This window comes from Pontibacter locisalis (genome assembly GCF_042684605.1).
Lineage (GTDB): Bacteria > Bacteroidota > Bacteroidia > Cytophagales > Hymenobacteraceae > Pontibacter > Pontibacter locisalis.
Genome location: NZ_JBHULU010000012.1, coordinates 1 through 57,671 on the forward strand (window position 1 = coordinate 1; position 57,671 = coordinate 57,671).

The 57,671-nt window shown below is 45.6% G+C and carries 47 protein-coding genes (1 of these 47 running past the window's edge); 24 read left to right on the forward strand and 23 right to left on the reverse strand.

Annotation, left to right across the window (positions count from 1 at the left end; all coding sequences use genetic code 11):
* Window positions 1-586: 586 nt before the first annotated feature.
* Together ACFSRY_RS08075 and ACFSRY_RS08080 are read left to right on the forward strand one after the other, a co-directional pair.
* On the forward strand, window positions 587-1,204 hold the full coding sequence (locus ACFSRY_RS08075; RefSeq protein ID WP_377505144.1) for a putative quinol monooxygenase: 618 nt from the start codon (window positions 587-589) through the stop codon (window positions 1,202-1,204).
* 352 nt (window positions 1,205-1,556) lie between these two features.
* A complete protein-coding gene (locus ACFSRY_RS08080; protein ID WP_377505148.1) occupies window positions 1,557-2,531 on the forward strand; it encodes a zinc dependent phospholipase C family protein in 975 nt (324 codons plus the stop codon).
* A 45-nt stretch (window positions 2,532-2,576) separates the two neighbouring features.
* Here the strand turns inward: ACFSRY_RS08080 and ACFSRY_RS08085 are convergent, their stop codons facing one another.
* Both ACFSRY_RS08085 and ACFSRY_RS08090 read right to left on the reverse strand, forming a co-directional pair.
* The gene (locus tag ACFSRY_RS08085) at window positions 2,577-3,554 is read right to left on the reverse strand and encodes a GNAT family N-acetyltransferase (RefSeq protein WP_377505152.1); all 978 of its coding nucleotides are present in this window, start codon (window positions 3,552-3,554) and stop codon (window positions 2,577-2,579) included.
* Window positions 3,551-4,480 (reverse strand): ion channel, encoded by a 930-nt coding sequence (locus ACFSRY_RS08090; protein ID WP_377505155.1) that lies wholly within the window; start codon window positions 4,478-4,480, stop codon window positions 3,551-3,553. Before ACFSRY_RS08090 ends, ACFSRY_RS08085 begins: the two co-directional genes overlap by 4 nt.
* A 116-nt stretch (window positions 4,481-4,596) precedes the next feature.
* Between ACFSRY_RS08090 and ACFSRY_RS08095 the strand changes: the two genes are divergently transcribed.
* Window positions 4,597-6,189, forward strand: a complete 1,593-nt coding sequence (locus ACFSRY_RS08095) for a serine hydrolase (RefSeq protein ID WP_377505158.1) — start codon at window positions 4,597-4,599, stop codon at window positions 6,187-6,189.
* Between the two features lie 899 nt (window positions 6,190-7,088).
* Here ACFSRY_RS08095 and ettA read toward each other — a convergent pair.
* Window positions 7,089-8,759 (reverse strand): energy-dependent translational throttle protein EttA, encoded by a 1,671-nt coding sequence (gene ettA, locus ACFSRY_RS08100; RefSeq protein WP_377505161.1) that lies wholly within the window; start codon window positions 8,757-8,759, stop codon window positions 7,089-7,091.
* A 366-nt stretch (window positions 8,760-9,125) separates the two neighbouring features.
* Here ettA and ACFSRY_RS08105 point away from each other — a divergent pair, with 366 nt between their 5' ends.
* The 3 genes from ACFSRY_RS08105 (at window position 9,126) to ACFSRY_RS08115 (ending at window position 11,737) form a co-directional block, all read left to right on the forward strand.
* The gene (locus tag ACFSRY_RS08105) at window positions 9,126-10,439 is read left to right on the forward strand and encodes a DUF349 domain-containing protein (protein ID WP_377505165.1); all 1,314 of its coding nucleotides are present in this window, start codon (window positions 9,126-9,128) and stop codon (window positions 10,437-10,439) included.
* Between the two features lie 280 nt (window positions 10,440-10,719).
* On the forward strand, window positions 10,720-10,941 hold the full coding sequence (locus tag ACFSRY_RS08110) for a DUF2795 domain-containing protein (RefSeq protein ID WP_025608825.1): 222 nt from the start codon (window positions 10,720-10,722) through the stop codon (window positions 10,939-10,941).
* Between the two features lie 70 nt (window positions 10,942-11,011).
* Window positions 11,012-11,737: an ABC transporter ATP-binding protein gene (locus ACFSRY_RS08115; protein ID WP_377505169.1), complete on the forward strand. Its 726-nt coding sequence runs from the start codon at window positions 11,012-11,014 to the stop codon at window positions 11,735-11,737.
* A gap of 28 nt (window positions 11,738-11,765) precedes the next feature.
* Here the strand turns inward: ACFSRY_RS08115 and ACFSRY_RS08120 are convergent, their stop codons facing one another.
* The 3 genes from ACFSRY_RS08120 to queA all read right to left on the reverse strand — a co-directional run bounded on the left by ACFSRY_RS08120 (window position 11,766) and on the right by queA (window position 14,244).
* Entirely contained in the window at window positions 11,766-12,449 is a 684-nt protein-coding gene (locus ACFSRY_RS08120; RefSeq protein ID WP_377505172.1) for a 2-C-methyl-D-erythritol 4-phosphate cytidylyltransferase, read from the reverse strand.
* Between the two features lie 41 nt (window positions 12,450-12,490).
* A complete protein-coding gene (locus tag ACFSRY_RS08125; RefSeq protein ID WP_377505175.1) occupies window positions 12,491-13,120 on the reverse strand; it encodes a CatB-related O-acetyltransferase in 630 nt (209 codons plus the stop codon).
* A 77-nt stretch (window positions 13,121-13,197) separates the two neighbouring features.
* Window positions 13,198-14,244, reverse strand: coding sequence for a tRNA preQ1(34) S-adenosylmethionine ribosyltransferase-isomerase QueA (gene queA / locus ACFSRY_RS08130; protein WP_377505178.1), 1,047 nt, complete (start codon window positions 14,242-14,244; stop codon window positions 13,198-13,200).
* A 193-nt stretch (window positions 14,245-14,437) separates the two neighbouring features.
* Between queA and ACFSRY_RS08135 the strand changes: the two genes are divergently transcribed.
* From ACFSRY_RS08135 to uvrA, 6 genes are all read left to right on the forward strand, one after another.
* Window positions 14,438-15,685 carry an ABC transporter permease gene (locus ACFSRY_RS08135; RefSeq protein ID WP_377505181.1) on the forward strand — a complete coding sequence of 416 codons (1,248 nt, stop codon included), beginning with the start codon at window positions 14,438-14,440 and terminating at the stop codon, window positions 15,683-15,685.
* A gap of 142 nt (window positions 15,686-15,827) precedes the next feature.
* Window positions 15,828-16,691 (forward strand): LOG family protein, encoded by an 864-nt coding sequence (locus ACFSRY_RS08140; protein WP_377505184.1) that lies wholly within the window; start codon window positions 15,828-15,830, stop codon window positions 16,689-16,691.
* Between the two features lie 94 nt (window positions 16,692-16,785).
* The gene (locus ACFSRY_RS08145; RefSeq protein WP_377505187.1) at window positions 16,786-17,655 is read left to right on the forward strand and encodes an AraC family transcriptional regulator; all 870 of its coding nucleotides are present in this window, start codon (window positions 16,786-16,788) and stop codon (window positions 17,653-17,655) included.
* A gap of 110 nt (window positions 17,656-17,765) precedes the next feature.
* Window positions 17,766-18,878 (forward strand): family 16 glycoside hydrolase, encoded by a 1,113-nt coding sequence (locus ACFSRY_RS08150; protein ID WP_377505190.1) that lies wholly within the window; start codon window positions 17,766-17,768, stop codon window positions 18,876-18,878.
* 382 nt (window positions 18,879-19,260) lie between these two features.
* The gene (locus ACFSRY_RS08155; RefSeq protein ID WP_377505193.1) at window positions 19,261-19,644 is read left to right on the forward strand and encodes a YidH family protein; all 384 of its coding nucleotides are present in this window, start codon (window positions 19,261-19,263) and stop codon (window positions 19,642-19,644) included.
* A 129-nt stretch (window positions 19,645-19,773) separates the two neighbouring features.
* Window positions 19,774-22,680: an excinuclease ABC subunit UvrA gene (uvrA, locus tag ACFSRY_RS08160; protein ID WP_377505196.1), complete on the forward strand. Its 2,907-nt coding sequence runs from the start codon at window positions 19,774-19,776 to the stop codon at window positions 22,678-22,680.
* A 48-nt stretch (window positions 22,681-22,728) separates the two neighbouring features.
* On the opposite strand, the gene ACFSRY_RS08165 is transcribed toward uvrA, so the two are convergent.
* Entirely contained in the window at window positions 22,729-23,289 is a 561-nt protein-coding gene (locus ACFSRY_RS08165) for a DUF4142 domain-containing protein (protein WP_377505199.1), read from the reverse strand.
* A 456-nt stretch (window positions 23,290-23,745) separates the two neighbouring features.
* On the opposite strand from ACFSRY_RS08165, the gene ACFSRY_RS08170 reads away from it, so the two are divergent.
* Together ACFSRY_RS08170 and ACFSRY_RS08175 are read left to right on the forward strand one after the other, a co-directional pair.
* A complete protein-coding gene (locus ACFSRY_RS08170; protein ID WP_377505202.1) occupies window positions 23,746-24,405 on the forward strand; it encodes an ABC transporter ATP-binding protein in 660 nt (219 codons plus the stop codon).
* Between the two features lie 87 nt (window positions 24,406-24,492).
* On the forward strand, window positions 24,493-25,323 hold the full coding sequence (locus tag ACFSRY_RS08175) for a hypothetical protein (RefSeq protein WP_377505205.1): 831 nt from the start codon (window positions 24,493-24,495) through the stop codon (window positions 25,321-25,323).
* Between the two features lie 85 nt (window positions 25,324-25,408).
* Here the strand turns inward: ACFSRY_RS08175 and ACFSRY_RS08180 are convergent, their stop codons facing one another.
* Window positions 25,409-26,191, reverse strand: a complete 783-nt coding sequence (locus tag ACFSRY_RS08180) for an enoyl-CoA hydratase-related protein (protein WP_377505208.1) — start codon at window positions 26,189-26,191, stop codon at window positions 25,409-25,411.
* A 242-nt stretch (window positions 26,192-26,433) separates the two neighbouring features.
* On the opposite strand from ACFSRY_RS08180, the gene ACFSRY_RS08185 reads away from it, so the two are divergent.
* Entirely contained in the window at window positions 26,434-27,831 is a 1,398-nt protein-coding gene (locus ACFSRY_RS08185) for a T9SS type A sorting domain-containing protein (protein WP_377505211.1), read from the forward strand.
* Between the two features lie 52 nt (window positions 27,832-27,883).
* On the opposite strand, the gene ACFSRY_RS08190 is transcribed toward ACFSRY_RS08185, so the two are convergent.
* Window positions 27,884-28,504, reverse strand: a complete 621-nt coding sequence (locus ACFSRY_RS08190) for a hypothetical protein (protein WP_377505214.1) — start codon at window positions 28,502-28,504, stop codon at window positions 27,884-27,886.
* Window positions 28,505-28,591: 87 nt separating this feature from the next.
* Window positions 28,592-30,028, reverse strand: coding sequence for an RNA polymerase factor sigma-54 (gene rpoN, locus ACFSRY_RS08195; RefSeq protein ID WP_377505217.1), 1,437 nt, complete (start codon window positions 30,026-30,028; stop codon window positions 28,592-28,594).
* A 277-nt stretch (window positions 30,029-30,305) separates the two neighbouring features.
* Here rpoN and asnS point away from each other — a divergent pair, with 277 nt between their 5' ends.
* Window positions 30,306-31,745 (forward strand): asparagine--tRNA ligase, encoded by a 1,440-nt coding sequence (gene asnS, locus ACFSRY_RS08200; protein ID WP_377505220.1) that lies wholly within the window; start codon window positions 30,306-30,308, stop codon window positions 31,743-31,745.
* A 198-nt stretch (window positions 31,746-31,943) separates the two neighbouring features.
* Window positions 31,944-33,518 carry a hypothetical protein gene (locus ACFSRY_RS08205; RefSeq protein WP_377505223.1) on the forward strand — a complete coding sequence of 525 codons (1,575 nt, stop codon included), beginning with the start codon at window positions 31,944-31,946 and terminating at the stop codon, window positions 33,516-33,518.
* A 65-nt stretch (window positions 33,519-33,583) separates the two neighbouring features.
* Here ACFSRY_RS08205 and ACFSRY_RS08210 read toward each other — a convergent pair whose 3' ends face one another.
* Window positions 33,584-34,078, reverse strand: a complete 495-nt coding sequence (locus ACFSRY_RS08210; protein ID WP_377505226.1) for a DUF4168 domain-containing protein — start codon at window positions 34,076-34,078, stop codon at window positions 33,584-33,586.
* A gap of 273 nt (window positions 34,079-34,351) precedes the next feature.
* Between ACFSRY_RS08210 and ACFSRY_RS08215 the strand changes: the two genes are divergently transcribed.
* Complete coding sequence (locus ACFSRY_RS08215) at window positions 34,352-35,632, forward strand: outer membrane beta-barrel protein (RefSeq protein WP_377505229.1); 1,281 nt, start codon at window positions 34,352-34,354, stop codon at window positions 35,630-35,632.
* 22 nt (window positions 35,633-35,654) lie between these two features.
* Complete coding sequence (locus ACFSRY_RS08220) at window positions 35,655-36,320, forward strand: IPT/TIG domain-containing protein (RefSeq protein WP_377505232.1); 666 nt, start codon at window positions 35,655-35,657, stop codon at window positions 36,318-36,320.
* Window positions 36,321-36,338: 18 nt separating this feature from the next.
* Here the strand turns inward: ACFSRY_RS08220 and ACFSRY_RS08225 are convergent, their stop codons facing one another.
* The 3 genes from ACFSRY_RS08225 to ACFSRY_RS08235 form a co-directional block, all read right to left on the reverse strand.
* Complete coding sequence (locus ACFSRY_RS08225) at window positions 36,339-37,730, reverse strand: FAD-dependent oxidoreductase (protein WP_377505235.1); 1,392 nt, start codon at window positions 37,728-37,730, stop codon at window positions 36,339-36,341.
* A 68-nt stretch (window positions 37,731-37,798) separates the two neighbouring features.
* Window positions 37,799-38,386: an alpha-ketoglutarate-dependent dioxygenase AlkB family protein gene (locus tag ACFSRY_RS08230; RefSeq protein WP_377505238.1), complete on the reverse strand. Its 588-nt coding sequence runs from the start codon at window positions 38,384-38,386 to the stop codon at window positions 37,799-37,801.
* Between the two features lie 53 nt (window positions 38,387-38,439).
* Complete coding sequence (locus ACFSRY_RS08235; RefSeq protein WP_377505241.1) at window positions 38,440-39,714, reverse strand: cation:proton antiporter; 1,275 nt, start codon at window positions 39,712-39,714, stop codon at window positions 38,440-38,442.
* A gap of 145 nt (window positions 39,715-39,859) precedes the next feature.
* On the opposite strand from ACFSRY_RS08235, the gene ACFSRY_RS08240 reads away from it, so the two are divergent.
* On the forward strand, window positions 39,860-41,260 hold the full coding sequence (locus ACFSRY_RS08240; RefSeq protein WP_377505245.1) for an alanine/glycine:cation symporter family protein: 1,401 nt from the start codon (window positions 39,860-39,862) through the stop codon (window positions 41,258-41,260).
* A 93-nt stretch (window positions 41,261-41,353) separates the two neighbouring features.
* Here ACFSRY_RS08240 and kynU read toward each other — a convergent pair whose 3' ends face one another.
* The 4 genes from kynU to ACFSRY_RS08260 form a co-directional block, all read right to left on the reverse strand.
* Complete coding sequence (gene kynU / locus ACFSRY_RS08245) at window positions 41,354-42,628, reverse strand: kynureninase (protein ID WP_377505248.1); 1,275 nt, start codon at window positions 42,626-42,628, stop codon at window positions 41,354-41,356.
* Window positions 42,629-42,847: 219 nt separating this feature from the next.
* On the reverse strand, window positions 42,848-43,933 hold the full coding sequence (locus ACFSRY_RS08250) for an amidohydrolase family protein (protein WP_377505251.1): 1,086 nt from the start codon (window positions 43,931-43,933) through the stop codon (window positions 42,848-42,850).
* 101 nt (window positions 43,934-44,034) lie between these two features.
* The gene (locus ACFSRY_RS08255; RefSeq protein ID WP_377505254.1) at window positions 44,035-44,586 is read right to left on the reverse strand and encodes a GNAT family N-acetyltransferase; all 552 of its coding nucleotides are present in this window, start codon (window positions 44,584-44,586) and stop codon (window positions 44,035-44,037) included.
* Between the two features lie 85 nt (window positions 44,587-44,671).
* Complete coding sequence (locus tag ACFSRY_RS08260; RefSeq protein ID WP_377505257.1) at window positions 44,672-45,211, reverse strand: 3-hydroxyanthranilate 3,4-dioxygenase; 540 nt, start codon at window positions 45,209-45,211, stop codon at window positions 44,672-44,674.
* 120 nt (window positions 45,212-45,331) lie between these two features.
* Between ACFSRY_RS08260 and ACFSRY_RS08265 the strand changes: the two genes are divergently transcribed.
* From ACFSRY_RS08265 to ACFSRY_RS08275, 3 genes are all read left to right on the forward strand, one after another.
* The gene (locus ACFSRY_RS08265; protein ID WP_377505260.1) at window positions 45,332-46,120 is read left to right on the forward strand and encodes an SDR family oxidoreductase; all 789 of its coding nucleotides are present in this window, start codon (window positions 45,332-45,334) and stop codon (window positions 46,118-46,120) included.
* The gene (locus ACFSRY_RS08270; protein WP_377505263.1) at window positions 46,095-47,627 is read left to right on the forward strand and encodes an aldehyde dehydrogenase; all 1,533 of its coding nucleotides are present in this window, start codon (window positions 46,095-46,097) and stop codon (window positions 47,625-47,627) included. The genes ACFSRY_RS08265 and ACFSRY_RS08270 overlap by 26 nt, the downstream gene beginning before the upstream one ends.
* Window positions 47,628-47,868: 241 nt before the next feature.
* A complete protein-coding gene (locus ACFSRY_RS08275; RefSeq protein WP_377505266.1) occupies window positions 47,869-48,741 on the forward strand; it encodes a RelA/SpoT domain-containing protein in 873 nt (290 codons plus the stop codon).
* A gap of 2 nt (window positions 48,742-48,743) precedes the next feature.
* On the opposite strand, the gene ACFSRY_RS08280 is transcribed toward ACFSRY_RS08275, so the two are convergent.
* The 5 genes from ACFSRY_RS08280 to ACFSRY_RS08300 all read right to left on the reverse strand — a co-directional run bounded on the left by ACFSRY_RS08280 (window position 48,744) and on the right by ACFSRY_RS08300 (window position 56,400).
* Complete coding sequence (locus ACFSRY_RS08280) at window positions 48,744-49,550, reverse strand: YybH family protein (protein ID WP_377505269.1); 807 nt, start codon at window positions 49,548-49,550, stop codon at window positions 48,744-48,746.
* Window positions 49,551-49,646: 96 nt separating this feature from the next.
* The gene (locus ACFSRY_RS08285) at window positions 49,647-51,083 is read right to left on the reverse strand and encodes a S41 family peptidase (RefSeq protein WP_377505272.1); all 1,437 of its coding nucleotides are present in this window, start codon (window positions 51,081-51,083) and stop codon (window positions 49,647-49,649) included.
* 128 nt (window positions 51,084-51,211) lie between these two features.
* Window positions 51,212-53,446 carry a S9 family peptidase gene (locus ACFSRY_RS08290; RefSeq protein WP_377505275.1) on the reverse strand — a complete coding sequence of 745 codons (2,235 nt, stop codon included), beginning with the start codon at window positions 53,444-53,446 and terminating at the stop codon, window positions 51,212-51,214.
* Window positions 53,447-53,624: 178 nt separating this feature from the next.
* Window positions 53,625-55,178 carry an OmpP1/FadL family transporter gene (locus tag ACFSRY_RS08295; RefSeq protein WP_377505278.1) on the reverse strand — a complete coding sequence of 518 codons (1,554 nt, stop codon included), beginning with the start codon at window positions 55,176-55,178 and terminating at the stop codon, window positions 53,625-53,627.
* Window positions 55,179-55,197: 19 nt separating this feature from the next.
* Entirely contained in the window at window positions 55,198-56,400 is a 1,203-nt protein-coding gene (locus ACFSRY_RS08300) for a hypothetical protein (protein WP_377505281.1), read from the reverse strand.
* Window positions 56,401-56,586: 186 nt separating this feature from the next.
* On the opposite strand from ACFSRY_RS08300, the gene proS reads away from it, so the two are divergent.
* Window positions 56,587-57,671: the 5' portion of a proline--tRNA ligase gene (proS, locus tag ACFSRY_RS08305; RefSeq protein WP_377505284.1), read on the forward strand. The gene runs 394 nt beyond the window's last position; the window shows 1,085 of its 1,479 coding nt (coding positions 1-1,085); it begins with the start codon at window positions 56,587-56,589; the stop codon falls past the right edge of the window.

Consider the following 57,671-nt stretch of genomic DNA (forward strand, 5'->3'; position numbering starts at 1 on the left):
CTTTGTCAATTCCCAACTATAACTTCGCCCCACCAAAGTCTTGCCTGGACGCCCCCGTCCGAAAGCACGCGCTTTCTCCCGGCATCGCCGAAGCAAGACTTCTCAGGCCCAAACTCCATTTATGCCATTGGCTCTTTTTCTGATCGTTGCTGAGCTTTTGTGGCCTTTGATGCCGCCCAGCCCCCTAAAAGCCTGAAAGACACGCCACTTTTAAAGCTCGTAAATTCACAATCACGGTCAACTATTGTATAAACGTAACTATTACGTTTATACCACCAAATCCGGCGGCTAAACGTAACCGGACTAACGAATATACTATATAGGAGGTAAAGAATATATACTTTCACAAAATAATACCAGAGGCAGAATCTATCGCGTCAATCACTACTCCACTATACAGGACAGCCTGCCCTTCCCTTATTTATTCGCACATTAACCCTAAAATACTTGTAAAAGCATGGTGGGGACTAAAGCCAAGGGTTACAGGCCCAGAAATAGCCTTTTAAAACTAACCAGAAAAGGAGTCCGTTAACAGGAATTAAACTGCGGGTAGTTAATTCAGGATATTCATAAAAGATACAGAACTATGATAAGTAAAGGAATACTTATTCGACTAGAAGTAAAGTCTGGCAAAGATGACGATGTAGAAACTTTCCTTCGGGCGACCAACCCAATGATTCAGCAGGAAGAAAACACAAAAGCTTGGTTTGGCATTCGGTTTGGCAAGTCTGAGTATGGTATTGTTGGCATGTTTGAGAGCGAAGAAGCCCGCGAAAAATTACTTTCCGGATCAACTGCTAACATTCTGACGCAGCAGATAAACACGCTTTTTTCTGAACCTCCCAGAGTGCAAAGATTAGATGTGTTGGCGAGAAAGATGCCTGTTACTGTGCCCCAGCAACCAGATACAAAAGCCATTTTGCTGACTTTTAAAGCTAAGGCAGGACATACTCAGGAAGTTGAGCGGTTTTTGAAAGACGCAGAAGCCTTGGCGCGTGAGGAGCCTGATACAACGGCTTGGTTTGCTATTCGACTAGACAACGATGAGTACGGTATTTTTGATGTCTTTCCCGATAACGGAGGAAGATTTAAACACCTAACAGGACAGATACCAAGAGAACTTGCAAAAAATGCCCTTTCGCTGTTGGGAAGTATGCCAGATATGGAATTGCCAACTGTGCTGGAAGAAAAGCTTGTGATATAAGACTTACCCGAGCACTACCCACATATGTTAATCCTGATTAAGGCAGGCTAAAGACTCTCATAAAAACGAATGACAGGCGCTGATTTAAATTAGCACCTGCCATTCGATAAATTAACATCCGCTAAAGCCACCAGGATTGGACAGCAATAGATAAAGGCCACCCAGATTTACTTATAAATAAAATTCTGAAGGGCTCTACAGCTAGATACCAGAAGATAATCAATGGTTGCATGAAAGCGGGTGCTGGTCAAATTTTTGTTTCCCCTGATACATGCGCCTTTAAGCAACCTGATTTCCTGCAAATTACCATTACAGCACAATCACTGCCCCTTAAACTTCGTACACCGCAGGAATGGCTAATAAATCCAAAGCTGTACTTTTATTGACCCTCCTGTTGCTGCCACTCTTTGGCCACAGCTGGGGCTTCTTTGCGCACCAGCGCATTAACAGGCTGGCAGTATTCGCCCTGCCTCCCGAAATGGTAGGGTTCTATAAGAAGCACATTCGCTATATAACGGAAAATGCGGTGAACCCGGATAAGCGCCGGTATGCTGTCGCGAATGAAGCGCCCCGCCACTACATAGACCTGGACGTTTATGGAGACAGTGCTCTTTACAAGTTACCAAGATCATGGCAGCAGGCAGTTGAAAAGTATACTGAAGACACACTGATGGCTTATGGCATCGTACCTTGGCACATCAATTTCATGAAATACCAGCTCACGCAGGCATTTAAGGAAAGAAACCTGGACAAGATTCTCCGCCTTAGTACCGAGATGGGGCATTATATAGCCGACGCCTGTGTACCACTTCACACAACTCAGAACTACAACGGACAGCTAACCGGGCAACGCGGCATACACGCTTTTTGGGAAACCCGTCTGCCAGAGCTCTTCTCCGACAACTATAACTTTTTTGTAGGGCAGGCACAGTATATTGAGCACCCTCAACTCAAGGCCTGGCAATTGGTAACCAGCTCCCATCTCGGCCTTGACTCTGTTTTATACTTTGAACGGGAACTTACTCAGGAGTTTGATGAGGAGAAGAAATATAGTTATGAACCACGGAACAACTTAACAACCCGCGTATACTCACAGGCTTTTTCACAAGCATACAGCAGAAAGCTACGGGGCCAGGTAGAGCGGCAGATGAGGCTAGCAATACTTGCCACAGCAAGCTACTGGTATACTGCCTGGGTAGATGCCGGGCAGCCAAGCCTGGGCACTCTCAGCACTAAGCTTTCGCCGGAGGAACTTCACCGCCTGGAGATGGAAAAGAAAGAGTATGAAACGGGGCCGCACAAGCCACGTGAAGAAGGTTACCAATAATAGTAGCTCCCCCTTCTTACAGGAAGCATTATTACATATATCAGCTCAACCTCCTTTTAGCTTTCTGACTACCCTCATCCTTAGTTCACGAACTAATTTTATACTTTTAGGCAGGTGGTTATACCTTAGTACTGGCACAGGTATCGTTACAGCACCAAAACTCCTGTAAAAGTGCACGATATCCGGCTCACTGTCATCAGGGCTTTCAAAGTCGAGTATAAAGTTTTGTCCGGCAAACTGCTTAATCATGTGATCCAGCATCAAAGTTCTACCATTTTGCTTACGGCCATGCGCAGCGGCGGCGTTAAAAATGTAGACTATTCTGTTTCGCCACAGTATAAAAAGACAGCCTGAGTTCTTCCTCCCCTCCTGGTCATAGGTATAAATCAGCTTTGCAAGGCCTCTGGCTTTAAGCTCCCTGTACAGTTCTCGTAACAGATCGTAAGCCTTCTCCGAAACTCCTCCATATATCCTATCCGCTGCTTCAGCTTTAAAGAAAGTAATAAGTGGCTCCAGGTCATCATCTTCCTGCAGTTCTAAGCCAGCCTTTACAGCTCGTTTAAGATTAATTTTTCTGTCGCGGGTATACTGCTGATACAGTTGCTGGTAAGGCTTATTAAGGTTTAAGTACAAGGTGTAGGTTTGCTCTAACCGGAGCTCAGCTGCCACGTTATTATCAGTATTAAACTGGTAAAGACTTACGTGCCGGAATCGTTTCTCCACCTCCTGCAAAAGCCTTTTATAACAAAACGCCTGAATGTTTCCGGTTATACTGTATACACCTAACTGCTGGCAAAACAGCGGCTGCTGCACATAAGGTATACCGAACTTCTTCCGCCACGGAACAGGCATCACTACCTCATATCTATCGTTCCCGTCTAACTCCACCACAGCATCCCAATTAGGCGCCACCACATCCAGGTACCAAGATAAGGCATACACCTGCCCCTCTGGTGCCTGAGAAATCAATGCATCCCATTGCCGCTTGTCAATCTCTTGGTGGAGGAGGTAGACTATACTCATTCCGCAAGCTCTCCCTTTACCGGCTCAGTTTCATGCAGCTTTAGCAGACTAAAAACAATTTCTCCTGTTTCATCCACAGTATAGGCTTTTTTAAAACGAGCATTCCAAAGTAACTCATCATACCGGTAAGAGAAACGGGAATGGATGTGGTGGCCGAATGCCTCGTCATATCCTTTAACAAGAACCAGCACCTCTGCTCTCTGCTCTTCAAGCTGCCCCGGGGTAATGTTGAAAAGAGGGCTTTCCTTGCTAATTGGATGCACAACTGTCCAGCTAAGCGGGAAGAAGTGCTGCGACGACTGCTCCAGCTTAAGGTTGTAGTAGTGCCGTTCATAAGTAGCATCCTGCACCGTCAGCAGCACCTTTACCTCCATTTCCATCAGCATGCTGTTTCGTTTATTAGCTAGTCTGAACTGAAGCACCTTACCTCCCTCAACAGGAGTAATAAGAGCATTGTTGCTGTAAAGTATACGAACATTGGGCTTAGAGAAGCGCCCATAAACCACTCCGGTAATAATGGCGAACCCAACCCAACCCAGAAGTGACTCCAGGGTAACAATCAAATTCACAAGCATGCCGTGTGGTGACAGTATGCCATACCCTACTGTTGTGAAAGTTTGCACACTAAAGAAAAAGGCATTCCAGAAAGGGGGAAGGTTTGGGTCTACCCCGTGCAAATTCTCAACACCAGCCCCTAAATAGAGTATCGCAAACAGGAGGTTGATCAGGAGGTAAAATCCTAACACTATTAATGACAGGCGTGCCACAGACACATAGCTGAGGTATTGATAGGCATCGTAGAGACGCAGCTCACTTCCTCGCTTAACAATGTTAAACGTCCCGTCTTTGTTAAGCATGCGCTTTGTCCAGCTGTTATACTTTTCCCCTAGTCCGGGATCTATGCTTCGCCCCCAAAACTTTCTCATAGGCATTAATCAGGTACAACAAGATACGAAAGTATAGAATATATCTGCAAAAGCGTGATTTCCCTTACAGGTCAAAATAATGTATCTTGCTGCAACATAAAAAAGCTTGATTTCAGATGATTCATAAGAACTTATCGCTTCAGCGATTTAAGATCCTGCTGATGCTCCTGTTTGTCGTATTCATAAGTCAACCGCGGGCACAGGCACAGTCCAACTCTACTGTAGATCTTTCAAAACTTGATGCTTATTACCAGAAGGCCCTCCAGGAATGGGACGTGCCAGGAATGGCAATTGCAATTGTAAAAAACGACTCCGTTGTTTTCGCAAAAGGCTATGGGGTGCTTAGTAACAAAACAGGTGGCAAGGTAGATGCCAACACCCTTTTTGGCATTGCCTCTAACTCTAAAGCATACACAGCGGCAGCCCTTGCCACCCTTGTAGACGCCGGTAAAATTAAGTGGACAGATAAGGTGACAAAGTATGTGCCTTACCTGCAACTTTATGACCCATATGTCACCGCAAATTTGACAATAGAAGATTTGTTAAGTCACCGGGTTGGATTTAAAACCTTTAGTGGAGATTTGCTTTGGTATAACACCACCTACAGCCGCGAAGAAATTATCAGGCGCATGCGGCACCTGGAGCCTGAATTCGGATTCCGTGACGGGTATGGCTATTCAAACCTTATGTTTATAACTGCGGGGGAAGTTATAGAGAATGTTACCGGGAAAACCTGGGAAAGCTATATCAAAGAAACTTTCCTGAAACCCCTGGGTATGAACCGCACTTATACCTCTGTCAATGATCTGAAGGGTGTTGATAATGTAGCCGCTCCACATGGTTTTGACGATAAAGGAAAGCCCTACGCCACCACCCTCACCGCCTGGGACAGCTGGAACCCAGCAGCGGGTATATTTACAAGTGTAAACCAACAGGCGCAATGGATGCGCCTGCAGTTGAACCTAGGCACCTATAAAGGAAAAGAAATTTTCAGTGAAGGCGCCAGTCGTAATATGTGGACTGCCCACAACCCGTTTCCGGTTTCTAAAAAAGCGGAGGAGATCACCCCTTCCACACATTTTACAGCCGCTGGTCTTGGTTGGTTTGTAAGTGATTACGAAGGCCGAAAGTTGGTATACCATGGCGGTGGCCATGAAGGTATGAACAGCCGTACGGTACTGGTGCCTGAGGAGAATCTGGGGATCGTAATTCTTACCAACAGCATGAGCAGCATTATGACTCCTGTTGCTAACTACACCATTGATCAGTTTTTAGGCATACAGAAAGGTCGGGACTGGAGCCAGTTTAACTTGGATGCCATTGCTAAAGCAAAAAAAGAACAAGAGGAGACAGCCTCTAAACAGCCTAAATTAAAAAGTAAGCGCAATAATAAACCAACGCGGGCACTGGCGGATTATGCAGGCACTTACAGAAGTGAGTTGTATGGTGATGCAACAGTTACACTGAGAGACGGTAAGCTGGAATTAAATCTTTTACCAGCCCCTACCTTAGGAGGAACCCTTAGTTTTCTGAAACATGACTTATTTAACCTTGACTGGAAGAATGATTATGCCCTGCTACACCCTACTAATGTGAGGTTTTTGATTGGTGAAGACGGAAGCATAGCACAAATGCGCCTGGATTCGAATAATCCGGATTTTCATTTCGATGAACTGAAATTTGTGAAGGTTACACCAGATGCACTATAGCAGTATCTGTAGGTAGTATAAAAAAGGGGCAGTGATATCACTGCCCCTTTTTCAATTCTTTCAAATCTTACCTTAGCCGAGAATTAAAGCCAAAGTGCTTACCGCTACAAAATAAGCTGCAATGATAGTGTAAGCTAAGATATCTTCAGAGTATAAATTTTTCATTTTGCTTTTGTTGTTTGTGGTTAGTGGTGAGATATTTTGCTCATAAATAAATATGAGATTTACATATACAATATTATGTAAAATTATCTATATATATAAATAACATGCTAAATATCTATGAAAGTTTATATGCAATTTATACTATTAAGCTAAAACTTATTAGAAAAACACAAAGACGCACAAAAGTGCAACATCCTGCACTACAGATGTTTATAACATCAGAACAAAGTTAAGTTCAAAAAGATATAAAAGGAGCAAAATAGAGACAAAGAAACCTAAGGAGGTAAAGGATTTACCTGAACAGATATAACAGACTTCGATACTTGTTTTGTGGCTTCCCCACAAATTAACATTCACTGCAGGGAAGCACTTGATTTAGGTAAGTATAGCTGCGATAACACTTACAACAGCAAAGTAAGCTGCTATTATAGCATAAGCAGCAGCTTCACTAGAAGAGTAAATCTTTTTCATGACTGACAAATTGAGATACAACACATTAACTACTAGTATTTTACGAGCAAAATACAGCTTATGTTTAAGTCTCTCTTAACCTATGAAAAAAGAATTCTTGCCTTGCTGGCTTTAAAAATAGCAAAGACTGCAGTAGCGGAAGGGCAGGTTTGCCTAGTGATTATCTGAGTAGCACCTGTAACTATAAACAAAAAGGCCATTCCTGCTAAGGAACGGCCTTTCTTCTATAGCTAAAGTTAGGTTTAGCTTTTCTTCCTATACACCTAAACTAACTTCTTGTAACGAATGCGCTTTGGCTCTACATCGCCCATTCGCTTCTTCTTGTTCTCCTCGTAGTCTGTGTAGTTACCTTCAAACCAATAAACCTGTGACTCACCCTCAAACGCAAGAATGTGGGTACAGATACGATCCAGGAACCAACGGTCGTGGGAGATAATTACTGCGCAACCAGCAAAATTCTCCAAAGCATCCTCAAGTGCACGAATTGCATTTACATCAAGGTCGTTGGTTGGCTCATCCAGTAACAGCAGGTTACCGCCTTCTTTCAGTGTCATGGCCAGGTGCACGCGGTTACGCTCACCACCCGACAGCTTGTCTACTTTCTTCTCCTGGTCACCACCCGAGAAGTTAAACTTGCTTACATAGGCACGGGAGTTAACCTGGCGTCCGGCCATCATCATGTGCTCTGTTCCGCCCGATATTACCTCAAACACCGACTTAGTGCTATCCAGTTGCGCGTGCTCCTGGTCAACGTAAGAGATCTGCACCGTAGAGCCTACCTCAAAATCACCTGCATCTGGTTTTTCCTGTCCTGTTATCAGCTTAAACAAGGTAGTTTTACCGGCACCGTTCGGACCAATGATACCTACAATGCCACCCTGCGGCAGAGCAAAGTTAAGGTCTTCAAAAAGCAGTTTATCGCCGTAGGCTTTGCTCACGTGATGCGCCTCTACTACCTGGCTACCCAAACGTGGGCCATCTGGTATAAACAACTCCAGTTTCTCTTCTTTCTTAGACACATCTTCGCTGGCAAGCTTATCATACTGGCTGATACGGGCCTTTGATTTAGCCTGACGGGCTTTCGGAGCCATACGCACCCACTCCAGCTCGCGCTGTAACGTTTTCTGACGCTTACTCTCAGTTTTCTCTTCTTTAGCAAGGCGATTAGCTTTCTGCTCCAGCCAGCTGCTGTAGTTGCCTTTCCACGGAATGCCTTCGCCACGGTCTAGTTCCAAAATCCAGCCAGCCACGTTGTCCAGGAAATAACGGTCGTGGGTAACAGCGATTACAGTACCTTTATAATGCTGCAAGTGCTGCTCCAGCCAATCCACTGACTCAGCATCCAGGTGGTTGGTAGGCTCATCCAGCAACAATACATCCGGCTCCTGCAGTAGCAGGCGGCAAAGGGCCACACGGCGCTTCTCACCACCCGACAGGTTTCCGATAATGGCATCTTCCGGTGGAGTGCGCAGGGCATCCATGGCGCGCTCCAGGCGGTTGTCCAGTTCCCAGGCATTATGGTGGTCCAGTTTCTCCTGCACTACACCCTGGCGCTCGATAAGCTTGTTCATCTCATCGTCCGTCATCTCCTCGGCAAACTTCATGTTGATCTCGTCGAACTCCTTCAACAAGGCCACCACTTCAGCCACGCCTTCTTCTACTACCTCGCGCACGGTTTTGGTTGGGTCTAGTTGCGGCTCCTGCTCCAGGTAACCAACACTATACCCCGGGCTCCAGACTACCTCTCCCTGTATCTGCTTATCAACCCCTGCAATAATCTTTAGCAAGCTTGACTTACCAGAACCGTTAAGGCCCAGCACACCAATCTTGGCGCCATAGAAAAACGACAGGTAGATATTTTTAAGCACTTGTTTCTGAGGCGGGTAAATTTTGCTTACCCCCGCCATTGAAAAAATGATTGTTTCGTTACTCATGCTATAGAATATATTTATTTCTTCTTTTTTTTATACTAAACCCTGAGCTATTTTATACATATAGGCGTACAGCTAATAACTCTCAGGCCCATTTTAACTTAATTGTTTTGTAATACATTACAAATATCGCAAAAATTCATGTGTTTGCGATTCTTAAAATTGCTTTGAAATCATTAAACTTGTAAAAACTGTATGGGTAAAGTGTGTCCGGACTCACTGTAGCACCAGTAGTTGAGCAGGCGCCTCCGCTTCTTTTTTCGTAAAGAAGCAGCAAGCGCAAACGCTGCTAACGAACCTGCGTATGCTAAAGTTAGTTTAAAACGATCGCCTTACCCTATTTTTCGACGCAAAACCCGATCCAGTAACATGGAAAACAACGAACTATTGGAAGAAGCCAAGAAGTATGGCTTTATTCAGGACCAGCAAGTGTGGCTGAAACCCTTCATGAACTACCCAGCCAGACAGGTAGGAGATGTGAAAGAATCTGAGGATGATTCGCTGGTTTACTTCGCTAAGCGTTTCGAGATGTTCAAGGACAAGGTAAACAACCTGCTGGAACGTATCGCAACCTCTGACAACAAAGGCTCCTTTTTGATGAAGGTGCTGCACATGAAAGAACAGGTAGGAAATTACGATGCTCTTGGTGATTTTGAGAAAATCTACTACACCCTGAGCCAGGCAGAGGAAGATATCAATGAAACTATCCAGCAGAACCGGGCTAAGAACCTATCGATAAAAATAGACCTGGTACAGCAAGCTGAAGGACTAAGTGAGAGCATTGAGTGGAAAGAAGCCACCGAAGCCCTGAAAGAACTTCGTGCCACCTGGATAAAGACTGGCCCTGTTGAGAAAGAACTAACTGATGAGATTGAAGAGCGGTTCAGAGATGCCGTTGACAAATTCTTTGAGCGAAAGAAAAACTTCTTTGAAGACAAGAAGCGCATGCTTAACCGCACCTATGAGCGGTACAGAGAACTCATACAACAATCTTACGCCCTGCAGAACTCAGAGGACTGGGAAGGAACCACAGCTAAGCTGAAGCAACTACAGCAGCAATGGAAAGAAGTAGGCGGTAACCTTCCACGTAAAACCACCACAAAATTGTGGTCTGACTTTAGACGTGCGCATAACCACTTCTTTGATCGCCTGAAACAGAAGATCAACAATGAGAAACAAGAGTCGAAGGAGAAGTATTACGACCAAAACTTGGAACGCAAGAAAGAACTGGCTGGCGAGGCTGAAAGGCTTTTGCAGCAAAACAGCCTGAATGATGCTGTAAAACGCGCGAAGGAACTACAGGCTGAGTGGAAAAAAGTAGGCCCTGTGCATCCATCCGTGTCAGACATGATTTGGGAGCGCTTTATTAAAGCCTGTGACAAGGTGTTTGAGATGAGCAGCCTTGAACATTATATACGTAAGCGTCAGCAGTCTTCTGATGAGTCTTTTACAGAGGAAGATGGCTTACAGGCACGAATCAGTGCATTAAAGGATTTCATTAAGTCTGATAAAAATGAGCTGGAGGTACTGGAAAGCAACCTGGGTAAATTAAGTGACTCACCAGGCAGCGATTCTTTCCGCAGCATGCTGCAAGGTAAGATCCGTAACTTTAACCGAAAGATTAATACGAAGCAGGAGCTGATTGAAATGTTTAAAGGGCAGCTCAGCGCGATAAGCAGATAAAAAGGGTAAAACTCATAAAGAGGCGCCAATTGTTAAGCAATTGGCGCTTTTTTTGTTTAGGTTAACATGTAAGAATTTCTGCTCCTGTAGCTGCTGTTTTAGCTGCTTCAATAAGGATGAAAAAAAGGCTTACCTTTTTGAACATTTGTTTATTATTTGCGTTGTGTTGGTAAAAACAGACAAAAAAGCAATTTTTTTTACTAAAAAATTTTAATTTTTATATTTATTTATACTTTTGCAATCCCATTTTAATAGCCATTAAGTTAAAGGAGAAAATACTATGTACTGGACACTAGAATTAGCATCATACCTGGAGGACGCACCCTGGCCAGCAACTAAAGATGAGCTGATCGACTTTTCTATCCGCTCTGGTGCCCCAATGGAAGTTGTAGAGAACCTGCAAGCCCTGGAGGACGACGGTCAACCTTACGAGAACATCGAGGAGATCTGGCCTGATTATCCTACTAAAGAGGATTTCATGTTCAACGAAGACGAATACTAAGAACAATCAGAGATTAGAAATTTATTACCGGATTCATTCCTGACATTTCTAATTTTTAATTGACCTCGTTTTGATCGTTGAAGTAAAAAATTTGGTTGCGGGTTATGGCCAGCGGGTCCTGATTCGCAACCTTTCTTTTTCTGTACCCTCCCCTGCTTTTGTGGCTATTATCGGCCATAACGGCGCAGGGAAAACTACGTTTTTCAGAGCTTTCCAACAAAAGATTGATTATCAGGGTAAACTACTGGTTCACCACCAGGACCTCAGGCAACTTTCCAATCCCGCCGAGAAAGGAATTCTTTCTTACCTTCCGCAGAAAAACATCATCAACTTTCCGATAAAGGTGCACGACCTGGTCGTAATGGGCCTGTTCAGGAAAAAGCACTTCTTTGAAGATTATGGGGCAGCAGATTATCAACAGGCTGCACAGGTGCTCGAACAACTACAGCTGTCGCACCTCATAGATCATGATTTCACAACTTTGTCCGGAGGTGAGCAGCAGTTGGTATGGCTTGCTCAACTGATGCTACAGGACGCAGACATCGTGTTGCTTGATGAGCCTACACAGCAGCTGGATGTATACTACAAAAACAAAGTTTTTGCATTGCTCCAGGAGTGGACCATACAAAAGGGCAAAACTGTACTTTGCATTACCCATGATCTTTACAACCTCTTGCCATTAAAGGGTTATATTCTAAACCTTTCGAAACCCGCTCCTGAACTGGAGCCAATAACGTCTGAAACAGTAAAGGCAAATCAGGCTTTTCTGGAGGCAGGGCGCCAACCGGTGCTTTGAATCCCGTAAACCGTTTAACTTAACCTGTCTACATCTTATCCTGAGCTGCAAAAGCTTCAGCTAATACAAGATCCTCAGGTGTTGTTATTTTGATGTTGCGGTAACTCCCCTCTACAAGCTTTATTTTTTCGCCTGTGCTCTCAACCACCGAGGCGTCGTCGGTGAAATGCTCTTGTTCCGGCTGCTCATAAGCACTGCGAAGAATACTTGCTTTAAAACACTGCGGCGTTTGCACCAGTTTATAGTTTGCGCGGGGCACTGCACGACTCCCCTCTCCCGTCAGTTCCCGAATAGAATCTTTAGGAGAAACAGCTACTACTGCACTGCCAAATTTAGCTGCAGCCTCATAAGCGGCACGAATAGTTTCTACCTCCACAAATGGTCGCACCCCGTCGTGCACTGCTACCAATCCATCTCCCATCACCGCACCCAGCCCATTTTTAACAGAGCCAAACCGAGTAGCACCACCGGCCACTGTCATATGGAAAAGCTTAAAGGTATACTTTCGGCACAGCTCGCGCCAGGTTGTGATCTGCTCCTGTGGCAGCACCACAATCAGCCTAACCGCCGGGTTATACCTGTAGAACTGCTCTATAGTATGCATCAGGATAGGCTTTCCTGCTACTTCGATAAACTGCTTGGGTAAACTGTGTTGCATGCGGGTGCCGCTGCCGCCAGCTACTATAATTGCGTATTCCGGAACTTGAACCATGCTACAAAGTTAAGGAGTTGAAAAGTTGATGAGGCACAAGGTTAGCTACATTTTGCTAAAGCTTCAACATCTGCAGAATGGATCAGGTGCAGGTTTCGGGTAATCTTTTCTAAATTCCAGTTCCACCAGGCTATGCTTTGCAGCTGTAGTACCTGCTCCTCTGAAAAGCGCATTTTTACAATCGCCGCAGGGTTGCCGGCCACAATGGCATAATCAGGCACATCTTTGGTTACGACAGCCTTGGTTGCCACCACAGCGCCATTTCCGATTCTTACGCCAGGCATAATTACGGCTTCGGTGCCAATCCAAACATCGTTTTCTACAATGGTATCTCCTTTCACAGGATAAGAAACACTGTCTGCGATACGCTCCCAGCCATTTCCGAAAATAGAGAAAGGATAGCTGGAGATAGGCTTTGTTTCATGGTTTCCGCCGTTCATGATAAACTTAACACCGGAGGCAATGGCACAAAATTTACCGATCAGCAGCTTGTCCCCGATGAAGTCGAAGTGGTACAGCACATTCTTCTCAAAGTTGTAAGGATCTTCCAGATCATCGTAGTACGTATAGTCGCCAACCTTAATGTTTGGGTTTTGTATGGTGTTTTTCAGGAACACCATTTTCTGATGAAATGGCAGCGGGTAAATAGCTTTGGGGTCGGGTCCGTTCATAGTTGTGCAGGTTTAGAAGTATAAAAAATGCCCCAGCTTTAGCGGCTGGGGCATCTGTATTCAATATAAAGTATAACTTACAGAATAAGCATTACATCGCCGTAGCTAAAGAAACGGTATTTCTCTTTTACGGCCTCCTCATACGCTTTCATAACCAGCTCATATCCTCCAAAGGCAGCAGCCATCATCAGTAGAGTACTTTCCGGCATATGGAAGTTAGTAACTAAGGCATTTGCAATTTTAAAATCGTAAGGAGGGAAAATAAATCTGTCGGTCCAGCCTTCATTTGCCTTTAAGCGGCCATTAGCAGATACAGAAGACTCCAGTGCACGCATGGTGGTGGTACCAATGGCACAAACACGCTTCTTGTTGTCCAGGGCACGGTTTACCATCTCAGCCGTATCAGCAGGAACCATGAAGTTCTCTGAATCCATCTTATGTTTCGTCAGGTCTTCCACATCTACCGGACGGAAAGTGCCTAGACCTACGTGAAGCGTTATTGGAGTTACATCCACTCCTTTGATTTCCAGGCGCTTCATTACTTCTTTAGTAAAGTGCAGACCTGCAGTAGGTGCTGCCACAGCTCCTACATTCTTAGCATAAACGGTCTGGTAACGCTCTCTATCCTCTGGCTCTGCTTCACGTTTGATGTATTTAGGCAGAGGTGTTTCGCCAAGATCGTTGATTGTCTTGTAGAACTCCTCATCCGAGCCATCAAACAAAAACTTTATTGTACGGCCACGGGAAGTAGTGTTGTCAATTACTTCAGCTACCAGGTCGCTATCGCCAAAGTAAAGCTTGTTTCCTACTCGGATTTTACGCGCCGGATCAACCAGAACATCCCACAGGTGAATGTCTTTGTTCAGCTCACGCAGCAGGAAAACTTCGATTTTGGCGCCGGTCTTTTCTTTGTTGCCATAAAGGCGGGCAGGAAAAACCTTGGTATCATTCACTACCATCACATCGCCATCATCAAAATACTCCAGAATATCCTTGAACACACGGTGCTCGATTTTACCTGAATCGCGGTGCAGCACCATCATACGAGACTCATCGCGGTTTTCTGAAGGATGTGTGGCTAAAAGGTCTTCTGGAAGATCAAATTTAAATTCGGATAATTTCATATATCAAATATTACGGTATTTGGTGTCTGTTGCCTTCGTGCTTTTTAATAAACCCCGGTCTCCTCTAATGGGTTTCTATACTCCTGTTTACTAAAAAACGAAAAATCAGACCGCAAATTTACTGAGTTTGACCGAAATATTCTTACTTTTAACCAAATTACTTAAGCTACATAAACTTGTTTTAGGAAAGACTATGATATACCTGCGCTTAATAGCGGAAAGTTTTCGGTTTGCATGGCAGGCGCTTCGTTCTAATCTGCTGCGTACCATTCTCTCATTGCTGGGCGTTACAATAGGTATATTCGCCATTATTTCTGTTTTTACCCTGGTAGATTCTTTGGAGCGCAATGTGCGTGACAGCATGAGCTTTATCGGCGACAAAGTAATTTATGTACAGAAGTGGCCCTGGTCATTTGGCCCGAATTATCCCTGGTGGAAGTACTTTCAGAGGCCTGAGCCAAACCTGCGCGAGTTTAAATTACTGGAACGCAACCTATCAAACGATGCCGGCGCTGCTATTTTTGCAGATAAAGGAAATAATACTTTCAAACAAGGCAGTAACAGTTATTCCAACGCCGGCCTATTTGGTGTTACTTACGAGTACAACAAGGTAGCCGAGATACCTATTCAGGAAGGCCGTTATTTTGTGCCGCAGGAAGTAGATGCGGCCCGAAATGTGGTGATTATTGGCCATGAAATGGCAGAAGCGCTTTTTCCTTTCACTGAGCCACTGGGGCAAGAGGTAAAGGTGGCCGGCCAGAAGTTAATGGTAATTGGTGTTATGGAAAAGCAGGGCGAAAGCATGTTTGGCCTACCTAACTTCGATCAAATGGGCATTATACCTTATGGCACCTTTGCGAAAATGTTTGATGTTGGCCCGGATGGCATAGGCTCTACCATTGCTGTTAAAGGCCGTGAAGAAGACCAGGGGCTGCTTGAGTTGGAATATGAGATACGGGGATTAATGCGTAACATCCGCGGACTGCGCCCACGTGATGAAGACAGCTTTGCTTTAAACAGACCAGAAATGGCTACGCAGGCAATCGGCGGATTCTTTGAGGTAGTAGGTTTGGCAGGCTGGGTAATCGGAGGTTTTGCTATATTGGTTGGTGGCTTTGGTATTGCCAACATCATGTTCGTGTCTGTTAAAGAAAGAACCAATATTATTGGTATTCAGAAATCGTTGGGAGCAAAAAATTACTTTATACTTTTCCAGTTCCTTTTCGAGTCTGTATTCCTGAGCCTAATCGGCGGAGGCATAGGCATTTTGCTTGTGTTCCTGCTCACACTAATTCCCCAGGACATGATGAAGGTGTCCTTATCAGTGAGCAACATTATTCTCGGACTTGGCGTATCGGCCGTGATAGGAATGCTTTCTGGAATTATTCCGGCAGTTTTAGCCTCCAACCTGGATCCGGTTATTGCGATCCGCTCCAAATAGATTTTATTTACACGCCTGGGTGTTTTGCAGCGCTTCCTCACAATGATGCAAACAACCCATCGCTTTATTTATTGAGATGAAGTGCGCCTTATGAATTGGCGCCAGGGGCTAAGGCCTCTATGATGAAGATGAAGAAAAAATTATGACAAAGCTTAGAAAGACAAGCAAAACGAAGCTACACGACCAGGAGCTTAATACTGGCAGCGGACAAACAATCCTTAAGCCTGATGTAAACGAAAATAAAGCAAGATCAGTAACTGATCTGCGTGAAAGTGGTCAGACAACTGCTCCGCCTGCCTCTCCGGAAGACAAAAAAATCCGCCAGGCCTTCGTTGACAAAGATTGGAACGAGATAAAGATTGCCGATTCATGGCAGATATTTAAAGTAATGTCTGAGTTTGTGGAGGGGTTTGAGAAGCTGGCTAAAATTGGCCCGTGCGTTTCAATCTTTGGATCGGCTCGTACAAAAAACACGCACAAGTATTACCTGATGGCTGAGGAGATTGCCGCCAAGTTAGTACGCCATGGCTATGGTGTAATTACAGGCGGAGGCCCCGGCATTATGGAGGCCGGTAACAAAGGAGCTCACTCAGAGGGAGGTAAATCTGTAGGTTTGAACATACAGCTTCCGTTTGAGCAATTTAACAATATCTACATCGACTCTGATAAACTCATTAACTTCGACTACTTCTTTGTTCGCAAAGTAATGTTCGTGAAGTATGCGCAGGGCTTTGTGGTTATGCCAGGTGGATTTGGTACACTTGACGAACTGTTCGAAGCGATCACGCTGATACAGACAAGGAAAATTGGTGCTTTCCCGATCGTGTTGGTGGGCCGCTCTTACTGGGAAGGTCTGTTTAAGTGGATTGATGAGGTGATGTTACAAGTTGAGAGCAACATCAGCGCGGAGGACTTAGACCTGATCCATATAGTGGATGATGCCACGGAAGCAGTGAAGGTCATCGATGACTTCTATAGCAGATACCTGTTGTCTCCAAACTTCTAAGAGAACAGTTCTATACTTACACAAAAGCCCGCTGCCAATACAGCGGGCTTTTGCTTTTGTACTATATTTGCCGTAGTTACCTGAAATTTTCGCTATGCCGGACCAACAGATTCTTCACTTTGATTTTCTGCGGAACAAGTATGGTCGGGAGCTCCTCCTGGATGTTGGAAGAATAGAATCGTTAGAGAACTTCATACTCTCCGACACACCTCACGTTCTTTCTTTCTACGACATCATGTTTCTGGAGAAGGGAAGTGGCACTTTTAGTCTGGATGGGGTGGTACACAAGCTGGAGCCAGGAAGGATTATTTTTACTTCGCCAGGGCAGGTGCGTGTGTGGAAAACAGAAAGTGACGTGCAGGGGTATACCTTGTTTTTTGAGGAAACATTTATCGCCTCGTTTTTCAATGACCCCCTTTTTCTGCACCGCTTCCAATTCTTTCATAACACTTCCAATCCAACTGCCCTGCTTGCACCTCCCACTGCACTTTATCAGTTCAAGAGTAATATACAGGCTATTGAACAAGAATTTATGGAACTTCAGCAAGATAGCCCGCACATGCTCCGTGCATTACTTTATCAGCTGCTGATAAGTTTGAACAGGCTTTACGCGCAGCAGCACAAAGCAGAGGCAGATACAGAGGGCAATCATTACATTTTTACATTCCGGAAGCTACTGGAGCAGCACTACCAGCAAAAGCACCAGGTACAGGAGTATGCCGAGCTGCTGCACGTTACGCCTGCACACCTTAACACCATTGCTCAAAAACATTTTGGCACTACGGCATCGGTACTCATAAAAAACCGACTGCTGCTTGAGATCAAGCGCCAGTTATTATACACATCCAAAACAGTAGCTGAAATCGCCTATAGCCTCAATTTTTCAGACACGGCCAACTTCAACAGATTCTTCCGCACGCAAACTGGTCTTTCTCCCAATGCTTACCGCAACAGGCAATTATAAAATGACCATCATTACCTATAAAACGACCTGTTAGATTCCTCTCCTGCTCCCGACCTTTGTAAGGTGCTATCAAATACAAGAACGTCTAAAGCATCAGACAAAATAAAACTATGAAAAAACTACTCTTCCTAATTTGGGCATTGGCAGCTAGCTGGGCAGGATTTGCCAATGATAACAGATTCTCTTTTAACTCCGGTAACTGGGAAACAGGTACAACAAAACCAGTAGTAGAAAACTACCTGGGGCAGGAAAGCCTATACCTGGAACGGGGGCATGTGCTGTATAGTAATCAGGAGATGCAGGATGGTATTTTAGAAGTGGACATTGCCCCTGATCCTGCCCGTGGAATGGCAGGTATCGTATTCAGGCACGATGGCAAAAACAACTACGAAGAACTATACATCAGGCAAGGCAAATCAGGTCAGCCGGATGCGGTGCAGTACACACCTGTGTTTAATGGCAGCAGTTCCTGGCAACTATACGCGGAACACCAGGCAAAGCATGTTTTCAGGCCAAACGAATGGATACACCTGAAAATAGAGGTACAGGGCACACTTGCCCGGGTATACTTAGATCACTCTGATATTCCTTCTATGGTTATATCTAACCTGCGCCAGGGAAGTAAGAGTGGCAAGTTTGGACTCTGGACACTGAACGGCGCCCGTTTCAGTAACTTCAGGTTTACACCCCTTGACCCTACCACTGCACCTACAGGCTCCATTGTTCCTGATGTAGCAGCAAATGTTGTAAAAAGCTGGCAGGTATCTCCTTCTTTTCTGGTGCAGGATGTTCAGGTAGAAAAATGGCCTAAGCTGCATCAGCTAACATGGGAAACGCTCCCGACTGATGCACAGGGCCTGCTCAACATAGCACAGTACCGTAGCAAGAGAGAAGCCGAAGCCTTCGAAAGGAACACCGACGATATGGTATGGGTAAAACTGGAGCTACAATCTGATAAGGAGCAAGTAAAGAAACTGTACTTTGAGTATAGCAACAAAGCACACCTTTTATTAAACGGCGCGCCTGTCTTTTTTGGCGACAATAGCTTCAGGGCGAAGAACGGTATGTATAGGGGTGAAATTGACAAGCAGCTTCGCACAAACGCCGTATACCTGCCGCTCAAAAAAGGGCAGAACACCATACTCGTTGCGCTTGCTTCCAGAGCCAACGGCTGGGGGCTTATGGCTCGGTTTGAAGACATGAACGGTATTAGTATCAAATAACTTGATTGATTTTTTTGAACATAGCCTTTGCCGATTCTGGCAAAGGCTTTTCTATTTACTAATATCCCATATGCTTGTATCTTACAATTCTAGTTAATATATATATTTAAACCCTTTAATGTAGTATAACAAGAAGCACTATGGCCAGATAAAAGACGACTGGGAGTTAAAACTCTTTAACCGCTGGGGAAAAGAAATATACCGTACCAGCAACTATACCAACGACTGTGCTCCTAAGGACAAAATCAATACTTTATTGTTTTACTACCTGTATCATCCTGCAACCGGCAGAAGCTACAGAGGCTCCCTGGAAGTGCTTCATTAGAATTTTATAGATATACAAAACCACTTACAGGCCGTATATTTTTTCAAAGGAAAGGCTATGCTTGATGAGGATAAGGAAAAAATAAAAAAGCTAAAGAAAAAGCTGAAGGTACAGGAGAAGAAGAACGCAGAAATACGTGACCAAATGGCAATGCAGCGAACTATTTTTGCCAACGAGCGGACACTGATGGCTTACCTGCGCACTTCTATAACTATTATTGCCGGAGGCTTTGCCGCTGTCAAGTTTTCTGATGATCTGTACCTTGAACTGATTGGGGCCACGTTGCTACCCATTGGCGCTATACTGGCAATTTATAGTTTTTTAAGATATCGAAAAAAGCAAAGATTGATTGAAGGCCATCACAAAAGCATAGAGCACACCAGCCACCACCATGCAGAGTTACATGAAAAAGAAGCATCCCGCTACGGAAATACAGATTAACTCCCTTCTAACAAACTTTATTCAGGCTAAACCAATTACAGCTCTTTTCTGTTAAAAAGGGTTAGCGTATTGGCTCTGCCAAGCGCTGATATTTTTTTAACTTTGCTATTTAAAAACCACTTATCCTGAATGGATTTCAACCAAGAGCAACAAACTGCTGTAACAGGCACAGCAATCGGCTCACAGGCCTCTACCGAAAACGGTGACGCACAGCAGATTGAAGTATACGGTGCCCGCGAACATAACCTCAAGAATATTTCTATCAAGCTGCCGCGCTATAAGCTGGTAGTTTTTACCGGAATCAGTGGCTCAGGCAAGTCATCCCTGGCTTTTGATACTATTTACGCCGAAGGACAGCGCCGCTACATGGAAACGTTTTCGGCCTATGCCCGCTCTTTTATGGGTGGACTGGAAAGACCTGACGTTGATAAAATCGAAGGGCTTTCGCCGGTAATATCTATTGAGCAGAAAACCACCAGCCGCAACCCACGCTCTACGGTGGGCACTATCACTGAAATCTATGACTTTATGCGTCTGCTTTGGGCGCGTACTGCCGAGGCTTTCAGCTATGTGACCGGTGAGAAAATGGTTCGCCAGAGTGATGAGCAGATTGTTAACCATATTCTGGAAAACTTTGACGGCAAGCGTATTGTAGTGCTGGCGCCCGTTGTAAAAGGTCGTAAAGGGCATTACCGCGAACTCTTTCAGCAAATCCGTAAGATGGGCTTTATCAGAGCCCGGGTAGATGGGGAAATGTTGGAGATTACGCCTAAAATGCAGGTAGACCGCTACAAGATCCACGATATTGAGATTGTGATCGATAAGATTGTAGTGAAAGAAGAAGATCGCTTCCGCCTGTCCAGTTCCATTCAAAATGCACTGACACACGGTAAAGGCACAGTGCTTATTCTTGATGCAGATACTGAAAAGACACACTTCTTCTCACGCCACCTGATGGATCCAGCGACTGGCATCGCTTATGATGACCCGGCGCCGAACTCCTTTTCATTCAACTCTCCGTATGGTGCCTGCCCTGTTTGCAACGGTTTAGGGGAAATACAAGAGATAACAGAAGAATCTGTGATTCCGGACAAGAGCCTGAGTATACGCCGCGGGGGAATTGCTCCGCTTGGCGAGTACCGCGACATCTGGATCTTTAAGCAGATAGAGGCCTTATTCAAGCACTTCAAGGTTTCTGTTTCTACACCTATCAAGGACCTGCCAGAAGATATCTTGAAGGTGTTGCTCTATGGTTTGGAAGAGGATCTGGAGGTTAATACCAAAAAGGGCAATTATGTAGTCGAGTTCGAAGGGATCATTAACTTCCTGAAAGGTCAGATGGAATCCGATTCTGATAACATCCGCTCGTGGGTGGAGGACTTTACCCAGACAAGCACCTGTCCGGAATGTGATGGTTACAGGCTTAAGAAGGAATCCCTTCACTTTAAGATCGATGGCAAGAACATTGGAGAGCTGTCGGTACTGGATATAAACAAGCTGGCCAACTGGTTTAATGGACTTGAGGATAGAATAAGCGAACGGCAGAATGTAATTGCCCGGGAGCTTCTGAAAGAGATTCGCAAACGAATTGGTTTCTTATTAGATGTTGGCTTGGACTACCTGAGCCTGCACCGCCCGGTAAGAACGCTGTCAGGAGGAGAAAGCCAGCGAATACGGTTAGCTACCCAGATTGGTACGCAGCTGGTGGGCGTGCTGTACATCATGGATGAGCCAAGTATAGGCCTGCACCAGCGCGACAACGAGCGCCTGATCAATGCCTTAAAGGATCTCCGGGACCTTGGCAACTCCATTATTGTTGTGGAGCACGACAAAGACATGATCATGCAGGCAGATTATGTAGTGGACATTGGTCCTGGCGCTGGTATCCATGGTGGGCAGGTGGTTACAGCCGGCACCCCTGATCAGATGCTAAAGGCAGGAACTACAACTGCAGATTTTCTTAGCAACCGCCGTGGCATAAAAATACCACGCATCAAACGCCCGGGCAACGGTGAGAAGTTGATATTGTCAGGTGCCACAGGTCATAATCTGAAGAATGTAACGCTGGAGCTGCCACTGGGTAAAATGATCTGTGTCACGGGAGTGTCGGGCAGTGGTAAATCTTCGCTGATTCATGATACGCTTTACCCTATCCTGAACACGCACTTCTTCCGGGCAAAACGAGAGCCGCTTCCATATAAGAACATAAAAGGTCTGGAGCATATTGACAAGGTGATAGAAGTAGATCAGTCGCCAATTGGCCGTACACCACGTTCAAACCCGGCAACCTATACAGGTGTGTTTACTGATATCCGAAGTTTGTTTGCACAGCTGCCGGAGGCAAAGATCAGGGGCTATTCCCCAGGCCGGTTCTCTTTTAATGTGAAAGGCGGACGCTGCGAAGCGTGTCAGGGAGCTGGCATGCGAACCATTGAAATGAATTTCCTTCCGGATGTTTACGTACCGTGCGAAGTATGCAAGGGCAAGCGCTACAACCGTGAGACGCTGGAAGTTCGCTTTAAAGGCAAGAGCATCACAGACGTACTGGACATGACCGTGGAACAGGCTGTAGACTTCTTTGACAGCCAGCCCCGAATTCTGCGCAAAATCCAGACGCTGAATGAAGTTGGCCTAGGCTATATTACACTTGGCCAGCAGGCTACGACTCTCTCTGGTGGAGAGGCGCAACGGGTAAAGCTGGCCACAGAGTTATCAAAAAAAGATACGGGCCAAACCCTTTATATCTTAGATGAGCCAACCACAGGTCTGCACTTCCAGGACATTGAGCACCTGACAGAAGTACTTCACAAGCTAACCGACAAAGGCAATACAGTGCTTATAATCGAGCACAACCTGGATCTGATTAAAATAGCAGATTATATAATTGATATTGGTCCGGAAGGTGGTGAAGGTGGTGGAACCATTGTAGCCAAAGGCACTCCGGAAGAAGTGGCTAAGTCAGGGAAAGGCTATACGGCCCGTTTCCTGAAAGAGGAGCTGACAACGAGCCACTACCACGAAAACGGCCAGGATTAGCTATCATAAAAACGATAGCTGCTTGAAGTATAGCAGCTATCGTTTTTATCAATCTATTTTCTCTTCTAGCCTTTCTGTGGCTTCCTCATGCTGCCGCAGCAGGGGTAGCTGCCTCGAAGCAAACTGCTTTATCTCCATACTGTTGCCATTCTCTGCCATATCATCGTATCTTCTCAGCAGGTCTTTGTGCTGCTCGCGCATGATTCGTATAAACTCTACATCAAAAGAAATACCCTCTTTTTCCATCAGGTCGTTGTAAGTTTCTTGATCAGCCTTACCAAGCGTCTGAGGAAGCACAATATTTGTCTGGCTAGCCACCTCCTGCAGTTCATTGTTCATCTGCCGGTGTGTGTTTTCGGAACGTTGCGCAAAGTTCTTTACCTCCGGACTTACACCGCGGTTTATGGCTGCTTCGCTTAGCTGCACCAGCAGCATGTTGGCACTGGCAGCCTCCGCGGCAAAAAGCGCATCGTTTTCCATATTCTCTATGCCGACAGCTTCGAACTGCTGCACGCTTTGCTCTTTGGCTAGTTCAACGCTATCTTCTGAGTCACAGCCTGTCAGAAAGAAAGCTACCCCTGCCGCAAAAAAAAGAATGTATCTCTTCATAGTCATAGTATTTAAATAAAAAGCATCTGCAAGTATAGGTACTTACAGATGCTCGTATATGTTTTAGATAATGTGTCAGCGCCTCAGCTATTTGTTCTTCACCATCTCATTTGTTTCCTGAGCCTCTTCAACAGCACCTGTTCCTGGTTACAAGAAACCACACTGAAAAATAGCGCGCCTAATACCAGACCTGTTGATGCTTTTCCCTTCTTAGTTTTTTATTAGTTAAATATTAATGATTATTTTTAGCTTGCTACATTTACGCCTGAGCAACACATGGGTAAGGAATGCCTCTTTTTGCATTCTTATTACTTTGCCAAACGTTAATGCTACGCACCACATACATACCACACCCCTGAAAACCAAACTTGCAGTATTTTACAGCCTTTACTTCAACCTTACTATTCACCTATTTAAGTCTACCCTTCTATGATGAAAGCTAAAAAACATGTATGGATGATAACACTGCTAATGCTGTTCCTGTGTGCAGGAAATGTAAAGGCGCAGGAAGAAAGCTGGGAAGAGGTAGAGCCTGACACAGTTATAGATGCCGCCCACGATTTGATCCTTAAGCTGCAGCCACTACTGATTGGAGAAGTCCGTTTATCTTATGAAAAACTACGTGTGGCTAAAGTGAGTAATGAATACGGTATTGGTTATGTGTACAGGGCCTTCCTGAAAGAAGATGGTTCCTATACAGCGTTGGATGGGAAACGTGTAAATGGCGTAAGCATTAGGATGAGCCAGCGCCACTACACTACTAAAAAACAAAAGGCTCCATTTGGGTTCTTCCATGGCCCTTTGTTTGGGTATAGATTTTTGGTGTTTGAAAAAGATGCATTAGGAGTAACCGACGCCTCCAGAAGCATTGGCAGGCTTTACCAGAACTCAATGGACCTGAGCTATCAGCTGGGCTGGCAGTTGTTACTGGACGACCATTTTACAATGGAAGTGGCCGGCTCGTTGGGAGGCAGGGCAAAATATGCCAGGGCAACCGGTGCTGAAGAGTTGCTGGTAGATAACATTTATGGTCATCACCTTATGCAAGACAGAGATGCCATATTTTCTGTTGTTCCACTGCCACAGCTCAAGTTATCAGTAGGTTATTCATTCTAGGCACCTGAGGTTGTTAAATATTTTATATATAGGATTTAACCTTTTAGTGTAACGCTTATCTAAGCAGTGTAACCTTAACCAGAAAACATGAAAATCCACATTTCAAAACAACTGCCACTCATGCTACTGCTAGGCAGTACGCTGGCTTTTACCGCCTGTCAAAAAGAAGAAGATGTACAGGAGAGCATTGATGTTGAGTCGGCAGAGGCGAATGCCATCGCTGATCTTGAAATGGCAAGTGTGGATGAGTTTGTTGAGGATGTTATAAGTGCTGAACCACAACTAAACGGACGTGTAGCGGCCCCTGAAAGTCTACCAGATTGTGCAACCCGTACCTACAACAGCGACACCCGCACCGTAACCATAGATTTTGGAACAACAAACTGCCTCTGCCGCGACGGTAAATCACGACGAGGTAAAATTGTTTCAAAGTTTGAAGGTCGTCCGCACCAGGAGGGCTCTAAAGTGATCACCACACTTGTTGACTATTATGTAAATGATATGCGAATCACTGGTACACGCACTGTAACGTATGTTAGCCGAAACAAAAAGAATGTTGTTGTTCTTGATGCCAGTATAGCAACTCCCGGAGGAACTATAACCTGGAGAGCGGAGCGTGTAATTGAACGTATTGCCGGAGGAGACACCCCTCAAATGACGGATGATATATATCTGTTAAACAGTCGTGCTGCCGGGGTAAACCGTAGAGGAGTTGCTTATACAAGCGTTACGGAGCAGCCTCTTAAGAGAGTGCTTGCTGTAGGCTGTGCCCGTCATTTCGTTTCAGGCATAATCCTGATCAAAAATGAAAATGGCCATACCTTGAGGCTAAATTATGACCCAACTGGTGGTGAGCCTTGTGATAACATTGCAGAGGTAACGCTGAATGGCAGAAGGACTAAAATTATACGGCTATAGAAAGCTGTAATACATATAAAAGCAGAAGGGGCTGCCGGTATGTTATTCCGGCAGCCCCTTCTGTTATCAATTACTTATGTAGCTGTTAAGCCCCCTTAAATTGCGGTTTGCGCTTTTCATTAAATGCGGTTACACCTTCCTTATAATCTTCAGAGTTGCCTGCTATTTTCTGGCAGTAGGCTTCGTAATCCAACATCTCATCCAAAGAAGAGTTAAAAGACTTGTTGAGCATCTTTTTCATCAGCCCGATGGCCTTGGTTGGGCCAGCAGCATAACGGGCAGCAAGCTCGGTCACTGCATCGTCTAACTCTTCTGGCGCTACAACTTTGTTTACCATTCCTAACTGCAATGCTTCCTCAGCTGACACTTTAGAGCCAAGTGTGCTAAGTTCAAAAGCTTTCAGAGAGCCCACCACCCGTGGCAGGAAGAAAGAAGATCCGGAATCAAGCACCAGGCCTACATTTACAAATACTTCAATCATACTTGCTACCGTAGAAGCTACTACCATATCGCAGGCTAGCGCCAGAGAACAACCAGCCCCTGCTGCCACACCATTCAACTTACAGATGATAGGCTTTGGCAGATTACGCATAGCGCGAATGATTGGATTATAGCGCTTTTCCAGAGATTCAGAAAGGTCTCTTTTACTGGCACTGGCTATTGCTTTCAGATCCTGTCCGGAGCAAAAGGCCTTACCAGCACCGGTAAGCACTACCACCCGCACATTCTCATCACGACTTACCTGCTTTAGAGCATCCTGTAAGTCATAGCTCTGCTGATCGTTGAAGGCATTGAATACATCAGGCCTGTTTAAAGTGATGGTAGCAATACCATCCTGCACATCATATAGTAAACACTCGTAGGTCATGCTTTTTCAGTTTTTGTATGATTATCAAAGTTAAGAAATCAAGGGCTATTGACAAGAAGCAGATTAGATTACGTGTGCTACACCCTGTGTTTATTACTTTTTAAATAAATTATTGATATATACTAGCAACTTCACATCTCTCCTATGTATCTTTACCGCCTATTACTTCGCGCCCAAATACTTATTACCTGCTATACCCGCTATAGCTCAGTAAGCAACAAAACCTAAAACTATATATTACTATGAGAAAAATTTTTACACTTCTGCTGTTCGCAGCAGCATTTCTGCTGTGCCCAACACTTCAGGCACAAGACCTGTCAACCTCTCTTCAGAACCCGTTTTTCAAGGCTGTTTTAGAGCGTAATAAAAAGCTTTTAGCTACAGAAAGTTCCCGGTTTGCAACAAGTCAAACAATACGTGTTGCGCAAACAGAGACATACAGTTTGTGGGGTGAAAATGACCAATGGGACGATAAAACAAGAACATCGTACACCTATAATACCAACGGCTTAGTGGAAACCGCTACTGTTGTAGAATTACCCGCAAATGTTAACCAGGCTCAGTACATTTATTCTTACAACAACCAGGGTGTAGCCACTGACCTGGTGCTTAAGCAGTGGAATAACAATGCATGGGTAAATTCTATGAAAATAACCTTTGCTTTTGAGGGTGAGCAGCTAAGCAGCTTTGGAATTTATAACTGGGAAAACGGAGCCTGGTTGTTGATGCAGGGAACCCGTAGCACCCATACCCGCTCAGGCGACAGGATTACTGAAACTGTTTCTGAGTTTTACTCTATCGTACCACCAAGTGTGACCCAAGGCTGGGTGTTAGATGAGAAAATTACCTATGGGTATGCCAACAGTAGTGATAACAGACCAACAAATATCACGACATACGCACGTATAGGTTCTAACTGGGTTGCACAGGAAAAGGAAACCGACATTGCGTACGTTGGCAGTACCTATACAAGAAGCAGCTACTTTTATGAGGAGCTAGATGCTTCTACCAACGTATGGAACAAGTATAAAATTGAATACCAGCACATTACCGATGCAGCAAACAGCACCCGTACCACTATAGAAACTAACTATAATGTTGAAGGCACAACCCTTCTTCCCTCTCTACGCTTTACTACTACTGAATTAACCTCTGGTGAAAAGTATGTTCTTGAGCCTATTGTAAGGAGCTTACAAGAAGTATATGATGCCGATGCAAATGAGTGGGTAACAGACTCGGAAGAGAAAGCTACTATTTCCAGAGACAGCAACGGTGACATTACTCAGATAGTTTACCAGGAGCTCTCTCCTGCAGAAAACGCTTGGGTAAACACGGAGCGGTTTGTATATACAAACTTTGCCCCTATCACAATCACCGGTGCTTCAGATGAAATACTTGCACTGGCAACAGAAGTATACCCCAACCCAGTTCAGAAAGCTTTAACCATATCTGTAGATGCGACTAAAGTTCGCAATAGCAGCCTGTATATCTATAGCAGTACGGGTAAGAAAGTCTATGAGCAGAACAACTTAAAAGCAGCCACAACTGTGGATGTCAGCAACCTGCCAAGCGGCATATACCTGGTTAAACTGTCTGATGACAGGAACAGCAGTATAACTCGCAGAATTGTGAAGCAATAACTTAAGAAGAGTAAATAAAAAAGGGCAGGCGCTTTAAAGTGCCTGCCCTTTTTTATAGAGCTATATAAGTAGTTACAAGGGCCAGCATCAGCCCGCAGCCAAAGCCGGCATATACCTGCTCTGGCGTGTGGGCGTGCAACGCCAGCCTTGCAGAGAGCACAGCCCCGGTTAAAACAACGGCAACAGCAATTGGCATAGACATCCCGGCGTCTGGCATAATCATGTTTAGGGTGAGCAGAATACCTAAAGCGCCACCCATACCCACACTGTGGGCACTTATTTTCCAGAATAGTGACACCAGGTAGGTTACAAACACAGAAGCAGCAATAATGCCCATTACAAAGTAGAAAACAGCATCAAACACTTCTTCCTGGTACAGCAGGTAAGAGGTTATGGCATAGCATACACCTGTAAAAAGCAGGGGTAGACTTCGTTGCTCACGTCGCTCCATCTCCAAGGAATCCAGGCGGCCCATGCGCACCATGAAATAGGCGCCGATGCTAGGAACCATAAAAGTTGAAAGGAAAATCATGCTGAGTACCACCCACCGGCTTTGCATCGGAAAAGTGAGCATGGAGGCCGGCATGTAGTAAAGAATAAAAGCAAATAAATAAGTAGGCAGGAGTAGCGGGTGGAAAGCTACTGACAGCACCATTGCCAGGGAACGGTTCACTTGTATGTTTTGTGAATTAATGATTATGAATGCTGTAACAATGAACGCCTGCTGAAGTTTATTTTATTCCAGAGTTCATTTTACAGGCTACAGTTCCTTCCTAAGCCTTGCCACAGGTATATTCAGTTGCTCTCTGTACTTTGCTACTGTACGACGGGCAATATTATACCCTTTCTCATTCAACAACTTCTCTATCTTTTCGTCAGAGAGTGGTTTACGCTTATTCTCATTATCGATTATCTCCTTCAGAATATGCTTCACTTCCCGACTACTGGCATCCTCTCCGGAGTCAGTGGCAATACCCTCTGAAAAAAAGTACTTGAGTGGATAAATACCAAATTCAGTCTGCACGGCTTTGCTGTTAGCTACCCGGCTGATAGTACTGATGTCCATTCCGATCTCTTCGGCAATGTCTTTCAGGATCATCGGCCGCAGCTCGCTTTCGTCACCCTCCAGGAAAAAATCATGTTGGTATTTTATGATGGCTTCCATCGTTCGCAGCAGCGTGTTTTGCCGCTGGCGAATGGCATCTATGAACCACTTGGCCGCATCTAATTTCTGCTTTACAAACGTTACGGTTTCCTTCAGCTTCTTATCCTTCTTGTCTGATTTGTCATAGGCATCAAACATATCGGCATAAGAGCGGCTTATACGCAGATCAGGAGCATTACGAGAGTTCAAAGACAACTCCAGTTCTCCGTTGTTATTATTCAGGATAAAATCAGGGATGATGTACTGAACGCGTGTCATGCTGGCCCCAGCTCCTCCCGGTTTCGGGTTCAGTTTGATGATAAGATCTATAGCCTTTTTCAGCTCATCCTCTGATACGTTGAACTTACTCTGTATCTTCTGGTAATGCTTTTTGGTAAACTCGTCGAAGGCTTCGTTTAAGATACGTTCTGCCAGCACTGTTGTAGAATCCTGCTCACGCCGCACCAGTTGCAGTAACAGGCACTCAGGTAAGTCGCGCGCACCGATTCCTGCCGGATCAAAAGTTTGTATCATGTGCAGCACCTGCTCAATCTCCTCCTCCGTAGTTTCGATGTTCTGGGAAAAAGCAAGATCATTTGCAATAGAGCTGAGATCACGGCGAATGTAGCCATCGTGGTCGATGCTGCCGATAAGCTGCATCCCAATGGCAAACTGCCTGTCGTCAAGATCCAGAAAGCCCAGCTGGTCCATCAATGAATCTGTAAGCGTGGAAGTCATGGCAATCGGCATCTCCTTGTCTTCCTCATCACCGCCACGATCACCCTGCATTTTATAGCCGCTTATCTCATCATCGTTGAGATAGTCGTTAATGTCAATGTCATCATCCTTCCCGTAGTCATCCTCATACTCATCAGAGTCGCTGTATTCCTCCGAAGATTCTTCACGCCCTTCCTCCAGTGCAGGGTTAATCTCCAGCTCTTCTTTTATGCGCATCTCCAACTCAGCAGTAGGTATCTGCAGCAGCTTGATAAATTGTATCTGCTGCGGCGATAGCTTCTGGGATAAAAGTTGTCTTAAATCGAGTCGCTGCATAGTTTCTAATGAAAAATTGATGCACTTCTGTGCACTTCCAAATTTAGGATAATTTTACTCGCATTTACAAAAAAGGTTAAAATATCGTTACTTTGAGGGATTTTCAGAAAAGCACTTTACCAGAACAGTACGGTTCACCTGAAAGAGGTATAAATTTCTGGCACTTTAACGCTTGAAACCTATAAAAAGAACGGACAGGATAGGCTGCTTATTCTTTATAGTTTATACTTTTACAAGTAAACTGTAATACCAGGAGAGGCAATAATAACCATTACACATGCAACGCACAAAAGTAAAAGATCTGCTACAGGGTGCCGAGGTAGACAAAGAGGTTCTACTGAAAGGCTGGGTGCGCACAAAGCGCGGGAATAAGTTTGTGAATTTTATCGCCGTGAACGACGGTTCAACGATAAATAATTTGCAGGTAGTGGCTGAAGCCGAGAAGTTCAACGAGGAAACACTTAAGGATGTAACTACTGGTGCTGCCATTGCTGTTACTGGTAAATTAGTAGCCTCTCAGGGCAAAGGGCAGGCCTACGAAGTACAGGCTACAAGCATCGAAGTGTTAGGCAAAGCTGACCCGGAAACATACCCGCTTCAGAAGAAGGCACACTCGCTCGAGTTCTTGCGTGAGATTGCTCACCTGCGCTTCCGGACCAATACGTTTGGCGCAGTTTTCCGTGTTCGTAACACTTTGTCTTTTGCTGTTCATAAGTTTTTCAATGAGAAAGGCTTTGTGTATATGCACACGCCAATCATTACCGCTTCTGACGCTGAGGGTGCTGGCGAAATGTTCCGTGTAACCACACTGGACCTGGACAACCTGCCACGCACAGAAGAAGGACAAATCAATTTTGAGGAAGATTTCTTCGGCCGCTCCACAAACCTGACAGTTTCCGGACAGATGGAGGGCGAGGTAGCAGCCATGGCTTTTAGTGACATCTACACGTTCGGGCCAACGTTCCGTGCCGAGAACTCAAACACAACGCGCCACCTGGCAGAGTTCTGGATGATAGAGCCGGAGATGGCTTTCTACGACCTGAAGATGAACGCTGACCTCGCTGAGGAGTTTATCAAATACATCATCCGCTATGCACTGGAGAACAACCGTGAGGACCTGGAATTCCTTGCACAGCGCCAGGCGGAAGAGGACAAGAGCAAGCCACAGAATGAGCGCCAGGAAATGACGCTCATCGAGAAGTTGGAGTCAGTAGTAAATAACGACTTTGAGCGTATTACCTATACCGAGGCAATCGACATCCTGCTCAACTCGAATCATTACAAAAAGAAGAAGTTCCAGTACGACGTGAAGTGGGGCATTGACCTGCAGAGTGAGCATGAGCGCTACCTGGTGGAGAAGCACTTTAAGAAGCCGGTGATCGTGACGGATTATCCAAAAGATATTAAGGCTTTCTACATGCGTATGAACGACGATGGTAAGACCGTTGCAGCCATGGACATTCTTGCTCCGGGTATTGGTGAGATTGTAGGAGGTTCACAACGTGAAGAACGTATGGATATTTTGGTTGAGCGTATGAAGAGCGTTGGCATTGAGCCGGAGGCTATGTGGTGGTTCCTGGATACCCGCCGTTTTGGTGGCTGCCCGCACGCAGGCTTTGGTCTTGGCTTTGAGCGCGTGGTGCAGTTTGTGACTGGTATGGGCAACATCAGAGATGTGATTCCTTTCCCGAGAACACCGCAGAATGCAGAGTTTTAATAAAAGCTAACACAACATTAAAAAGGCCCGGCATAATCACCGGGCCTTTTGTTTTACCTCCTCCTTCCACTGTTCAGGACAGAGCCAGCCTGTGGGGGCTAGCGGTGACACTAAATTTTCTGATGCATTGCCTGTTATTTATTATACTTTGGCCAAGTTTTTGCACCTTGTCAGGTATAAATTTTCAGGAGATTAATTATGCGTAAACTATTCCTAAGCATGCTCTTAGTTGGTGTCTCAGCATTTGCAGCCAATGCCCAGCAGGAGTTTGCCAATATTGAACTGCCTATGAACCGTGCGGAGGACCTGGTGACCCTCGCCGATGACAAGGGCAATGTTGTTATCTACTTTTACCAGCGTGGAGAGCTGAACTTTGCAGTTATTTCACCTGAAGGCAAACAGATTGCCAAACACCAGATCCCTTACCGCTTCAGTGATGAGCCACAGTTATTAGGCACCCGCGTCACTGATGATGAATTTGTGTTTTACAGCCGCTATACGAATGGCCGTCGTGAATACCTGCGCCCTTTTGCCATCAACCGTGAGACCGGCGCTTTCCGAAGCATTCAGGATGTACAGATTGATGTAGAGCGAAACACAAATTTTGTGGGTGGCTTTGGTGATGAAGACCATTTTTACATGCTTTATTCAGATAGAGATGGCAATATGCACCTGTACCGCGATTCAGATGAGAATGTGGCGCACCTGGAGCACAAGGTTTTTGCTTCAGAGGAAATGCCCCGCACCCGCGACCGCTATGCCCGTGAGTCTGATATGATTTATGTTCACCCTGATCTACAGCACAATGTATTTACAGGTCACCACCGCAGTAAAATATACTCACGTGGCGATAAGATCCACATGATCTTTGACGGCTTTTATCTGAAAGGCAAAGACAGCGACGAAACCACTACAGAAATTCTAACGCTGGATTGGGACAAAGGCACAACGCAGTACCGTACCTTACCTGCAATTGATCAGCGCAGAGCCCCAAGCTTTAACTCTTTCCTGCATAACAATACACTTTTCCGTGTGAACATGGAGAAGGACCAGTTTAAGCTTACTGCTTACGACTTTAACACGCTAAAGCCGGTTAAGGAATATACATACAGTGGAGACGAGGAGATCAGTATCAAATCTACTCCTGTTTACCAGCGTGGCGCCAGGGCTTTGTTCTCTTCTGATAACACGGTAATAGAGAAAACATCTAAAGTGATGAAAAACCTCTCTAGCGGTGTACCCGCAATTACAGTTGATACCTATGCCGACAGTACGCTACAGCTTACGATTGGCTCGTATAGCGCACCAGAAGAGCGAAGAAACTTTGACCAGGACAGAAACCGATTAGTGCGAACTCCAGATCGTTATGTGCAAACTTCGCGCGGCCTGATGCTATTGCCCGGACGTTGGGTACCGGCTTATAATATTCCGAGTTATTACCTGAACTCGCCTTACTACAGTCGCTATTTCTACGACCCTTTTAACCAGGGAAGCAGAGTGCCTGCCGGCCCGGGAATAAGTACTTACTTCAGATCTGTGCTTGATGCTGATAACCTGACAAAAGTAGCAGCAGACACGGATAAAGAGCAGGTAGTGCTGCAGGATAAGGTTGAAAAGTATGAGCAGGACCTAAAGCCGGAGCCGGAATTAAAAACGGTTTACCGCTATGGCGATAAGCTGCACTACGGTTACTACGACCGCAAAACAAAGACCTTCCGGATAGTTGAGTTTGCCCATGGGCAGAAACCACAGGCACAACAGAATCCTCAATAATTAGATATAAACAGAACGCCCCGCAAATTCTTGCGGGGCGCTCTGTTTATGTGCTATCGTAGCTTCTACTGTTGGTCCATCATTTTATTCAGTCTCTCCTGTAATGCAGGATCCTGACGATAGGCAGCCATAATCTGCTCATACTTATCCAAAGACATTCCGTCTTTTTGTATGGCAACCTCTACTTCTTTCTGTAGTTCTGGCTGCATCTCCATCATGCGCTGTGCTGCTTTATTGAAGGCTGTCATTTCCTGGGGAGTGGCCTGTGTGTCGGTTAGTTTCCCTTGCTGGTGGGCCTGCGCCATTTCGTTAAACTTGTTTACGTCCAGCTTCTCTTCCTGGAGAATCTTCATCATTTTCTCCTCGCCTTTACGCTGTATGTCCATCAGTCGCGTGCTGGCATCTGCAAACTGCTTCAGCTCTTTATCAGTGAAATTTTGCTGCGTTTGCTGTTGAACAGGAGGTGTTACTTGCTGTGCTTTGGCTGTTGTGCCAGAAAAAAATACTCCAACCATAAAAGCAGCAGCTACTGCTCCTTTTATTCTATTGCTCAAATTCATAAAGTTCAGGATTAAAATTAAGAGGTGAAAAATGATACTCTTAGTTCATGGTCAATTTAGAACTAATTAACCTATACCCTTATTAGCATCAAATAGTTGTGCAATTTTCCGCCGCTTTAATAGATCAACAAACACCGAACAAAACGATGCAAAACTAAAAAGCACCACAAATAGGAGAAAGTTAGAAACACAAACCTTTAAATATTAAAAGAAGATCATTAACAGAGGATAAATAGTTTTTCTCTTATATTTAAACTCTATAATATTCAACCTATGAACAAACCTTTACTTCCTGTTTTAACTATTCTTCTCCTTCTCCTGTTCTCTTGCCCCTCCTTTTCGCAAGAGTATCGCCCAGGTTATATTGTTCAGGCTTCGGGAGACACCATACAGGGGCTGATAAAATTCCGTGAAAACGATCGCTCTTATAAGAGCTGTATTTTCAAGAAGGTTGAAGACGCGGAATTAAAAGAATACTCTCCTAGTAATGTAAGCGCATACGGATTTGATAATGATAAGGCCATTGAGGTAAAGACCATCAGTACTAATACAGGAAATAATGAAGATGTATTTGCTGAGCTGTTGGTAAAAGGTAGGCTAAGCTTATATATGTACTCTGACCGCTTCTTTGTGGCAAAAGATTCTGGCCAACTTCAGGAGCTTAGTAATAAAAAAGAGGAGGGCTATGTAGAAGATAAAAATGTTGTGAATGGCTCAAACGAATACATCAAAGTCCTTAAAAGCTCTAATAAGCACATTGTCATCCTTAATACCTTGATGAACGACTGTCTCAGTATGCTTGATAAGATAGAAAGGGTATATTTATCACAGCGAAGTTTAGTAAATCTAGTTAGTGACTACAACAACTGTGTTGCTCCTGGCGAAAGCATACTATTTAAGGAAAAAAAAAGGTGGTTAATAGGTAAACCGGGTTTTGCCGGTGCTGCAAACGCTGAAACAATTTTTCTTTCCTCCGATTATCCTGAATTTGCCTACTATCATAACGCCAGCTTTAACAAGAGGTATTTTCCTTCTGCAGGACTTGTTCTGAACCTAGCTTCTCCCAGACTTAAAGAACGCCTTTCGCTACAAGTAGAGGCCTTTTATTCGTCTTATGACTTTGTCGGCTATTCTGAACATACATCTAATTCAGGTAACACTTATAACAGGAATGATTATTCATTAGAACTCTCCTCACTTAAGTTTAATTCTGCATTTCGCTACACCTTCCCGGCACGATTGGTTCAGCCCTATGTAAATATTGGGATTTCAAACAGGTTCTTGCTAAGCAGCAAATCTTTGAGGATAGAGGAAATCGAAACGAACAAAACTGTTGAAACAAATGAGCATACGGATACTTTCCTGCAAAATCAACATACTGGAGTGTTTGGAGGTGTAGGAGCTAACTTTAACTTTTTTAGACAAGCGCTTTTCTCTGAGTTAAGGTACGACAGGGGCTTGAACATTGCCTCTCCGCCACAATTGAACAATGTTGGCAGAACACTAGACGGCAAATCCAGCACTATTAGCCTCATTGCAGGTTTCTATTTTTAATTGTTTCAGATCTATACTTCTTATGAATAGAACATTATTTACCCGCGTAATTCTTTTTCTTTTACTGCCACTGTTCCTGACATTCTGCCAAACAAAAGAGAAGATTTCACCCCGTGAATATCCACGGGTATACACCGAGGCAGTAACAGACATAAATAATTCCGGCGCTACTTTTACAGGTACTATAAAAACACTGGGTACAGCTCCGATCACAGATCATGGCTTTGTATGGAGCGATAAGCCTTATGTTTTTGTAGATTATTCCAGCAGGGCTTCCTTGGGTGCTAAGCAGGCTTCTGGCGACACTTTTAACACTACAGCCACCTTTGCCATGCAAGCGGGCAAGACACACTACGTCCGTGCTTATGTGCGTAGCGGAGAGTATGTTGTATATGGTCCACTGGTATCTTTCATCAGCAATGGAAGCTTACCGCCTGTGCTCAACAGCTTTTCTCCTGCAACAGCCCGCATCAATGAGTATGTAACCATCACCGGGCAAAATTTCACTCAGGATCTAACTCGGCTGAAGGTGCTATTTGGCTCTACCGCAGCTACTGTTATCAGTGCAACACCTGATACGTTAGTCTGTATGGTTCCATACAACTTACAGACAACGCAAGTTAAAATAACCGTACAGGTAGTTGATAAGTCAGTTGCTTCAGCAAGTGATTTTACGCTAATCAAGTAGGCTGAAGTAGCAGGAGTACTACAACACCTCCTGCACCTGGTACTTCTTAAGTTTTTCTTTGTGCACCAGTTGCTCCTCGAGTAGCTGCTGTACTTCAGGCTTGTTATAATCTTCTATACTTTGGATGTGCTTCATTACCTTCTTCATGATCTTGTCTTGCTTTCTGCCTGTTTCCATGGCGTAAGAGTATGGAAAGTCAGAGAAGGTAACCATGGAGTAAAGCGGAATCCACTTGTCTGGATACTGTTCAGAAATTTTAGTCTCGATCTTTTTGCGAAGCAGGAAGCGCGGGTCAGCAACTTTATCGCGCATTTCAAAGAAGTTCATGACAGCCAAGTCGGCAATGGCATCCGCATCTGGTTTGCGCTTTGACTCGAACTCCTTAAAAAGCGCCTCCCAGTTCTCTCCGTCAAATTTATCCAGCATCCGGTCCAGAACAGTTATATCCTCAAAACCGGCATTCATACCTTGTCCATAAAACGGAACTACAGCATGGCTTGCATCTCCTATCAACAGTGACTTACCATTGTAACTCCACGGAAAGCACTTGACAGTAACCAAAGATCCTATTGGGTTAGAAAAATAGTCTTCTGCCAGGTTTGGCATCAGTGCCACTGCATCCGGGAAAACTTCCAAAAAGAAATTAAGCAGGTCAGTGTCGTTTTTTATAGCCGCGAACGAACGCTCTCCTTCGTAAGGGAAAAACAAAGTGCACGTAAAACTGCCATCAATATTTGGCAGAGCGATCATCATGTAACTGCCACGGGGCCAAATGTGCAGCGCGTTCTTCTCCAGCACCCACTCCCCACCTGCAGCAGGAGGAATAGTAAGCTCTTTATACCCATACTCCAGGTAACTCTGCTCATAATTGAAGCGTTCTGTTTTCTGCATAGCACCGCGCACGACAGAGAAAGCCCCGTCAGCTCCAAAAAGCAGTTCTGGTTGTATGGTTTCAACAGCGTCCGTTTCAATGTTCCGCAGTTGCACTTCGTTTGTGCGCAGGTTCACATCCAATGCCTGCTGGTTGAAATGATAGGTTATGTCTTCATTGGGCTCCGAAAGATTCATCAGCGCCACGTTTAGCCCTCCCCTGGACACAGAATATATGGCCTGCCCTTCTTTACCATAAGGCTGGTAAGTCAGGTTGCCCTGCTCATCGTGCATCATACGGCCATACATGGGCACAGCCACCTTCCGAACATCTTCTTCTATGCCAATAGCCCGTAAAGCACGCCAGCCGCGGTCGCTAAGAGCCAGGTTTATAGAACGTCCTCCATCTATGATTGTCTTACGCATGTCAGGGCGGCGCTCATACAGATCTACCTTATGCCCACGTTTGGCCAGGTACAAAGACAGCAGCGAGCCCACCAGGCCAGCCCCCATAATGGCGATGTTCTTTCTTTTGCTCATAGTTTTGTCAGGTGCTTCGCTTCTTGTTAACGTAAAATAAGTGTTTACGAATCGTATTGGCAAATGCTTTAAACATTCACATTCCGGAATGTGAGGTTAATGCGAGGTTCCACAGCCCGCGCCGTTTTAGGAACCTGGTGTAGCCAGTGGTGCTGTGTAGGCCCCTGCATCAGCAAAAGGCTACCGTGATTTAAGGTAACATTTACCGGCTCGATATCTTTTCGGGTTTTATGTCTGAACCGAAACTTTCTTTCTCCTCCTAAACTCAGGCTGGCAATAACCGGCTCCTGCCCTAGTGCCGCTTCATCATCAGAATGCCAGCCCATGCTGTTCTGCCCCGTACGGTACAGGTTTAGTAATACACTGTTAAAGGTATGCCCGCTAGCCAGCTCCACCTTCCTTTTTAACTCCTGCAGCACTGGCAGCCACGGCTGTGGCCTGTTGTGAAGCCCTGAATAAGTGTATCCTTTATCACCATACCAGGCCGTTAACCGCGGCATAGGCTGTAGCTTACCAAACAGCTTTATGCTTTCCTGCTGCCAACTTACCTGTTCCATCAACTTTCGAAAATATGCGTCACTTTCTTCTCCTGAGAGAAAATGAGCAATATAAGACACCTCGGCATCAGGCATGTAAAGCTTTTGTGTTTTCTGCATCTTATCAGCTCGAATGTTGTAACAAAGTTGGCTTAGAGGAAGCGATTTTGCTGTTAGCTTGGCTCATTTTTTACAGGCCCCGGCACTTGTAATTTGCCCCGGCGATTCCTACGATAGTCCAGGTACCTCATAGCTCTAGAGGCTGTCAGGCCATGGAGAATAATAGAGACCATTACTATGAATCCCACTACTGACCAAAGTTGATTTGCATCTACAAAATCAATTTTATCTAACGCAAAAGAAAGGTAAAAAAAAGAGCCGATGCCTCGTATGCCAAAGAAACTAATCGCTATTTTCTCATGAAAGGGCATGCTTATGCCCAACATACCGATCAGCCCTGCCAACGGCCTGATAATGAAAAGGAACACAAGCCCAACCACGGCTCCCTGCCATGTCAGGAAGTTTAACAGACCAAACACCAGGCTACCGCCAAACACCAACAAGAGCATAACCATAAGAATGTGCTCCACCTGGTTAATAAAGTCATGCATTTCAACGTGGTACTCATGCTCCGGTTCAAAGCTGCTCATAGTAACGGCGGTTACAAAAACGGCAATAAAGCCATAGCCATGTACTAGTTCTGTAAAGCCATAAGATACCAATGTTGCCGACAAGGCAAGAAAGCCATCCTGTGCTTTGGGAAAGCTGGTTTTTTTGGGCAACTGAAAGATCAGATAGGCCAAACCACGTCCCACCAAATAACCCATTATAGTTCCCGCTGCAATACGATACAACAGATCGCGTAAAAGCCAGTCGCCGAACCAGCCACCTTCAGTACCAGCGGCAACGGCAATAACTACCGCCAACCATGTAAACGGGAAGGCCATACCATCATTTAAACCCGCCTCGGCTGTCAGGGAAAACCGCACGTCATCTTCTTCTTTTTCATTTGGTGGCCCTACCTGCACCTGCTCCGCAAGAACAGGGTCTGTTGGTGCAAGCACTGCTCCAAGAAGTACAGCTGCGGCTGGCGCTAAGCCTAATACACCCCACCCTAAAACTGCGAGGCAGGCAATGCACAGCAACATAGTAATACTTACTAACCTTAAAGGTACCTGCCAATTCTTCCAGCTTACTTTTCTTCGTAGCTTTAAGCCAGAGCCCATCAGGGAAATGATAACGATCAGCTCTGTCAGGTGCACCACATAATCCTCCTGCCAGATAGGATCAGGCTGAGGCAACTCGTAAGGCAGCAGGTACACCAGCATGCCCAGCACCATAAAAACAATAGGATATGAGATAAAAGTACGCTTAAGCAGAGAAGGCACCCACGCCATGGAAAGCGCTGCCAATCCTACCACCGTAATCACGAGAATATATGTCGACATAGTTTATTTAATCCTTCAAACAATCAGAATTTCAGATGCTCTGTAACACAGGCTACAGTTCTTTGCAGCCTTGTACGTAGGCTACCATACGTTTATTTACATTTTGTGCCTATCTTTAAGCTTTCGTGTAAGTATATTTATAGCTTTGAAAGCATTAGAAGAATTTTTTATTGCGTTTAGTAACGCAGCATGGGGAATGCCTCTGCTCATCCTTTTAATGGGAGGCGGTTTCTTTTTCATGCTGTATTCTGGATTTTTGCCGTTCCGCTACCTTGGGCACGCCATTAATGTGCTGCGCGGCAAGTATGATGACCCTAACGACCCCGGTGATATAAATCATTTTGAAGCTTTATCCAGTGCTCTTGCTGCCACAGTTGGTATGGGTAATATCAGCGGAGTAGCTGTTGCTATAGCCTTGGGAGGACCAGGCGTTTTGTTCTGGATGTGGGTAAGCGCCTTTGTAGGTATGGCCACAAAGTTCTTTACCTGTACGCTGGCCGTAATGTACCGCGGCAGAGACAGTGTCGGGCATTTGGAAGGCGGACCTATGTATGTGATAACAGAGGGCTTAGGAAAGAAATGGAAGCCGCTGGCCGCTTTCTTTGCCATAGCAGGCTTATTTGGTACGCTCCCTATTTTTCAGGCAAATCAGCTGACGCAGGTAATCCGGGAGGTAGTCTTAATCCCAAATGGCATCGCCACTACCAATACCTTCTTTTGGAATCTTGGAATAGGGCTTACGCTGGTTGTAATAACTTCCATGGTGATTTTTGGAGGGATAAAGCGCATCGGTCATGTGGCAGGTAAAATGGTGCCTGGCATGGTAGTGCTTTATATGCTGGCGGTATTCTACATTATGGCCATGAACTATGTTAGCATTCCGGCAGCTTTTGCCCTTATTTTTGAGGATGCTTTTTCAGCAAATGCGGTTTTAGGTGGTGCGGTTGGCGCTATAATTATTGCTGGTGCGCGCAGAGCTGCATTTTCTAATGAAGCAGGCATTGGCACGGCCTCCATGATGCATGGGGCCGCCAAAACCGACGAGCCAATCCGTGAGGGACTGGTAGCTATGCTGGGCCCTTTCATTGACACGCTGGTAGTTTGTACGCTTACAGGTCTGGCCATAATACTTACAAACGCATGGCAGACATCTGATGGCAATGGTGTTAGCATGACAGCACATGCTTTCAACACCTCTATGCCAGGTATCGGGAGCTACGTGCTGGTTGTCTGTGTGTTGATATTTGCTTTTACGTCTCTTTTCTCCTACTCTTACTATGGTACAAAGTGTTTCGGATTCCTATTCGGAGCAAAGTACAAACACTACTATAACTACTTCTATGTAGCCACTATAGTCTTTGGCGCTGTAGCCTCTATTACAGCTGTTATTGCGCTTATCGATGGCATGTACGCCATGATGGCCATCCCGACCATGGTCTCTGCTTTGCTGCTTTCACCGAAGGTGATGCGTGCTGCCCGGGACTATTTCAGAAGAATGAGGGAGTTCAGAGAGGAACAGGTAGAGAAAGAAAGATTACAAGCATAAAACAGCAGGGCCAGCACTTAATTATGCTGGCCCTGCTGTTTTATAAAATATTTGTCCGGAGGCAAAAGCTGATGGCTCTTTTGATCAACTTATTTAGTGTGCCTGCAAACACTCATGCAAAATCTCTGAGAAGCGGTACACTTCCTCAAAGCTGTTATAAAGCGGAGTCGGCGCTACACGAATAACGTTTGGCTCACGGTAATCTACTATTATGCCAGCCTCCATTAATTTATTGAAGAGAACCCGTGCATCTTTTTTTACAAGAATAGATATCTGACATCCACGTGCCTGCGGGTCGCGCGGCGTTATCATTTCCATCACATCCTTTCCTGCGTGCACATCATCGATCAGGTACTCCAGATATCCTGTAAGCTTTTCACTTTTAGAGCGCAGGTTTTCCATACCGGCCTCATCAAACATCTCAAGAGAAGCACGGTGCATGGCAAAAGGTATGATCTGGCCATTGCTCAACTGCCACCCTTCTGCGCCCTGCATGGGAATAAAGCCTTTCTTCATTTTGAAGCGCGCCTGGGCATCATGCCCCCACCAGCCTGCAAAGCGCGGCAGGTCTGGGTTATTGCCGTGTCGCTCGTGCACAAACACACCCGATGTGCCTCCCGGACCAGAATTCAGATATTTGTAAGTGCACCAAACGGCAAAGTCTACGTTCCAGTCGTGCATCTTCAAAGGCACGTTACCCGCTGCGTGCGCCAGGTCAAAACCAACTACAGCACCAACCTCGTGTCCTGCTTTGGTAATGGCTTCCATGTCAAACACTTGTCCGGTATAGTAGTTGATACCACCCATCATAACCAGCGCCAGTTCCTCACCGTGGGCCTTTATACTTGCCAGAATATCCTCTGTACGCAGCGTCTGTTCTCCCTCCCTTGGGAAAAGCTCAACAATTGCCTCATCAGGATTAAACCCATGAAACTTTGTCTGGGACTCTAGTGCATACTGATCTGACGGAAAAGCTCCACCTTCAGTAATGATTTTAAAGCGCCTGCCTTCCGGCCTGTAGAATGACACCAGCATCAGGTGCAGGTTAACCGTCAGTTGGTTCATGATTACCACCTCGCTCTCCTTGGCACCTACAACACGGGCAGCGGCAGGAGCAAGAAGCTCGTGATAGTTAAACCACGGTTCCTTGCCTTTAAAATGTCCTTCCACAGCCAGGTTTGCCCATTTGTACATTTCATTATCAATGTACATCTGTGCAGATTTTGGCTGTATGCCCAGTGAGTTGCCACAAAAGTATATGGCATCGCGCCCATTCACTTGTGGGTAATGAAAACGCTCTCTAAAATGGTATAACGGATCTTGTTTGTCTTGCTCTTGTGCAAAGGCAAGGGTATTCTGGTAATTCATTTGTGCGGATTTTATTCGTATGGCTGTGGTAGCAGCCCTTGGTTTAATTATTACGCTAATATAAGCATTTGCAGTGGAAGGAGGTGATTGATATGAGTTTCCCATTGCCTCACAAGCCTGTAAAACCAAAAGAGGTCCAGGAAAGAGGCTATAGATCCAGATGGTTTAACGGGCTAAAAGTCCAGGCAAGGATAGTATGGATGTTTGCAAAGTCAGCTGCTAAACTTCCTCTCGCAGCTTTACTCCTCCCCCGGTGAATTGCTCCTTCTTCAGGTTAAGCCATTCCAGCGCAGTACCACTAAGCATCCGCTCTTTAGTAGCCAAATCATAAGGCATAGACTCAATCAGCGTCCCGGGCTCCAGCTCACCGAGCGGGAAGGGATAATCGGTGCCCAGCGCAATGCTGTTAGCTCCAACAAGGTTTACGAGGTAATCCAAAGCAGCAGGATCGTGCACGAGAGAGTCTAGGTAGAATTTGCCCAGGTAGTCGCGTGGGTTCACGTTGTTATCTATAGCGCAAAGGTCGGGGCGCACATCAAACCCATGGCATATACGCCCGATCGTTGCGGGGAAGGAGCCGCCACCATGGGCAAAGGCTACCCGTAGCTTTGGCAGTCGCTCTAATACACCCCCAAAGATCATGGAGCAAATTGCCAGACTTGTCTCGGCAGGCATACCTACCAGCCACGGCAGCCAATACTTGCTCATCTTTTCTTTGCCATACATGTCCCAAGGATGCACGAAAATGGCTGCCCCCAGCTCTTCTGCAGCCTGAAAGACAGGGAAAAGCTCTGGTGCCTCCAGGTTCCAATCGTTTATGTGGGTGCCAATCTGTACTCCGGCCATGCCCAACTCTTTTACACACCGCTCCAGCTCTTTAATAGCCAGATCAGGAGCCTGCATCGGCAACGTGCCAAGGCCAACAAAGCGGTCGGGATAATCTGCCACAATACCGGCGATATGGTCGTTCAGCATTTTAGATAGATCTAATGTATGCTCCGGCTTTGCCCAATAGCTGAACATGACCGGCACCGTACTTAGCACCTGCACTCCTACTTTATGCTGGCTGCACTCATGCATGCGCACTTTGGGGTCCCAGCAGTTATCCTGTATCTCCCGGAAGAACTTATCATCCATCATCATGCGGGCACAGCAGGGCTTGTGGTGCTCCAACCTGATAAAGCCACCATAGCCATACCGTTCGCGCAGATTGGGCCAGGTGGCAGGTAAAATGTGCGTGTGTATGTCGATCTTCAGCGGATCGTGACCAGAAAGTATGTTTGTAGTAGGCTTGTTCTCTTGCATGCTGATAAAGAAACGAAAAAGCTGCTATACGTTGTACGGCCGAATCAGGCAATCCAACAATATAAGCATTTTATACTTTCTACGCACGTTTGGCGCAAAAGCTAAGCCTGGTGTAGGTGTTGAGTCCAGGTACTTCTTAAAATACTATAGTAGACAAGATCTATAAACTGGCCGTTCTTTATTTCCCTTTCACGCAGGCTGCCTTCGCAGGCAAAGCCAATTTTTTGTAGCACTTTCTCCGACTGTTCATTGCCACCCTCCACGATAGCCTCTATCCGGTTCAGGTTAAGGTTCTCAAAGCCATACTTTATAGCAGCTCCTGCTGCCTCTGGTATGTAGCCCTTGCCCCAGTACTCAGGTAGTAACCAGAAGCCTATTTCACCTTTCCTGTGCTCTGGTTCAATGCTGCTAAAGCCACAGGCGCCAATTAATCCTGATTCCCCCTTCAATGAAAATGTCCACCAGATGCCGGTTTGGCTTTCAATCAATTCCTGGTAAAACTTCATCTGCTCCTGCACTTCTTCCAGTGTATGGTAGTGCACGGCATAGTACTTTGTCACACGCTCATCAGATAATCCCTGAAGGATAAAAGCATCATCTGAAGATCTTATTAATCGGAGCTCCAGTCTTTCGGTGGTAAGGTTGGGGGACATTTGTTAAGTATAATGTTGAGCAAAAGCACAAACCTCCCGCACCAGATTTTTGCGGCACGGGAGGCTTGATCTTAATAGATGGAGCTTATTTAGTGGCCTCTGCAGGTTTAGCCGGTGGCTGCATGACTGTACCACATACATTGCAGGTGCGCAGTTCTTCATTCTCCCAGAAATTATTCATGATCTTGGGCAACTGCTCTACTATATCGGTAACATCGGCATACTCTTCGTGCAGCTTATTACCGCAATTCTCACAGAACCACAAAAAGCCGTCTTTTTCTCCTGGCTTGCGGTAGCGCTCCATGACAAGGCCTATAGTGTTGGCCGGGCGCTGCGGAGAGTGGGGCACACGTGGCGGAAGCAGAAAGATTTCCCCTTCCTTTATGGGAATATCCACAGGCTTGCCATCCTCTATGATTTTTAATACTATGTCTCCTTCCAACTGATAAAAGAACTCCTCCCCTTCATCATAGTGATAGTCTTTTCGGGCATTAGGACCTCCCACTACCATAACTATAAAGTCCTCGTTGCCTTTAAAAACCTGCTGGTTTCCTACGGGTGGTTTAAGCAGGTGGCGGTGTTCATCTATCCATTGCTTAAAGTTGAAAGGTTTTGCGATAGCCATAGTTTTGTTTCGTTAGGTTATTACATTGAAGGTACGCAAAAGCTGGCAAATATGGTAACACAAACAACTGGCGAGCATAAGACCTGTGCAGTTTTGAGGCCTTTTCCGTACATTTAAACTATGAACTTAGACCTGACAGACAAACAAGCCATTGTGTGTGGAAGCACACAGGGAATCGGCAAAGCGATAGCTGTTGAACTTGCACAGTTAGGGGCAAGTATTACGCTCATTGCCCGAAATGAAGACAAACTGGAAGCAGTGACTAAGGAGTTAGACACCAGCAAAGGGCAACAACATGACTTTGTAGTGGCTGATTTCTCTGATCCATATGAACTGAACTTACGGGTACAGGCATACCTGAAGAAGAAGCCAATAGTACACATACTTGTTAACAACACAGGAGGTCCTGCTGGTGGCCCTATTACAGAGGCTGTTTCAGATGAGTTTATCAATGCTTTCAACCAGCACCTGATCACCAATCACCTTTTAGCAAAGGCGGCTATCCCCGGCATGAAAGAGGCAGAGTATGGCCGCATCATCAATGTTATCAGTACCTCTGTAAAACAGCCATTAAAAGGCTTGGGTGTGTCTAACACTATTCGTGGCGCGGTGGCCAGTTGGGCTAAAACCATGGCCAACGAGTTGGGCCCATATGGTATTACTGTAAATAATGTTTTACCCGGCGCTACCCGAACAAGCCGTTTAGAATCTATTATTGAGAATAAGGCGATGAAAAGTGGGGTTAGTATAGAATCAACGGAGGAAGAGATGATGGCTGAGATACCTGCAGGCCGTTTCGCGGAACCAGAAGAAGTTGCAGCCGCAGCTGCCTTTCTGGCTACCCCTGCCGCTGCTTATATCAATGGTATAAATGTACCGGTAGATGGTGGCAGAACCGGATGCCTGTAAAGTAACAGGTCCTGTAAAACCGGTCACGCTCCCATCTTATACTTTAATTTTTAATTTTTCACTCGTGAAGCTTCAGAACTATATAAACGGCCAGTTAACAGAGCCAACAGCAGGACAATACATAAACAACTATAACCCTGCTACAGGTGAGCTATACTCTTATATTCCGGATTCTGATGAGCAGGACGTGGAGCAGGCGGTAAAAGCGGCACAGGCAGCTTTCCCATCTTGGTCTAAGACAACTGCCGAAAAACGGGGCCAGATTATGATGCGCATTGCTGACCTGATCGACCAGAACCTGAACCGCCTGGCTGAAGCTGAATCCATTGACAACGGAAAGCCCCTGAAGCTGGCAAAGAAAGTGGACATACCTCGGGCTAGCAGCAACATGCGCTTTTACGGCACCGCCATCCAGCACTTTGCTTCGGAGGCGCATTACATGGAGGGCACAGAAGCGATAAACTACACGGTCAGGCACCCTCATGGTGTGGCTGGCTGTATATCTCCCTGGAATCTTCCGCTTTACTTGTTCACCTGGAAAATAGCACCAGCCATTGCCGCAGGGAACTGTGTGGTAGCTAAGCCATCTGAAATAACGCCTGTCACGGCTTACCTGCTGTCGGAGCTCTGCATGGAAGCAGGACTGCCAGCGGGTGTGCTGAACATTGTGCATGGCTACGGGCATAAAGTTGGAGCAGCCATCGTGGCACATCCGAAGGTACCTGTTATTTCCTTTACCGGAGGCACCAAAACCGGACGTAGCATTGCCACCACAGCAGCACCTATGTTCAAGAAACTGTCACTCGAACTAGGTGGTAAAAATCCGAACATCATCTTCGCCGATTGCGACTTCAGCAATGCCCTGCACACATCTATACACTCCTCCTTTGCAAACCAGGGGCAGATCTGCCTCTGTGGCTCCCGCATTTTCATTGAGCGGTCTCTGTATGACAAGTTTAAAGATGCTTTCATAGAGAAAGTAAAAGCTTTAAAGATAGGCGACCCATTGGAAGATGGCACCAAAGTAGGAGCCGTTGTCTCAGAGCAGCATATGCAAAAAGTACTTTCTTATGTTGAACTGGCAAAAGAAGAGGGCGGCACCATACTTACCGGAGGGCACCAGGTGCAGGTACAGGGACGCTGCGCCAATGGTTGGTTCATTGCTCCTACTATTATCGAAGGACTTTCAGCGGAGTGCCGCACCAACACCGAAGAAATATTTGGCCCCGTTGTGACTCTTATTCCCTTTGACACAGAGAAGGAAGTTATAGAATATGCCAACTGCACCGCCTATGGACTGTCCGCCACCATCTGGACGCAGAATTTAACCCGCGCCCACCGTGTTGCACACCAGATCCACTCTGGTATTGTCTGGATCAACACCTGGCTCCTACGCGACCTTCGCACTCCGTTTGGAGGCATGAAAAGTTCAGGTGTCGGTCGTGAGGGTGGTTTTGAAGCACTTCGCTTTTTCACTGAGCCACAGAATATTTGTGTAAAGCTTTAGTAATGCTATGTTTTTTGAAATAACGTGAGGAATCTGGGATTCTATGTTCTTAATAACCCAGATTTCTTATAACACCACCGGCTCTTTCTAACTATTACATGAAGTGTGGCCGGAAAGACAAAAGGAGCTAATCTCTTTTGCGGTTAGTACTTTGTCAGCCCTGTTTCGTTCATCATTCTGTAACATTTCACTCCTAAATTTATTATACATTCATAGGAGGGGTTGATATTACCCTCATGTGATGCAAGAAAACAACGCCACTCAAGTAGCAACTATACCTTTTATCCTTTCTCTCTTAGAAGAAAGCGAGGAGAGTCTGCGTGCACAGGATATTGCACCAGAGGACTTAGTGGCTATCTATAATGATTTCCTTACCCGAAAATCTGAGCTTACAGATATTGCCCTTTTCATTTCGCGGATGATGCTAAAGGCAAGTGGGGTACATAGTGTAAAATACCGGATAAAGGAGCCGCAGCACCTGCTGAAAAAGATTGTTCGGAAGAAGAAAGAGTATCCACAAAGAAGAATCACAATCAGCAATTACCTTGACCTGATCAACGACCTGGTTGGCATCAGGGTCTTGCACCTCTACAAGGAGTCGTGGGCAGAGATCGGAGAGTATATCCAGGACAAATGGAGGCTAAAACGTGAACCCTATGCCTATGTAAAAGACAGAAATAGGAATATCCACACTGATGAGTTTACCTCCTTTGGATGTAAGGTTTTGGATCATCCCTTAGGCTATAAAGCAGTACATTTTGTTATTGAAACGAAGCCTGAAAAACAACGCTACTTTGTTGAAATTCAGGTCCGCACTTTATTTGAAGAAGGCTGGAGTGAAATTGACCACAACATACGATACCCAGACAACACAAATAACGAACTGTTGGACTCTGTGCTTCAACTTCTCAACAAAGTAACAACCCAGGCTGACGAAATGGCCTCTCATATGCGCATGCTCATTAACAGGCTGAATGAATATGAGCAGCAAGGCAAAACAGGCAACTTAGCAACAGACTTACAAGCTTTTGTAGATAAGCTGCCAGTTCAGGAAGAAGAGAGGAAAAAGCTTTATGCCTGCATTGCCAGCATGACGGGTAAAGCAAAAGAGTAACTTTATTTGCGGTCAGGCACCAGGTTGTGCGCTACCAGCTGCCATTTTCCGTCCAGCAATTTCCATACTTTCAGGTAATGGCCTGCTTCTTCTCCTTTGCTCGTAGGCTGGGTATAGCTTCCGTAGGTGTAGGCCATGTCAGCAGCCGGGGAAAGCTCATGCCCCAGGTTAGTATACACTACATTGGATGCCGGCTCAATAACACCATCTTTATACTTGTAAGGGTATTCACCGTGGCGGTAGATCAGGGTTTCATCACTGTAGGGTTGTACCTGTTGCATATCCAGAGTAAGCAGATCTTCTTTAGCTCCTTTTACTTTCTTTGCTTTTGGGTCTGCAGGAGTTGGTTGGTAGGTTTCCTCTTTTAAGAGACTCGGAGAAAAAGAATTACCCATATCGATGGCTACTTTCCACTGCCCGTCCGGTTGCTTGCGCCACACTGAAAGGTAAAAGCCTGCTCCGAGCACTTTTTCGTCTTCTGCACTTGGTTTAAGCTTGTAAGGCCCAGTAGTATAACCCCAGTCAAGGGAACTGGAAATATCTGCATAAGCTGGATACCATGATAAATAGACTGTACTGGCAGGTGCTGCGGCATGCAGCTTTTTCGCGTTAGTAGGTTTGGGCGCGAAAACAAGTCCGTCTTCCGCCATATGCTCTACAAAAGCATAGTTCAAACCTTTGGCTTCGGAGGTGGCCGAAAAGTTACGTTCGGCGTTGGCTAAACTCTCCAGTGCCTTATCGCGGGTGGTGTTGGCAATCTGGAAAGCGCACAGTAAAAGCGCCAGCAAAAGAAAAGCGGTAATCCTCATAGTTTTAAGTGTTTAGTGGCAAAAAATAAGGCCAAATATAGTTGTTATTTCTATACCTGGCCTTATCAATTACCTAATTTTTAAGCACTTATACTTTTATTTTACTGCCGCCAGCTTACCGGTTCTTATACTTTCTTTCAGGAATTCCAGCACAGTGTCTCTACCCTCGGCCAGGTCTTTTATACTTTGCTTCATTTCTATATCTGGCTGCACTCCTTTATCCGCATTTGCTTCTGTAAAACCTGCCGATAGCCACTCTGCCACAGCGCAGTTACCCCACAGTTTAGTGTTTGGCAACTGAAAACTGGCCGGCTCTCCAAAGAACTGCATACTGCCACCAGTAGCCTCTCCTATCATAGTTCCCAGTTTATAAGCTTTAAAGGCCGAGGCCATCATGTGCGATGAGGAGAAAGTTCGTGGGGCCGTCAACATGTAAAGTTTTCCTTCAAACAGCAGTTCTGGCTTGGCAAGTGGCTCAGGAGCTTTAGCCTCCCACTCTGATCGATAACGGTTGTTCTCAAAGCCTTCATTCTGGGAGATCCTATCCATTGTACTCTTAAGACCTTTGTTGTAAGGCATTGCAGCAAGCACAGTGGAATATCTTGTTATTTTGGCATCTCCTTGTTTGTATGGCTTTGTAGTTGTGTATTGCAGCACCATGTCTCCTACTACAGAGTTGCCACCCCCGCTTCTGCGCATATCGATAGCCAGGTGCTGTATATTCTTTTCCTTTATAGCGGTAAAGGCTGAGTCCAGGAATACTTCCAGGGCCTTTGTACGGTTCAGGCTGAACAGCTCCAGCACCGCCAGGCTCTCCTTTTCATGTATGGTTAAATTGTAGCTCCTGGAGCCGGCACTCATAAGTTTCCACAAGTCACTGTAGCTTATACCATTTAATACCTCCTTCTGCTTTCTGGAGTCACCATAGTTCTGGTACTCTACCTCCACTTTATCTCCCCAACCGTAGGCTCCCCATAGCGTAATCCCGAACAACCTACCCATGTTAGCTGCCTGATTCTTTTGATTATCTGCAGACCATACGAACAGCATCTTTTTAAGCAGAGCCCCTGTTTTGACCCCATTTATTTTGGTAATCTTAGCACCAGGTTTTACACCTGATGCGTCAGTCGCTTTTGTAACAATAAGCTCCTGCCCTCTCACCTCTACCCCAAACGGGAAGAACTTGCCACCATTTTCATGGTACTCCTGCAGGCCTTTGTCCTCCAGATCAATGCCCAGCCCGGTGTGCCCATCCCAATACTGCGACAACAGCGGAGAAGAAATAATGGAAAATTCTCTGGCAGTTAAAGGCGCTTTTAGCTGCTTTCTTACCTTTTCCCACTCTTTGTCAGCCTTCTCTTTACTTATGCGCAGGTATAAATTTGGATGTGTGGCGTTGACCCAGGAATACATACTATCCAGGTCCTGACGCATTTGCTCCGGCGTAAACAGTTCTTCCTGAGGTGCCTGTTGTGCAAAAGCTAGTTGGGCTGCCGCGAACAGCAGCAGGAACAGCGGTAATACTTTTTTCATAGTTTATACTTTAGTAGCGGTTTATGTAGCTATAGATGGAGGTGCAATGTAGAAGGTTGCACCACGACCTAAAAAAGAAAAGGCCCACCGTTTCCGGCAGGCCTTTCATACTTCAGTTTATACTTTACTTACTGGTTCTTCTCCTCAGTCGGATTGATCAGCTTACGCTCCAGGAAGTTCGTCATCATATTGAAACGGTGCAGCGAGGTAATGCCACCACCTACACCGTGGTTACGGTTAGGATAGTAGAAGCTCTCAAACTGCTTGTTGGCACTTATCAGCGCATCCTGCATCGCCACCGCGTTCTGGAAGTGTACGTTATCGTCACCTGTACCGTGGATCAGCAACAGGTCGCCCTGAAGTTTATCAGCAAACATTAACGGAGAGTTATCATCATAACCTGCTGCATTCTCCTGTGGTGTCTTCAGGAAACGTTCTGTGTAAATCGTGTCATAGAATCTCCAGCTGGTAACTGGTGCAACCGAAATACCTGCTCTGAACACGCCATCTCCTTTGGTTAAGCCCAGCAGCGTCATGTAACCACCAAAGCTATGGCCCCAGATACCAATGCGGTCTTTGTCGATGTAGGACTGTTTGCCCAACCACTTAGCTGCTTCTATCTGATCTTCAATCTCATACTTACCCAGGTTGGCATATGTCGCTTTCTTAAACTCAGCGCCACGGGCACCTGTACCACGGTTATCCACGCTTACCACAATCATGCCTTTGTCGGCCAGCACCTGGTGCCATAGGTAGTTGTTGCCACCCCAGCTGTTGTTCACTGTCTGTGAGCCCGGACCACCGTATACAAACATCAGCACAGGGTATTTCTTGTTTGGGTCGAAGTCAGTTGGTTTGATCATCCAGCCATTCAGCTTTGTGCCGTCTGCCGTGTTCATTGTAAAAAACTCCTGCTTGGCAATATTGTACTGCGCCAGTGTGTTCTTCAGCTTCTGGTTATCCTCCAGCACTTTGATCAGCTTACCGTCTTTTGCTGTGTGCAGGCTAACTGAAGGCGGTGTGTTGGCGGCAGAGTAATAGTCTAAGTAGTACTTAAAGTCGTTACTCATGTTCACGCGGTGCGTTCCTTCCTTATCAGTCAGCCGCTGCTTCTTTTTGCCTTTGCTGTTAATGCTGTAAAGGTGGCGCTCCAGCGGAGAAACTTCTGTAGACATGTAGTACAGTCGGTCGTTCTTTTCGTCGTAGCCAACAAATTCGCTTACCTCCCAATTACCATCCGTAATCTGACGCACCAGTTTGCCATTCATGTTATACAGGTACAGGTGGTTAAAGCCTTTTACCTCTGAAGAATGAATAAAGTGCTTACCATCTTTGAGGTAGGTTAAATCATCTGTAACGTCAATATATGCTTTGTCTGTTTCCTTCAGCACTACATTAGATGAACCAGTAGTAGCGTTAGCATGTAATATCTCCAATGTATTCTGCAGGCGGTTCATCTTCTGGATAGACAGCAGGTTAGCGTCATTAGTCCATTTGATGCGCGGGATATAGACATCATCCTCGCTGCCTGTATCCATTTTAACAATTTTGCCGCTGGCTACATCATACACCGACACCTTTACCTTTGAATTAGCCTCACCAGCTTTCGGATACTTGAACTTGTTGTCCTGCGGGTAAAGTTCACCCCACATCTGCATATTGAATTCCGGTACGTTGGTCTCATCGAAAGTATAAAAGGCAATCTTCTTACCATCCGGTGACCAGTGGAAACCTTTGGCAAAACTAAACTCCTCCTCATATACCCAATCAGAATAACCATTGATGATGGAATTGAATTTTCCGTCAGCAGTGATCTGAGTTTCTTTCATATTAGCAAGGTCCACCACGAACATGTTATTCTCGCGGGCAAAAGCAACGCGCTTAGCGTCTGGCGAGAAGGAAGCATACATCTGCTTTCCACCATCGCTTAGTTTCGTCAGCTTTTTTGTCGGGATATCATAGATGTAGAAATCTGCTTTGGAAGACCGCCGGTAGATCTGCTCTGTATCTGTAGAGAATAATACCTTCTGCTCGTCTGAAGAGAAAGTATAGTCATCAAAACGAATTGGCTTACTGCTACCTGCCGGCACCAGGTTCTCGCCTTCTATAATGGTGCTTACAGGCTTACCTGTAGTTACATCATACTTAACAATATCGTATACCTTGTTCTGCTCGTCTGGCACCTGAGAGCTATAGTACTGGCCATCTTTCATCCAGTTTACGCCATACACAGACTGCGACCGGAAGGTACCTTTGCGGTAGATATCTTCCAGGGTAATGTCTTTTTTCTGCTGGGCCTGTGCTACAAAGGCGAAGCACAAGAGTACAGCAGCAAAAAAGTTTGCTCTTATTTTGATATGCATGTGTTTGTAATTAAGGTTTGATTTAGCTCCTCTAAGTTAGAAGAATAAAGTGGTTTAGCCATAAATACAAAGCCAAAACCGTACCTATCAGCAACCTTTACCCCGAATTTTTAAAAACAGTAATAAAAAAAGCGGCAGCCCCTTCGGAGCTGCCGCCTTTAACTAAACCTGATACAGATCAGAAATTATAGCCTATCGTTAACATCAAGGTGGTCTGTTTCTGCTGTATGTCAACCACTGGCTCTCCACCACCTGAACTGAAAACATACGGTGAATAACGGCTGTCGCTGTTGCTGCGCACATAAGCAATATCACCATAGTAGTTCTTCAGGCGAATACCTGTACCCAGCGAGAAGGAACTTATACCACCACCAAAAGAAGCATTTTTATAAGGATCACCGGAATGTGCATAGCCTGCTCGGAACCTGAACACGTCGTAACGTGCCTCTGCACCAATTTTATAGTTTACAACCGACTGATACATATCAGAGATACTGCTGTTTACGCCGCTGAAGTACTCTCCCGTAGATCCAAAGTCATCTTCGCTCTCGGAGAAGCGCATGTTGCTATAGTTCACAAACTCTACGTCAGCCGTAACAAAACCATACTTCCCTATAAAGCCTGCCACACCCGCAGAAGCCCTGAAAGGGGTGGTAAGGTTATAGGTAAATTCACCAGGCAACTCAATGGCACTGTTATTTTCCGGAACGCCCGTAGTTGGGTTTACTGTAGTAGCATACAGCGACCGCTGATACGTATCGGTGAAAGTATAGATTGTTGGCGTTTGCAATGTTACTCCAAAACGCAGGGCATCTACAGGCCTGGCAATTATACCTACTTTCAGGTTGATACCTCCCCCGGAAGTAGTAAACTCATCCCGCAGCTCCAAACTGTAGTCTCCGTCTACAACTACTTCATTGTCCGCATTAAATCGATCTATATAATATCCAGACTCACGGAAGATACTTTCCTGGGTGAAGTTTGTAGTTAAAATACCAAGCGATGCGCCTAAGTAGATCTTGTCTTTGTAGCTTGTACCAACTCCAATATCAAACTGGTTTTGGGACCCGCTTCGCCTGATTTCTTCTCTTTGATCTATATCACCTAAGCTGTAAAGTGGTCTTGCATCTGAAGTAGGATTCCCAAACTCATCTGTAAAATTGATCAGGTACGTGCCGAAAGCTAAACCTTCCAGCGTGATAAAATCACCAAACTCTGCATCTAAAGAGGCTTCTGTTCTACCTCTTACATTCGCCTGATCAGCAAAATAATCTACAATGGTGTTAGGTGGCTCTGTGGTGTTGCGGTAAGAGAGGCGCTGATTAAAGTTGTTGAGCCTGGTAAAGCTGATTCCGAGGCTTGTACCTCGCCAGTCACTATTGTCGTTGTCGTCTCTACGGTTGCTAAGCACCAGACCTGCGTGCGGTATAGTTACAGCATTCTGCTCTTCGGTATAAGTCATACCACCTATTTTAGCCTGGGTGGTGCTCAACTGCAATCCAGGACTAATACTAAATTCTGACCGGCGGAACATGCCCAAACCGGCAGGGTTGGAGGAGATAGTGGATATATCGGCTCCAAGTGCCGTCTGAGCCCCTCCAATGCCTTGGATACGGGCAGAACCAGTGATTCCTAAACGGGTGTAGCGCAGGGCATCTACCTCGTTTTGAGCAAAGGCGTTGCCGCCCCAGCCCAGCAAAAGTGCCAGGCTGGCAAGAAATATCTTATTCATGTTCATGGGGTGTTTCTATTTATTGTCCTCTTGATGGGCGACCTCCACTACGCTTCTCACTTGAGCTACTACTGCTTTCGCGACGATCATTTGATCTTGATGGCGGCGGAGTGTACTCACGACGTTCCTGTCTGGCCGGCCGCGTTTGTACAGGGCGCTGTTGCGGTACGCTGTTCTCTCTTCTTATCGGAGTATACTCCGGACTACGTGTACCTCGTGTACCCCTGCGCTCACGCGGCTGTGGTTGAATTACACGTCGCTGCTCCTGCTCTCCCCCCACCCTTTCAGGCTGCTGAGAAGAACGGTCCCGGCTTTCACGAGGAACATAGTACTCTGTTCTTCTTGGTCGCTCAGGCATCGCTTCTTTCATATCTGTACCAGCTTCTGGCATTACCGTAGCATCACCAGTTCTTCTTGAAGGACGGGCAGGTCGTGCATTTTCTGTTGTTGATCTTGTACCTTCCGGACCCACTACTTCTCCTTCGAAAGCTTCGCCGCGTATCGGACGACCTGCATCTCTCCTGCCGTCTGTAACCACGGTGCCACGCGCATCGCGAGGTCCATACTGTGTTCTTACAGGGTTTACAATAATTGGCCTGTCGTAATACCAGTTATGGCCAGCATATACATTATTGTAGTACCCTCCATAATAACCATGATAGAATGGGTTATTCGGGTACCAGCGGTTGTAATAGGGTCTGTGCCATCCGCCCCAGCCATAGTTATAGCTGATTACAACTGAAATACCGTTATTCCAGTGAGACCTGCGGAAGAAGGGGTCATAAAAGAAAGGGTCGTAGTAAAATGGATCGTAGAAAGGATCATAGAAGGCCTGGTTGTAGCGGCTGTAGGCATAATGGCGAGGCGTGTAAGCACTACCCCAATATGGATCTACAAAAGAATAGTTTGGCCGATACCAATTATCACGTGGATTATACTCCCTGCCGTCATAATACTCATCACCATAATAGTTATCCGTAACAGCATTGCTTCTGTTAGAGTATTCAGAATTACGCACCTCCCTTTCAGCCTCCTCCGTATTATCATAGTTCTGGTAAGACTGATTACTGGCTGTTGCCTGTGGCGCTACATACTCTGTTTTGTCCGATGAGCTGTAGTACATATCATCGTACTCTGATGACAGCATTGCTGTAGGACTACTGCAGCCTAGCGCCAACAATGCAAGAGCGGGGGCTAGTGTGTGTATCGTAAACTTTTTCATGGCCTTCTCGTGTAAAACTTCCTCTATATCAAAGATAAACACACAATGGCGCAAAACCTTATCAATAGTCTAATATATTAAACGTAATTTTGAACCGGAATGATATCAGGTTCGTGGCTGTAAACAGTGCAAATACTATTCCAAAAGCATTAACTAATAGCGATATACAATAATAATTGTAAAAAAATGAGCAAAGGGTTACCAAAAAGAAGCGAAGACTACTCCTTATGGTATAACGAGCTGGTAAAAAAAGCAGGTTTAGCTGAGAATTCTGCCGTGCGTGGATGCATGGTGATTAAACCTTACGGCTTTGCCATCTGGGAGAAAATGCAGCGTGTGCTGGATGATATGTTTAAGGCCACGGGCCATGAGAATGCATACTTCCCTTTGTTTGTACCCAAGAGCCTTTTTGAAGCTGAGGAACAAAATGCAGAAGGGTTTGCCAAAGAATGTGCTGTAGTAACGCACTACCGCCTGCAAGCAGACCCGGATAAACCAGGGAAATTACGCGTAGACCCTAATGCGAAACTGGAAGAGGAGCTTATAGTACGTCCGACTTCCGAAGCCGTAATCTGGAACACCTATAAAAATTGGATTCAAAGCTACCGCGACCTGCCCCTGCTGATAAACCAGTGGGCAAACGTGGTACGCTGGGAGATGCGCACGCGCCTGTTCCTGCGTACAGCAGAGTTCCTGTGGCAGGAAGGTCATACGGCACATGCCACTGCCGAAGAAGCTATAGAGGAAACGGTAAGGATGATGAATGTATACGCTGATTTTGCCGAGCAATACATTGCCTTACCTGTTGTTCGGGGTGTTAAAACACCAAGTGAGCGCTTCGCTGGAGCCCTGGACACTTATTGTATTGAAGGTCTGATGCAGGATGGTAAAGCACTGCAGGCAGGTACATCGCACTTCCTGGGCCAGAACTTTGCCAAAGCTTTTGATGTGAAGTTTGCGACCAAAGAGGGTGGTCTGGAACATGTTTGGGGAACATCTTGGGGTGTGAGCACCCGCTTAATGGGTGCATTGGTTATGGCTCACTCTGATGATGAGGGTCTGGTGCTTCCGCCTAACCTTGCTCCGATCCAGGTGGTAATTGTGCCAATTTATAAAGGCGAAGAACAACTGGCGCAGATCAGCGAAAAGGTAAACCAGCTGAAGCGCGAACTGGAGGCAAAGGGTATCAGCGTGAAGTATGATAACCGCGATACTGAACGCCCTGGCTTTAAATTCGCTGAGTGGGAGCTGAAAGGCGTGCCTGTACGTGT

Coding starts and splice junctions, on each gene's coding strand:
- ACFSRY_RS08075 (WP_377505144.1), top strand. CDS start 587: ATGATAAGTAAAGGAATACTTATTCGACTAGAAGTAAAGTCTGGCAAA.
- ACFSRY_RS08080 (WP_377505148.1), top strand. CDS start 1,557: ATGGCTAATAAATCCAAAGCTGTACTTTTATTGACCCTCCTGTTGCTG.
- ACFSRY_RS08085 (WP_377505152.1), bottom strand. CDS start 3,554: ATGAGTATAGTCTACCTCCTCCACCAAGAGATTGACAAGCGGCAATGG.
- ACFSRY_RS08090 (WP_377505155.1), bottom strand. CDS start 4,480: ATGAGAAAGTTTTGGGGGCGAAGCATAGATCCCGGACTAGGGGAAAAG.
- ACFSRY_RS08095 (WP_377505158.1), top strand. CDS start 4,597: ATGATTCATAAGAACTTATCGCTTCAGCGATTTAAGATCCTGCTGATG.
- ettA (WP_377505161.1), bottom strand. CDS start 8,759: ATGAGTAACGAAACAATCATTTTTTCAATGGCGGGGGTAAGCAAAATT.
- ACFSRY_RS08105 (WP_377505165.1), top strand. CDS start 9,126: ATGGAAAACAACGAACTATTGGAAGAAGCCAAGAAGTATGGCTTTATT.
- ACFSRY_RS08110 (WP_025608825.1), top strand. CDS start 10,720: ATGTACTGGACACTAGAATTAGCATCATACCTGGAGGACGCACCCTGG.
- ACFSRY_RS08120 (WP_377505172.1), bottom strand. CDS start 12,449: ATGGTTCAAGTTCCGGAATACGCAATTATAGTAGCTGGCGGCAGCGGC.
- ACFSRY_RS08125 (WP_377505175.1), bottom strand. CDS start 13,120: ATGAACGGACCCGACCCCAAAGCTATTTACCCGCTGCCATTTCATCAG.
- queA (WP_377505178.1), bottom strand. CDS start 14,244: ATGAAATTATCCGAATTTAAATTTGATCTTCCAGAAGACCTTTTAGCC.
- ACFSRY_RS08135 (WP_377505181.1), top strand. CDS start 14,438: ATGATATACCTGCGCTTAATAGCGGAAAGTTTTCGGTTTGCATGGCAG.
- ACFSRY_RS08140 (WP_377505184.1), top strand. CDS start 15,828: ATGACAAAGCTTAGAAAGACAAGCAAAACGAAGCTACACGACCAGGAG.
- ACFSRY_RS08145 (WP_377505187.1), top strand. CDS start 16,786: ATGCCGGACCAACAGATTCTTCACTTTGATTTTCTGCGGAACAAGTAT.
- ACFSRY_RS08150 (WP_377505190.1), top strand. CDS start 17,766: ATGAAAAAACTACTCTTCCTAATTTGGGCATTGGCAGCTAGCTGGGCA.
- ACFSRY_RS08155 (WP_377505193.1), top strand. CDS start 19,261: ATGCTTGATGAGGATAAGGAAAAAATAAAAAAGCTAAAGAAAAAGCTG.
- uvrA (WP_377505196.1), top strand. CDS start 19,774: ATGGATTTCAACCAAGAGCAACAAACTGCTGTAACAGGCACAGCAATC.
- ACFSRY_RS08165 (WP_377505199.1), bottom strand. CDS start 23,289: ATGAAGAGATACATTCTTTTTTTTGCGGCAGGGGTAGCTTTCTTTCTG.
- ACFSRY_RS08170 (WP_377505202.1), top strand. CDS start 23,746: ATGATAACACTGCTAATGCTGTTCCTGTGTGCAGGAAATGTAAAGGCG.
- ACFSRY_RS08175 (WP_377505205.1), top strand. CDS start 24,493: ATGAAAATCCACATTTCAAAACAACTGCCACTCATGCTACTGCTAGGC.
- ACFSRY_RS08180 (WP_377505208.1), bottom strand. CDS start 26,191: ATGACCTACGAGTGTTTACTATATGATGTGCAGGATGGTATTGCTACC.
- ACFSRY_RS08185 (WP_377505211.1), top strand. CDS start 26,434: ATGAGAAAAATTTTTACACTTCTGCTGTTCGCAGCAGCATTTCTGCTG.
- rpoN (WP_377505217.1), bottom strand. CDS start 30,028: ATGCAGCGACTCGATTTAAGACAACTTTTATCCCAGAAGCTATCGCCG.
- asnS (WP_377505220.1), top strand. CDS start 30,306: ATGCAACGCACAAAAGTAAAAGATCTGCTACAGGGTGCCGAGGTAGAC.
- ACFSRY_RS08205 (WP_377505223.1), top strand. CDS start 31,944: ATGCGTAAACTATTCCTAAGCATGCTCTTAGTTGGTGTCTCAGCATTT.
- ACFSRY_RS08210 (WP_377505226.1), bottom strand. CDS start 34,078: ATGAATTTGAGCAATAGAATAAAAGGAGCAGTAGCTGCTGCTTTTATG.
- ACFSRY_RS08215 (WP_377505229.1), top strand. CDS start 34,352: ATGAACAAACCTTTACTTCCTGTTTTAACTATTCTTCTCCTTCTCCTG.
- ACFSRY_RS08220 (WP_377505232.1), top strand. CDS start 35,655: ATGAATAGAACATTATTTACCCGCGTAATTCTTTTTCTTTTACTGCCA.
- ACFSRY_RS08225 (WP_377505235.1), bottom strand. CDS start 37,730: ATGAGCAAAAGAAAGAACATCGCCATTATGGGGGCTGGCCTGGTGGGC.
- ACFSRY_RS08230 (WP_377505238.1), bottom strand. CDS start 38,386: ATGCAGAAAACACAAAAGCTTTACATGCCTGATGCCGAGGTGTCTTAT.
- ACFSRY_RS08235 (WP_377505241.1), bottom strand. CDS start 39,714: ATGTCGACATATATTCTCGTGATTACGGTGGTAGGATTGGCAGCGCTT.
- kynU (WP_377505248.1), bottom strand. CDS start 42,628: ATGAATTACCAGAATACCCTTGCCTTTGCACAAGAGCAAGACAAACAA.
- ACFSRY_RS08250 (WP_377505251.1), bottom strand. CDS start 43,933: ATGCAAGAGAACAAGCCTACTACAAACATACTTTCTGGTCACGATCCG.
- ACFSRY_RS08255 (WP_377505254.1), bottom strand. CDS start 44,586: ATGTCCCCCAACCTTACCACCGAAAGACTGGAGCTCCGATTAATAAGA.
- ACFSRY_RS08260 (WP_377505257.1), bottom strand. CDS start 45,211: ATGGCTATCGCAAAACCTTTCAACTTTAAGCAATGGATAGATGAACAC.
- ACFSRY_RS08265 (WP_377505260.1), top strand. CDS start 45,332: ATGAACTTAGACCTGACAGACAAACAAGCCATTGTGTGTGGAAGCACA.
- ACFSRY_RS08270 (WP_377505263.1), top strand. CDS start 46,095: ATGGTGGCAGAACCGGATGCCTGTAAAGTAACAGGTCCTGTAAAACCG.
- ACFSRY_RS08275 (WP_377505266.1), top strand. CDS start 47,869: ATGCAAGAAAACAACGCCACTCAAGTAGCAACTATACCTTTTATCCTT.
- ACFSRY_RS08280 (WP_377505269.1), bottom strand. CDS start 49,550: ATGAGGATTACCGCTTTTCTTTTGCTGGCGCTTTTACTGTGCGCTTTC.
- ACFSRY_RS08285 (WP_377505272.1), bottom strand. CDS start 51,083: ATGAAAAAAGTATTACCGCTGTTCCTGCTGCTGTTCGCGGCAGCCCAA.
- ACFSRY_RS08290 (WP_377505275.1), bottom strand. CDS start 53,446: ATGCATATCAAAATAAGAGCAAACTTTTTTGCTGCTGTACTCTTGTGC.
- ACFSRY_RS08295 (WP_377505278.1), bottom strand. CDS start 55,178: ATGAATAAGATATTTCTTGCCAGCCTGGCACTTTTGCTGGGCTGGGGC.
- ACFSRY_RS08300 (WP_377505281.1), bottom strand. CDS start 56,400: ATGAAAAAGTTTACGATACACACACTAGCCCCCGCTCTTGCATTGTTG.